This is a genomic window from Agromyces albus (genome assembly GCF_004134825.1).
GTDB lineage: Bacteria > Actinomycetota > Actinomycetes > Actinomycetales > Microbacteriaceae > Agromyces > Agromyces albus.
Window position 1 is genome coordinate 1 of the sequence record NZ_SDPN01000016.1, and the last position, 57,671, is coordinate 57,671.

General features: G+C 65.2%; 41 protein-coding genes and 2 pseudogenes (1 of these 43 running past the window's edge). 20 read left to right on the forward strand and 23 right to left on the reverse strand.

The annotated features are described in order from the left end of the window. The 6 genes from ESP51_RS10135 to ESP51_RS10160 form a co-directional block, all read left to right on the forward strand. Positions 1-1,002, forward strand: a 1,002-nt coding sequence (locus ESP51_RS10135) for a FecCD family ABC transporter permease (protein WP_338420343.1), incomplete at its 5' end; no start/stop codon positions are given. Further along, positions 1,002-2,063, forward strand: a complete 1,062-nt coding sequence (locus ESP51_RS10140; RefSeq protein ID WP_129520790.1) for a FecCD family ABC transporter permease — start codon at positions 1,002-1,004, stop codon at positions 2,061-2,063. The genes ESP51_RS10135 and ESP51_RS10140, both read left to right, overlap by 1 nt. Further along, entirely contained in the window at positions 2,060-2,863 is an 804-nt protein-coding gene (locus ESP51_RS10145) for an ABC transporter ATP-binding protein (protein WP_129520791.1), read from the forward strand. The genes ESP51_RS10140 and ESP51_RS10145 overlap by 4 nt, the downstream gene beginning before the upstream one ends. A gap of 155 nt (positions 2,864-3,018) precedes the next feature. After that, positions 3,019-3,591 (forward strand): YceI family protein, encoded by a 573-nt coding sequence (locus tag ESP51_RS10150; protein ID WP_129520792.1) that lies wholly within the window; start codon positions 3,019-3,021, stop codon positions 3,589-3,591. Between the two features lie 140 nt (positions 3,592-3,731). Continuing rightward, on the forward strand, positions 3,732-4,871 hold the full coding sequence (locus ESP51_RS10155; protein WP_129520851.1) for an ROK family transcriptional regulator: 1,140 nt from the start codon (positions 3,732-3,734) through the stop codon (positions 4,869-4,871). 205 nt (positions 4,872-5,076) lie between these two features. Further along, positions 5,077-8,193, forward strand: coding sequence for a glycoside hydrolase family 3 protein (locus ESP51_RS10160; protein WP_241843101.1), 3,117 nt, complete (start codon positions 5,077-5,079; stop codon positions 8,191-8,193). A 216-nt stretch (positions 8,194-8,409) separates the two neighbouring features. Here ESP51_RS10160 and ESP51_RS10165 read toward each other — a convergent pair whose 3' ends face one another. The 3 genes from ESP51_RS10165 to ESP51_RS10175 form a co-directional block, all read right to left on the reverse strand. Beyond that, the gene (locus ESP51_RS10165) at positions 8,410-9,945 is read right to left on the reverse strand and encodes a glycosyltransferase family 39 protein (RefSeq protein WP_129520793.1); all 1,536 of its coding nucleotides are present in this window, start codon (positions 9,943-9,945) and stop codon (positions 8,410-8,412) included. Between the two features lie 137 nt (positions 9,946-10,082). Beyond that, the gene (locus ESP51_RS10170; protein ID WP_129520794.1) at positions 10,083-10,694 is read right to left on the reverse strand and encodes a GNAT family N-acetyltransferase; all 612 of its coding nucleotides are present in this window, start codon (positions 10,692-10,694) and stop codon (positions 10,083-10,085) included. A 323-nt stretch (positions 10,695-11,017) separates the two neighbouring features. After that, positions 11,018-13,762 carry an alpha-L-rhamnosidase gene (locus ESP51_RS10175; RefSeq protein WP_164990478.1) on the reverse strand — a complete coding sequence of 915 codons (2,745 nt, stop codon included), beginning with the start codon at positions 13,760-13,762 and terminating at the stop codon, positions 11,018-11,020. Positions 13,763-14,250: 488 nt separating this feature from the next. Here ESP51_RS10175 and ESP51_RS10180 point away from each other — a divergent pair, with 488 nt between their 5' ends. Further along, positions 14,251-14,808 (forward strand): MarR family winged helix-turn-helix transcriptional regulator, encoded by a 558-nt coding sequence (locus tag ESP51_RS10180; protein ID WP_129520796.1) that lies wholly within the window; start codon positions 14,251-14,253, stop codon positions 14,806-14,808. Here the strand turns inward: ESP51_RS10180 and ESP51_RS21250 are convergent. From ESP51_RS21250 to ESP51_RS10195, 3 genes and pseudogenes are all read right to left on the reverse strand, one after another. Next, positions 14,752-15,060: pseudogene (locus ESP51_RS21250) on the reverse strand (DUF2188 domain-containing protein); the annotation flags it as partial. The gene ESP51_RS10180 and the pseudogene ESP51_RS21250 overlap by 57 nt on opposite strands. A 39-nt stretch (positions 15,061-15,099) precedes the next feature. Further along, positions 15,100-16,383 carry an MFS transporter gene (locus ESP51_RS10190; RefSeq protein WP_206737272.1) on the reverse strand — a complete coding sequence of 428 codons (1,284 nt, stop codon included), beginning with the start codon at positions 16,381-16,383 and terminating at the stop codon, positions 15,100-15,102. 208 nt (positions 16,384-16,591) lie between these two features. Then, complete coding sequence (locus ESP51_RS10195; RefSeq protein ID WP_129520797.1) at positions 16,592-17,158, reverse strand: TetR/AcrR family transcriptional regulator; 567 nt, start codon at positions 17,156-17,158, stop codon at positions 16,592-16,594. 122 nt (positions 17,159-17,280) lie between these two features. On the opposite strand from ESP51_RS10195, the gene ESP51_RS10200 reads away from it, so the two are divergent. The 3 genes from ESP51_RS10200 (at position 17,281) to ESP51_RS10210 (ending at position 20,119) form a co-directional block, all read left to right on the forward strand. Then, the gene (locus tag ESP51_RS10200; protein ID WP_129520798.1) at positions 17,281-18,216 is read left to right on the forward strand and encodes an alpha/beta hydrolase; all 936 of its coding nucleotides are present in this window, start codon (positions 17,281-17,283) and stop codon (positions 18,214-18,216) included. A 503-nt stretch (positions 18,217-18,719) separates the two neighbouring features. Next, complete coding sequence (locus ESP51_RS10205) at positions 18,720-19,535, forward strand: oxidoreductase (protein WP_129520799.1); 816 nt, start codon at positions 18,720-18,722, stop codon at positions 19,533-19,535. A 65-nt stretch (positions 19,536-19,600) separates the two neighbouring features. Beyond that, positions 19,601-20,119 (forward strand): nuclear transport factor 2 family protein, encoded by a 519-nt coding sequence (locus tag ESP51_RS10210; protein ID WP_129520800.1) that lies wholly within the window; start codon positions 19,601-19,603, stop codon positions 20,117-20,119. Positions 20,120-20,181: 62 nt separating this feature from the next. Here the strand turns inward: ESP51_RS10210 and ESP51_RS10215 are convergent, their stop codons facing one another. Next, positions 20,182-20,781, reverse strand: a complete 600-nt coding sequence (locus tag ESP51_RS10215; protein ID WP_206737273.1) for a TetR/AcrR family transcriptional regulator — start codon at positions 20,779-20,781, stop codon at positions 20,182-20,184. Positions 20,782-21,674: 893 nt separating this feature from the next. After that, positions 21,675-22,007 (reverse strand): annotated as a pseudogene (locus ESP51_RS21255) (alcohol dehydrogenase catalytic domain-containing protein); the annotation flags it as partial. A gap of 133 nt (positions 22,008-22,140) precedes the next feature. Between ESP51_RS21255 and ESP51_RS10225 the strand changes: the two are divergent. Then, entirely contained in the window at positions 22,141-22,548 is a 408-nt protein-coding gene (locus ESP51_RS10225) for a winged helix-turn-helix transcriptional regulator (RefSeq protein ID WP_129520803.1), read from the forward strand. A gap of 739 nt (positions 22,549-23,287) precedes the next feature. Here ESP51_RS10225 and ESP51_RS10235 read toward each other — a convergent pair. Next, a complete protein-coding gene (locus ESP51_RS10235; protein ID WP_129520805.1) occupies positions 23,288-28,531 on the reverse strand; it encodes a hypothetical protein in 5,244 nt (1,747 codons plus the stop codon). Between the two features lie 241 nt (positions 28,532-28,772). Between ESP51_RS10235 and ESP51_RS10240 the strand changes: the two genes are divergently transcribed. From ESP51_RS10240 to ESP51_RS10250, 3 genes are read left to right on the forward strand one after another with little or no spacing between them, the layout of a single operon-like run. Beyond that, positions 28,773-29,900 (forward strand): hypothetical protein, encoded by a 1,128-nt coding sequence (locus tag ESP51_RS10240; protein ID WP_129520806.1) that lies wholly within the window; start codon positions 28,773-28,775, stop codon positions 29,898-29,900. Positions 29,901-29,943: 43 nt separating this feature from the next. Further along, on the forward strand, positions 29,944-30,822 hold the full coding sequence (locus ESP51_RS10245) for a hypothetical protein (RefSeq protein WP_206737275.1): 879 nt from the start codon (positions 29,944-29,946) through the stop codon (positions 30,820-30,822). Between the two features lie 13 nt (positions 30,823-30,835). After that, positions 30,836-31,861 (forward strand): DUF4238 domain-containing protein, encoded by a 1,026-nt coding sequence (locus tag ESP51_RS10250; RefSeq protein WP_129520807.1) that lies wholly within the window; start codon positions 30,836-30,838, stop codon positions 31,859-31,861. A gap of 37 nt (positions 31,862-31,898) precedes the next feature. Here ESP51_RS10250 and ESP51_RS10255 read toward each other — a convergent pair whose 3' ends face one another. Beyond that, a complete protein-coding gene (locus ESP51_RS10255; RefSeq protein WP_129520808.1) occupies positions 31,899-32,591 on the reverse strand; it encodes a hypothetical protein in 693 nt (230 codons plus the stop codon). 121 nt (positions 32,592-32,712) lie between these two features. Further along, positions 32,713-33,219, reverse strand: a complete 507-nt coding sequence (locus ESP51_RS20595) for a hypothetical protein (protein ID WP_164990479.1) — start codon at positions 33,217-33,219, stop codon at positions 32,713-32,715. Here ESP51_RS20595 and ESP51_RS20600 point away from each other — a divergent pair. Next, positions 33,208-33,393 carry a BBE domain-containing protein gene (locus tag ESP51_RS20600; RefSeq protein ID WP_164990480.1) on the forward strand — a complete coding sequence of 62 codons (186 nt, stop codon included), beginning with the start codon at positions 33,208-33,210 and terminating at the stop codon, positions 33,391-33,393. The genes ESP51_RS20595 and ESP51_RS20600 overlap by 12 nt on opposite strands. A gap of 65 nt (positions 33,394-33,458) precedes the next feature. Here the strand turns inward: ESP51_RS20600 and ESP51_RS10265 are convergent, their stop codons facing one another. The 8 genes from ESP51_RS10265 to ESP51_RS10300 all read right to left on the reverse strand — a co-directional run bounded on the left by ESP51_RS10265 (position 33,459) and on the right by ESP51_RS10300 (position 44,755). Further along, the gene (locus tag ESP51_RS10265) at positions 33,459-35,348 is read right to left on the reverse strand and encodes an RICIN domain-containing protein (protein ID WP_129520810.1); all 1,890 of its coding nucleotides are present in this window, start codon (positions 35,346-35,348) and stop codon (positions 33,459-33,461) included. A gap of 267 nt (positions 35,349-35,615) precedes the next feature. Further along, positions 35,616-37,877, reverse strand: a complete 2,262-nt coding sequence (locus ESP51_RS10270) for a glycoside hydrolase family 127 protein (RefSeq protein WP_129520811.1) — start codon at positions 37,875-37,877, stop codon at positions 35,616-35,618. Further along, on the reverse strand, positions 37,874-39,415 hold the full coding sequence (locus tag ESP51_RS10275; RefSeq protein ID WP_129520812.1) for an alpha-N-arabinofuranosidase: 1,542 nt from the start codon (positions 39,413-39,415) through the stop codon (positions 37,874-37,876). Before ESP51_RS10275 ends, ESP51_RS10270 begins: the two co-directional genes overlap by 4 nt. Positions 39,416-39,563: 148 nt before the next feature. Beyond that, positions 39,564-40,346 (reverse strand): NAD-dependent epimerase/dehydratase family protein, encoded by a 783-nt coding sequence (locus ESP51_RS10280; RefSeq protein WP_164990481.1) that lies wholly within the window; start codon positions 40,344-40,346, stop codon positions 39,564-39,566. A gap of 4 nt (positions 40,347-40,350) precedes the next feature. Beyond that, complete coding sequence (locus ESP51_RS10285; RefSeq protein ID WP_129520814.1) at positions 40,351-41,538, reverse strand: mandelate racemase/muconate lactonizing enzyme family protein; 1,188 nt, start codon at positions 41,536-41,538, stop codon at positions 40,351-40,353. Beyond that, complete coding sequence (locus tag ESP51_RS10290; protein ID WP_206737276.1) at positions 41,535-42,452, reverse strand: carbohydrate ABC transporter permease; 918 nt, start codon at positions 42,450-42,452, stop codon at positions 41,535-41,537. Before ESP51_RS10290 ends, ESP51_RS10285 begins: the two co-directional genes overlap by 4 nt. Then, complete coding sequence (locus ESP51_RS10295; RefSeq protein ID WP_129520815.1) at positions 42,449-43,444, reverse strand: carbohydrate ABC transporter permease; 996 nt, start codon at positions 43,442-43,444, stop codon at positions 42,449-42,451. The genes ESP51_RS10290 and ESP51_RS10295 overlap by 4 nt, the downstream gene beginning before the upstream one ends. A gap of 9 nt (positions 43,445-43,453) precedes the next feature. Continuing rightward, a complete protein-coding gene (locus tag ESP51_RS10300; protein ID WP_164990482.1) occupies positions 43,454-44,755 on the reverse strand; it encodes an ABC transporter substrate-binding protein in 1,302 nt (433 codons plus the stop codon). Between the two features lie 214 nt (positions 44,756-44,969). Here ESP51_RS10300 and ESP51_RS10305 point away from each other — a divergent pair, with 214 nt between their 5' ends. The 4 genes from ESP51_RS10305 to ESP51_RS10320 all read left to right on the forward strand — a co-directional run bounded on the left by ESP51_RS10305 (position 44,970) and on the right by ESP51_RS10320 (position 49,218). Next, complete coding sequence (locus ESP51_RS10305; protein ID WP_164990483.1) at positions 44,970-46,217, forward strand: ROK family transcriptional regulator; 1,248 nt, start codon at positions 44,970-44,972, stop codon at positions 46,215-46,217. A gap of 84 nt (positions 46,218-46,301) precedes the next feature. Continuing rightward, positions 46,302-47,327, forward strand: coding sequence for a LacI family DNA-binding transcriptional regulator (locus ESP51_RS10310; RefSeq protein ID WP_129520817.1), 1,026 nt, complete (start codon positions 46,302-46,304; stop codon positions 47,325-47,327). Positions 47,328-47,391: 64 nt separating this feature from the next. Then, positions 47,392-48,936: a family 43 glycosylhydrolase gene (locus tag ESP51_RS10315; protein ID WP_129520818.1), complete on the forward strand. Its 1,545-nt coding sequence runs from the start codon at positions 47,392-47,394 to the stop codon at positions 48,934-48,936. 60 nt (positions 48,937-48,996) lie between these two features. Then, complete coding sequence (locus tag ESP51_RS10320) at positions 48,997-49,218, forward strand: hypothetical protein (RefSeq protein WP_206737277.1); 222 nt, start codon at positions 48,997-48,999, stop codon at positions 49,216-49,218. Between the two features lie 548 nt (positions 49,219-49,766). Here the strand turns inward: ESP51_RS10320 and ESP51_RS10325 are convergent. From ESP51_RS10325 to ESP51_RS10335, 3 genes are all read right to left on the reverse strand, one after another. Beyond that, on the reverse strand, positions 49,767-51,071 hold the full coding sequence (locus ESP51_RS10325; protein ID WP_129520819.1) for a hypothetical protein: 1,305 nt from the start codon (positions 51,069-51,071) through the stop codon (positions 49,767-49,769). A 5-nt stretch (positions 51,072-51,076) separates the two neighbouring features. Then, on the reverse strand, positions 51,077-51,343 hold the full coding sequence (locus ESP51_RS10330; protein ID WP_129520820.1) for a hypothetical protein: 267 nt from the start codon (positions 51,341-51,343) through the stop codon (positions 51,077-51,079). 105 nt (positions 51,344-51,448) lie between these two features. Beyond that, positions 51,449-51,859: a sulfate permease gene (locus ESP51_RS10335; protein WP_241843103.1), complete on the reverse strand. Its 411-nt coding sequence runs from the start codon at positions 51,857-51,859 to the stop codon at positions 51,449-51,451. A 217-nt stretch (positions 51,860-52,076) separates the two neighbouring features. On the opposite strand from ESP51_RS10335, the gene ESP51_RS10340 reads away from it, so the two are divergent. Further along, the gene (locus tag ESP51_RS10340; protein WP_129520821.1) at positions 52,077-54,122 is read left to right on the forward strand and encodes an ATP-binding protein; all 2,046 of its coding nucleotides are present in this window, start codon (positions 52,077-52,079) and stop codon (positions 54,120-54,122) included. A 119-nt stretch (positions 54,123-54,241) separates the two neighbouring features. On the opposite strand, the gene mobF is transcribed toward ESP51_RS10340, so the two are convergent. Continuing rightward, positions 54,242-57,671, reverse strand: partial view of a MobF family relaxase gene (gene mobF, locus ESP51_RS10345; protein ID WP_479683765.1) — the 3' portion only. The gene runs 38 nt beyond the window's last position; the window shows 3,430 of its 3,468 coding nt (coding positions 39-3,468); its start codon lies off the right edge, out of view — the gene reads right to left on this strand; its stop codon occupies positions 54,242-54,244.

The window sequence follows — 57,671 nt, forward strand, 5'->3', positions numbered from 1 at the left end:
GCGCGCCGCGCGGGGCTGGCCGGGGGCCGCGGCGCGGCCGTCGTCGCGCTCCTCGTGCTGTGCGCGGCGAGCATCGCGCTCGGCTCGCGTGCGATCTCGGTCGATTCCCTTCTCGGGCTGCTCGATGCGACTGCCCCCGTATCGACGGATGTCACCGTCATCCGGGACATGCGCGTCCCGCGTACGCTCCTCGGCCTCGCCGCAGGGGCCGCGCTCGGGCTCGGCGGCGTGCTGCTGCAGGGCGTCGCCCGCAATCCGCTCGCCGACCCTGGCATCATGGGCATCAACGCGGGTGCCGCTGCCGCCATCGTCATCGTCATCGTGGGGTTCGGCGCCCAGGCAGCCGAGGGCTACGTCTGGTTCGCGTTCCTCGGTGCGGGCATCGCCACCATGCTCGTCTACGCGATCGCCGCCGTCGGACGCGACGGCGCGACGCCCGTGAAACTGGCTCTCTCCGGCGCCGCCGCCACCGCCTGCTTCACCTCCATCACGTCGGCGCTCGTGCTCTCGAACGTCGACGCGCTGAACGAGCTCCGCGTCTGGCAGGTCGGCGCGCTGTCCGGGCGCTACTGGCCGGTCCTCGAGCAACTCGCGCCGTTCTTCGTCTTCGGCATCGTCGCCGCGCTCGCGACCGGCCGCCCCCTCAACACGCTCGCCATGGGCGACGAGCTCGCGCACTCGCTCGGAATGCGAGTGGCACGCACCCGCGTCATCGTCTTCCTCATCGTGACCGTGCTGTGCGGCGTCGCCACGGCCGCATGCGGGCCGATCGTCTTCCTCGGCCTCATGGTGCCGCATCTCGCCCGGCTCATCTGCGGACCCGACTACCGCTGGATCCTCGCCTACTCCCTGCTCCTTGGCCCGATCGTCCTGCTGGCCTGCGACCTCCTCGGTCGCCTCGTCGCCGCCCCCGGCGAGGTCCCGGTGGGCGTCGTGCTCGGCATCGTCGGCGCGCCGGTATTCATCGCCCTCGTCCGCTACCGACGTGCGGTGGAGCTGTGATGACCACGCTGACGCGCGTCGCCGCGCCGACGGATTCGGGCCGGGGTGCCTGGGCTGCCGGGCACCGCGCCGAGCGCGCGCGCGTGGTGCTCATCTGCAGCGTGCTCGCCGCCCTCGCACTCGCTCTGTTCATGGTGTCGATGATGCTCGGCAGCTACTTTCTCAACCTGTGGCAGGTCGTCACGGGCGCGCTGGGAGTCTCGACCGAGCCGTCCGCCGTCTTCGTGGTGCGCGAGCTGCGCCTGCCGCGAGCCCTCGCCGCGATCCTGGTCGGCTTCGCGCTGGGCGTCTCCGGCACGTTGTTCCAGCGCCTCCTGGGCAACCCCCTCGCCTCGCCCGACATCCTCGGCGTCTCCTCCGGCGCCGGGGCGGCGGCCGTCGCGGGCATCGTCTTCTTCGGCCTCGCCGGGCTCTCCCTCGCTGCGGTCGCCGTTGTCGGCGCCACTGCCACGGCTGCTGCGATGATGCTCATCGCCGCACGCGGCGGCCTCTCGGGCTACCGGTTCATCCTCGTCGGCATCGGGCTCGCGGCGATGCTGGGCTCGGCCGGCTCGTGGATCCTCTCGCGGGCCGAGGTCGCCGACGCCCGCGAGGCGACGACGTGGCTGATCGGCTCCGTCGGCATGGCAGAACCGGCCGAGCTCACGGTGCTCGCGATCGGCATCGCCGCGCTGCTGCCGTGCGTCTCGCTCCTCACTCGCCGGCTGCGGGCGCTCGAGCTCGGCGACGACTCGGCGCGATCGCTCGGGGCGTCGCCGATGCGCGACCGGATCATCGTGATGAGCGCGGCGAGCGTGCTGGTGGCGCTCGCCACTGCGGCATCCGGGCCGATCGCGTTCGTCGCACTCATGGCGGGCCCGATCGCGGCCGCCGCCATCGGACGCGGGCAGAGCGTCATCGCATCGGGGCTCGTGGGGGTCCTCATCGTGCAAGTCGCCGACATCGCGGCCCAGCATGCGCTGCCGGTGCCGCTCTCGACGGGCGTCGTGACCGGGTTCATCGGGGCGCCCTACATCGTCTGGCTGATCGTCGGCGGCAATCGGAAGGAGACCGCGGGATGACCCGGGACCACACCCTCGAGATCGATCACCTCTCGCTCGGCTACGGCGAGCGCACCGTGGTCGATGACGTCTCCACGATCATCCCGCCGGGCCGGATCACGGCCATCATCGGCGCCAACGCCTCAGGGAAGTCCACGCTGCTCCGTGGCGTCGCGCGACTGCTGCAGCCGCGCATGGGCGCGGTACTGCTCGACGGCTCCCCGATCACCGACCTCTCGCCGAACGCGGCGGCCCGGGTGATCGGCCTGCTCCCCCAGTCGCCGTCAGCTCCCGACGGCATCACGGTCGGCGACCTCGTCGGGAGGGGACGGTACCCGCACCAGGGCTGGTTCCGTCGTTGGAGCGCCGACGACGAGCGCGCGGTCGACCGTGCCCTCGCCGCGACCGGCACGAGCGACCTGGTAGGACGACGCCTCGCCGAACTCTCGGGCGGCCAGCGCCAACGTGCCTGGATCGCCATGGCCCTGGCGCAGGAGACCGACGTGCTGCTGCTCGACGAGCCGACCACGTTCCTCGACCTGAACCACCAGGTGGAGGTACTCGACCTGCTGGTCGACCTGAATCACGAACACGGCACGACGATCGTGATGGTGCTCCACGAGCTCAACCTGGCGTGCCGGTACGCCGATCACCTGATCGCCATGCAGCGCGGCCGAGTCGCAGTCGAAGGTCGACCTGCGGACGTGGTCGACGCGGCCATGATCGAGGAGGTCTTCGAACTGCCGTGCGAGGTCGTCGTCGATCCGCGCAGCGGCACACCCCTTGTCGTGCCCCTCGGGCGCCACCGCGTCTCGAGCTGACGCTGTGGCCTGGGCCTGGCCTCGACGAACGCGCACTGGGTTCGAGAGGTTCGGAGGAATGGCCGACCCCGATGACGGCCGCAGGCACCGTGGACATTCGATCAGCCCGCGGATGAGAGACTGCTGGGGTTCCTTCAACGACCCATTGGGAGATCATGACCGACAAACGACCAGACCTGAGCGGCGACTGGGATCTGGACCCCACCCACACTCGCATCGGCTTCTCGGCCAAACACGCCATGGTGGCGAATGTCCGCGGTGCCTTCAACGACGTGACCGGCAGCCTGCACGTAGATTTCGACGACACGACCAAGTCGACTGCCGAGATCGTGCTCAAGGTCGCCAGTGTCGACAGCCGCAACACGCAGCGTGACGACCACTTGCGCAGCGCCGACTTCTTCAACGCGGAGAAGTGGCCCGACATCGTCTTCAAGAGCACCAGGATCGAGGAGGTCGGCGACAACGCCCTCGTGATTTCGGGCGACCTCACGATTCGCGACATCACGAAACCGATCACCATCCCGATCGAGTTCACCGGCGTGGAGACCGACGCCTTCGGCGCACTGCGTGCCGGATTCGAGGGCACGCGGCGCATCGACCGCCGGGAATACGGACTGGAGTGGAACATGGCGCTCGACTCGGGCGGTTGGCTCGTCTCGGAGAAGATCACCCTCGAGTTCGAGATCTCGGCGATCAAGCGCGAGAGTGACGCACAACAGGCCGCTTGAGGCTGGGTCGCGCAGATCGCCGGCCCGGCAGCCGGTGAAATTCGTCAAAGCTGGCATCACCCCGAGCCGGAGTGCCCGCTCGCAGATGTCCTTCGTGCTCTCGGCGCGATCGGCGCCGAGACGTAGATCCGGAGATATTCATGGTCGATTCCCGCAGCGAGCCAGCATGGGCCTGGCCGGATCTGCACGACGCCCAGCGGGCTGTGCTCCTCGAGGTACTCATCAACGGTTCGGCATCGCGCGCTGAGCTTGCTCGCCGCACGGGCTTGTCGCGCACGAGTCTCACCCGCCTCGCTAGAGATCTCGTCGAGCTCGGATTTCTGGCGGAGGGCGAGACGAATGCTCCGAACGGGCGTGGTCGCCCGTCGGAGATCTTGAATCTCGAGCCGAGTGCGGCCCAGTTCGCTGGCGTGAAGCTCACCGGTGAAGCCTTGTACGCGGTGGTCACAGACCTGCAGGCCAACGTCATCGAGCTCGAGGAGCAGTCGCTTGTCTCTCGGTACGCTCCCGACGCGGTCTCCCAGATAGCGGAGATCGTCAGGGGCTTCAGCGCCTCCCACCCTCGATTGGCGTCCGTGGGGGTGTGTCTGGCTGGCGACGTTGAACAGGTGCGCGGGCGCTCGGTCATCGTGGGATCGCACTTCCTCGGGTGGGACAACGTGCCCCTCGAGTCTCTCGTCGAGGCGGAAACCGGCCTACCCATCGCGATGAGCAACGACGTGCAGGCACTCACGGCCGCCCATCATTGGTTCGGAGCGGGGGTTGGGCGCAGGTCCCTCGTGCTCTTCGGCCTGGGCGCAGGCATTGGAGCCGGCATCGTCGTGAATGACGAACTCGTACGCGGCTCGCACGGGCATCCCGGAAAAGTCGGTCATATCCCTGTGCGGCACATCGGTCCGACCTGCGATCGGGGCCACGTCGGGTGTGCTTCCGCCTACGTCACCATCCCTGCAATCCTTCACAACGCGGCCGACACCAGCTTTGAGCGTGTCCTCGAGCGTGCTGCCGCAGGCGACCGAGCAGCGCAGAGTGCGCTCGACGATGCCGGATACGCACTCGGTGTCGTCGTCGCTCAGCTGATGAACGTCATCGATCCTGAGAAGGTGATCGTGACGGGCGAAGGTCTTGCTGTAGCTCGTGCCGGCAAGGCGGCGATGGACATCGCACTTGCCGAACAGCTGGACCCGGCTTTCGAGCGCTCGGAGATCGACGTCCACGACTTCTCCTTCGCCGACTACGCCTGGGCAGCGGCCGTCAGCGCGATTCGCAGGGTCGTCTGACAGCTCGCGTTACGCAAGTTCCACCTTCGAGGAGGGAATTTGTTGCGCACCTTGACATATTGTTTCATGAGGGCACAAAATAAACGCACGCGCGAGAGCGCTTCGACGGACAGGGCAGTCCCTCCTTGGCCCCCGGTCGTTGAATCACCTCATTACCCGCAGCAAATCGGTCGTCACCGCCACTACGAGGAAGTAGGACGCACCCATGAAGCACACCTTCCGCGAAACGCTTCGACACGCTTTCGTAAAACCACACCTGGCCACCAGATCGGCGGCACTGGGAAAACCGTCAGCCACTCACCGAGAGGATGCCGGGCCGATGCGTGTTCCACTGCTCCCCAGTCGCCGTTCTTCAACCCGCCTGACGTCGGCCACGATTGTCGCCCTGCTGGCTGCACCACTGCTCGCGAGCGGATTGGCCGCTCCAACTGCCAGCGCGAACAACGACTATCCGTTCCGCGATCCAGACCTTGCGCTCGACGAGCGCATCGACGATCTCTTGGGTCGGCTGACTCTGGACGAAAAGCTCGGATTCCTGCATCAGTCGCAGATGCCGATTCCTCGGCTTGACGTCCCCTACTTCAAGGCGGGCACCGAGGCATTGCACGGCGTCGCGTGGTCCAACGACCTCGACAACAACTGGGGCCAGGTACTTGCGACGGACGCGACCGTCTTTCCGCAGGCGGTTGGCCTGGCCAGCACCTGGGACACCGACCTCATCAACGACGTGGGATCTGCCGTCGGCGATGAACTCCGCGCCTACAACTCGCTCGACCCGCAGCTCTGGGGTCTGCAGGCGTGGGCGCCCGTGGTCGACCCGCTGCGCGATCCGCGCTGGGGTCGCAATGAAGAGGGCTACTCCGAGGACCCGCTTCTCGCCGGCGAGATTGGCACCGCCTATGGGTCGGGCTTGTCGGGTGACGATCCGCTCTACCTCAAGGTGGCGCCGGTCATCAAGCACTACTTCGGCTACAACAAAGAGGCCGATCGCAGCGTGTCGTCGTCCAACCTGCCGCCACGCATCCGCAAGGAATACTCGCAGGCGCCGTTCCGCAGCGTGATTTCGGCGGATGCGGCGACCGGTGTGATGGCGTCGTACAACCTGGTGAACGGACGGCCGACCCACGTCGATCCGTCGATCGACGAAGACATCCGCTCGTGGACTGACAAAGACCTCTACAACGTCAGCGACGCATGGGGGCCGCACGCGGTGACGCAGGCTCAGTTCTACTTCGACGAAGAGGACGAGGCGTACGCCGCGGTCCTGAAGGCGGGTCTCGACGGGTTCACCGTCGATGAGAGCGACCCGTCGGCGATGAAGGCAACCCTGCACTCCGCGTTGGACAAGGGCTACATCACCGAGGACGACGTGGACACCGCGGTCAGACACGTGCTGTCCATTCGGTTCCGTCTTGGCCACTTCGACCCCGACGGCGGACCGTACGCCGACATCGGCCCCGAGGTCCTGAACAGCGCAGAGCACCAAGCCCTGAACCGCCGGACCGCCGCCGACGCCATGGTGCTGCTGGACAATGGCGCCGAGATCCTGCCGCTCGACCCGGATGAGACGCCGAGCGTCGCAGTCGTCGGGCCGCTGCACGACACGGTGTTCACCGACTTCTACGGCGGCAGCATGCCCTATGAGGTCACGCCCCTCGACGGCATCGCCGACCGGCTTGGCGCGCACGCGGACGTGACCGGAGTGGAAGGACTCGACCGAGTGACGCTCAAGGACTCCGCCACCGGGCGGTACCTCACCGCAACCGGTGCAGATCCCGAAGATCTCGTCGTCGCATCCGACGCCTCGCCATCTGCCGCGTCGCAGTGGGACGTCAACGACTGGATGGCTGACTACTCGACGCTGCGCAACGCCGAGAACGGCAAGTACCTCAGCGGCGCGTTCGGGCCATACACGACGTCGTCGGACGAGCCCTCGGGTTGGTACGTGCAGCAGCAGTTCCGGTTCGAGGAGCAACCGGACGGGACGGTTCTGATCCAATACGTCGGGTACGAAACGAACGAGAGCTGGTGGTGGATTCCCGAGCACTATGTGACCGTCGCGCCCGACGGGAGTGTGGGCACCGGTTCCAAAGCGGATGCGGCTCGCTTCGTGCCTGAGGTTGTGTCGGATGGCGTGGACGCCGCCGTCGACGCCGCGGGCCAAGCCGATGCCGCAGTCGTCGTGGTCGGCAGCCACCCGTTCGTCTACGGCAGGGAGAACCACGACCGCACCGATCTCGCCTTGGGTCGCAGCCAGCAAGAACTCGTCGACGCGGTAACAGCCGCGAATCCCAACACGGTTGTGGTGCTGGAAACCAGCTATCCAACGACGTTCGACAACCAGCCGGAAACGCTGTTGTGGACCACGCACGCCGGGTCCGAGACCGGCAACGCCGTGGCTGACGTGGTCTTCGGCGACGAGAACCCGGCCGGCCGACTGACGCAGACCTGGTATGCCGGCGTTGACGACCTGCCGAGCATCGACGACTTCGACATCGTCAAGAGCGGCTGGACGTACATGTATTACGACGGCGCTCCGCTCTACCCGTTCGGCCACGGGCTGTCGTACAGCACGTTCGACTACTCCAACCTGAAGACATCGGGCACGTCCGTGGGCGGCGACGGTGCGATTCGCGTCAGCGTGGATGTCACCAACACCGGCGACGCCGCAGGCGACGAGGTCGTCCAGCTCTACAGCCGGCAGTTGAGCTCACGCGATGCGACTGCCGATAAGCAGTTGCGGGCATTCGAGCGGATCTCGCTCGCGCCTGGCGAGACGAAGACGGTGCGCCTTGAGCTGGACGCGTCTGATCTTGCCCGCTGGGATGTCACGCGCGATCGCTGGGTGGTCGAATCGTCGGAGTACGAGCTGCTCGTCGGTTCGTCGTCCGCGGACATCCGGCAGCAGGCGACCGTGCGCGTGAAGGGCGAGACGATTCCGGCACGCAACCTGTCGAAGCCGACTCGTGCGGAGAATTTCGACGACTACGCCGGCGTCCTCCTGGTCGACGAGAGCAAGGAACGTGGCACCGCTGTCTCAGCCGAAGGTGATGGCTGGATCAAGTTCGGCGACACCAGGCTGGGCGCGAACGACTCGACGTTCACAGCGCGGGTTTCGAACGCGTCGGGCGAGAACGGTTCGATCCAGATTCGGCTCGGCTCGCCGACAGGAGAGCTGGTCGGTACGGCCGAGGTGACCAGCACGGGCGACGTCTACGAGTACGTGACAACGACCGCGTCGTTGTCGGCGTCTCGAGGCCTCCACGACGTCTATCTCGTGTTCAACGGCGACTTCCGCGTCGCGGACTTCACCATCGGCTGATCTCTGTTCATGAACGCGTATGCTGCGAGACCGTGCGTCATCGCGCACGGTCTCGCAGCACGTACGTTGTACAGCGCCTGGCACGCGTCGACAATCCGGCTGCGGATCCGGGACTTAATAGGTAAGGCGGACGGGTCTTGAACCCGTCATCGATGGACTCCCCCGGGACTACTCCTGGTCGCGCGGAGTCGTTCTGGCGCGCTTCTTGTCATCCGCCTATCGATCACATCTGGCTGGTGTGAGGCGTAGTCCCCCGAATCGGCGCGACTCACCGTCGTCAACCGCCTTGACGATGCCCAGCCGACGCAGGAGATGCACGTCATCGTCTCTGAGCTCACCCGCGGACACCACCCACGCCGAGCAATTGTTCGGTGCCCAAGCGCGCGCCGGGGTCTGAGTGGTCTGCAGTGGCGCTGTCGCCACGATTTGCCGCACTTCCGCCGACAATGCGGATGCCGCGGCCAGACGTTGCCGCACCTCGCTGCCGAATGCCTCGTCGCCCGCGTATCGGGCTACGCCGGCCGCCAGACCCGTCTCGTGTCGCCGTTGCACAACAGCGACCATGTCGCCTGGTTCGGCGTGGGCCAGCAGCTCGCTTGCAAGGCCGGGAAAGTCATCGTGCCGGAAGCCGGCGGATGCCGCCCGCACGTTCGCAGGAATCGTCGATGCCAGGATGCCTGCGAGGAGGACGGCACCGACGAACCGCGCGCCGATACGGTGTCGTACCCAAGCCGCTCCGTCGGGTGCCTCTACTCGCACAAGGCTCGCACCGATCAGCGCGACTCCGATGGTGGATGGTGCGAGGTAACCCGTGCGAAGCACTGGCGAGACGGCGGATACCGCGAGCAGGGTGAGCCACGGCAGAACCGCCACGCCGAATGCGAATGTGAGACGAACGATCGGGTCGATCTGCCTCGCGCGTGCCGCGATCACCAGGGCGGCGCCTGTGCCGAGTGCGATCGCAACGAGGCCGAGAGCGTCGAGGACGTCGAGTGCGAGACGGTCTGGCGACGTCACCAGGTTGCTCAGAATCGCGAGCGCGACCGGGGCTTCGACGGCGGGTATCCAAGAGACTTGACCGGTTTGTGAGCTCGCCCACCACGCGAACGGGCAGATCACGACGGCCGACGCGACCGCAGCAAGCAGACAACTCACTGCCGCCCGTCGGCCTCGCCGCAGAGCGAGCGCGATGACGGGTATCACGGCGAGGAGCGAGAACAGATGCATGACTCCCGCCCCTACCGTTGCCGCCACGAATCCGACCCATGGCACGACCGCGCTCTGTCCTCGCGCCGAGATCGCGATGTCCGCACAGAGAAGCGCAAGGGCGACGCACACAGTAGCGGTGGCCGCTGGACGCGCGGTCGCCGCCAACGCGACCATGAGCGGGTTCGCCGCGAGCAGCGCCGCTGCGGCGGCGCTTGAATGGACACCCCACCACCGCCCAGCGAGCACACCGACGGCCACAGCCGCCACGGCCGTCGCGACCAGCGACGGCAAGCGAATGCCGAGATCGCCGGGCAGCACAGAGGTCACGGCATGCACGAGAAGGTAGTAGGGGGTTGCAACCGCGTCCACCAACGTCACAGCGGTCGCCTGTTCGCCCGGCGACAACGACGCGAACGTCGCGGTGGCCAGTTCGTCCCGCGACAGCGGGAACCCGATCGCGCGAGGAAGGGCGAGCATGACCAAAAGCGCCGCCGGCAATCCAACGGCGAGAAGGCTGGAAATGAGGCGCCCATATCCGGGCATGACCCCACGCTCGGCGAGCCGGGTTTCGAGACACTGAACGACACGTGGAGCCGGCATGACCGTGCGACGAGGAACAGCGGACGCCACACCATGCGGACGTTTCCCCCGGGCCGCTCCGGTTCGGTCGCGTTCTACGCTTACCGAGCCGCCGAGCGGTGCATCCCGATGTAGGGATGAACGTCGGGCACGGTGACGATGGCCGGCTGAGTGACGGCGAAGCCGAACCGCTCGTAGTAGGCGACATTGGCCGGGTCCGAGGTCTGGAGGTAGCACGGCATCCGGTCCTCGTCGGCGCGTCGGAGGACCGGCTCGATGAGCTGCGTCCCGACGCCCCGCCGTTGGCTCCGCGGATGCACGCCCATCGCCTCGAGGTACCAGCAGGGCTCCGACGGGAATGCCCGCTCAAGCGAGGCTCCGACCCTGATGAATCGGCCGAACCATCGAGGGGCCGCCCATCCCACGCGCAGAAGGGCGGGGGTCATCCGAGCTTTCCGCGATGTCGTCAGGGGGAATTCCCCCGGTCCCATCCAAAGTGCGACACCGAGGACGCCGTCGTCGTCGACGGCCGCCAGTGGGTGACCATGGAGCGCCGCGTCGTGGGCCGTGGCGACCATGAACGGCCGAAGCGCTCGCGCCCGCGCTTCCGGGTCGGGAAACATGAAGGCGAAGCCGGGGTAGTTCGAGTGGCTCGCGGTGAACACCTGCCCCGCCGCTGCGGCCCGGGCGGGCTCCAGTCTCTCGATGCGCATGGCACACCACCTCCATCACATTGGATACTAGCACTATCCAATTTCGCGACATGCCGAGGGCGTCCAAGATCGAGCGCTCGCGCTCGGTGCTGCCCGTGGGAGCAGAGCAACAAGCCGGCCGCAGTGATGAAGCATGGCATCCTGCGCCATTACACGAAGGTGTTCACCACGATGCTCGGATCACGAGCAAGCGAGGTCTGGGTACACGCGTACGCCGGCCCTGGCGAGTACGCCAGCGATGCGATCGTAGGTCCCCTATCTGGAGAATGGAGGATCTGGTTCGCTCGAGGCTCGCCAATTTGGACTCGCGAGACTTTAGTCGGCTACTTCCGTACCCATCCGGCCGAAGCCGATGATGGGATCCTCTCGCGGAACTCGTGTTCACCCGAGAACACATCGAATCTCGCATCACCGATGTGGACTTCAGCCGACGAACCGGGCGGTACAAGGACCTTCAGGTGAAGGATGTTGTCGTCGTCGAGCGACCATGCTGAGGATGCGGGGCCGTAGGGCGTCTCTATCACCACCGAAGCGGACCTCAATCCCCCTCCGACTTGTGGGGCGATGCGTAGACGTCGATACCCAGGTTCCATCGGCGCGAGACCAGCGATTCGCTCCTGAAGGAACTGCACCACCGATCCAAGAGCGTAGTGATTGTGGGATTCGTGTGCCTCGCCCTTCTTGTTGTACCCCTCCCAGGTTTCCCAGATGGTGGTCGCGCCGCGTCGAATCTGGGCCAGCCACGACGGTGAGGTCTCTTGGAAGAGCAGCCGAAAGGCCACGTCAGGTCTACCTTCATCGACCAGCGTGGAGAGGAGCATCGGCGTGCTGAGGAACCCGGTGCCCAGGTGATCATCGGCTTTTTCGATCAGTGAGACGAGTCGGGCGAGCGCCCGCGCCCGCTGCTCAGGATTCTCCAACAGGTCGAACGCGAGCGCGCGAACGTAATCGTCCTGCTTGTCATCCGCAATCCTCGATCCTTCCTGGCGCACGAATGCAGCACGCCATGCGCGGCGAACGTTTGCTGAGAGCTCCCGGAACCGCGTTGCGTCTTGATCGTTGCCAAGTGTTTCTGCGATTTTGGAGAGGAGCCTCGTCGAGTTGGCGTAGTAGGCGGTAGCGATTGCCGACCGTGAGAGTACGAAGTTCCGGGCGATCTCAGGCAGCATCTCCGTGTCAGGTCGCAGCCACTCGCCCCAGTGGTAACCCGTATCGAGGATGTAGCGCTCGAGCTGCCCTACGCCGGAGCGCAGGCGCCTCGACCAGCGACGCTTCGTCTCGGCGCGTTTGCAGAGCTGTTCGACCCATGCTCGAGCGCTGGCGTATTGACTCCGGAGTACGGATTCATCGCCGGTATAGCGATAAATGTCCCAGGGCAGCATGACCGCCACATCACCCCATCCGACTGAGGTACTTGCGACGTCGCGAAAGAGGCGGTTGCGGCTATGACCGGGAGAGTCCTCAGCGGGGATGACCGCAGGCACGGTCCCGTCCGGGTTCTGCTCGGCGGCGAGGTTGCGAAGGTATCGCCGTAGGAACGGGCCGGAATCAGCCAGCTGAAGTGCGGTGGGACTGAAGACTTGGACATCCCCAGTCCATCCGCTCCGCTCTCGTGTGGGGCAATCGGTCGCGGTATCTGTGAAGTTCGATCGCATCGACCAGAATGCATTTCGCCACAGCTGCTCGAGTCGCTGATCAGAGGCGTGGAAGCTAGCGATCTGGTCCATCCGCGACGACAATACGATCCCCTCAACATCCGACGACGTCAGGTCGTAGTCGCTCCCGTAGACAGCGACATAGCGGAAACCGTGGATAGTGAACCATGGGGTGTAGTCGATCGGCCTTCCCGACATGATGGCCTCATCGCGCTGGAACCATTGGCCGCCGGGTTTGAGAGTGGCCAGGTAGTTGGTATCCACCTCACCCTCCGGTGTCAGTACTTCGCTGTAGTCCAGCCGGGCCATTCGACCTGCGGGTCCTGACAAACGCACACGGGCCACACCGGCGAAGTTCTGACCGAAATCTATGAGTTGCGCGCCGGACGGGGTGCGCGAAATCTCGCCTCGCAAGGTTTCAACGGACTCCACGCGGGCGGTGTCCTCGGCAATCAACTTGGGCGGCACATGCTCCAGGAGCTTAGGGGCCTTCTCGTTGAGGGCGTTCCCGCCCGGCTTGAGCCAGTCCGAGTCGCTGATGCGGAAATCTACCCGTTCTCCGTACTTTGGGTCGGAGCGCTGAATACGCCCCTCCCCCACGCGCCACGACTCATCGCTGGAGATGGTCACGTGTGAGCCGTCAGCCAACTCGAGCTCAAGTTGAGCCAGCACACCCAGATGGTCCCCATAGTTGGCGCGCCGGTTCCAGATTCCGAGCACGCCTCGGTATCGGCCATCCGCCACTGCGACACCGATCGTGTTGACGCCCTCCCGAAAGTGGTCTGTCACGTCGTAGACCTGATACTCGGCGAATTTATCGAACGGCGTCCACCGGGGCACCAAGGCATGGCCGGTGATGTCACGACCATTGAGGAAGAGCCGGTACCATCCGAGCGCGGACACGTAGGCGCGACCCCGAACCACAGCCGAAGAAAGTTCCGCCTCCCTGCGGAAATAGAGGGTTCGATCGTCTTTGGGCGAAGTGGAAGGAGAGCCGACCCAGTGCGCATTCCATGCTGAGTCGTCCATCCCGGTCTCGAACGTCGCTGGTACGCTCCAAGGCGACCGCTCGCCAGCCTGGTCCCAATATTGTGCTCGCCACCAATACTTCGTTCGTGACTGCAGTCCTTCTCCCGAGTACGGAAACTGAACGGTAGCTCCGGCCTCTTCCTGATCCGAGTCCCAGGCGAGGTCTAGCGCCTCGAAGGCGGGAGCTGTCGCGATCTGCACACGCTTTGCAGATTGCGTCGTATCGGCGCGCCAATTGAAGTGAAGGCTCGAGGCGTCGATGCCGAGGGGCGCTACCCGGCCGTTAGTTCGTAACGCGGTGGGCGCGCCAAGAACCGTCCGCCGGCCGCCGGCGTCGCTGCTCGCACCGTCGGATTGTGCGACGTTCGCTTCAGTCGTGTTCATTGCGCTCAGCTCACCGACGTGTTCGTGGGCGCGTAGGCCGCATCTGGATCGGGCTGACCCTCGATATCCAGGCCGACCCACCATACGTTGGGCTGTCGCTTCTGAGTGACTGTGCTCATCTCTCTTCTCCTTCGAAGATTGGGCTCTGGAACCTTCAGGGATATCGTTCCAGCGACGATTAATTCCCTAGCATACACACTGGTATCGTCGTAACAACGATTAAATTGGGAAGGAGAGGCGCTGGCGAGATGTTGGTGGCCTGCCCGCACGGGGTACTGAACGAACCCATGTCCGCCGCGGGATCGCAAGCGCTCGATCTCATCGAGAACCGTCGCAACAACCGCACGGGTTCGCGCGTCCAGTGGGGGATGAATGAGGCCGCACTTTCGAGTCAAGGTCAGTTCCCACACTCTCTCCGATGAACAGGACTACTACGCCGGAGGAGTGAAGTTGACGCCGGCGAACACGATGAAGAGGAAGGAGTCTTTGTGCCCCGGAACAAGCAGGTCGCGTTCGTCGCACCTTTCAACAAGGCAGCTACCGACCCATTAGTCGAACGTGCTGGTTTCGCAGCGAGCGTGGAGTCACTGGTCGTATGGGCCAATTCGATCCAGCTCCGTCATCGGCTCATGCAAGTCACCGACTTTCCCCTTCCAGATGATTTGCTTGCGTTCCTCGTTCTCAATCAACTCGTGTATCGAGGCGCCAGCAGACCAACCGACATGGCTGAAGCCGTACAGACATCCACGTCCAACATGACGAAGGTTGTGAAGCGACTCGAGGAAGCTGGTCTCGTGTCTCGAGGACCAGACCCCCGAGACGACCGAGCGATAATCATTGCGTTGAGCGACGCCGGCCGAATTGCAGGACACAAGATCGTTGGCGAGCTGGATGGCCTATTCCGATCAATCTTCGAGAGGTGGAGCACCGAGGACCGCATGGAATTTGAACGCCTCGCGATAAAATTCACCCACGACTTGGACTCGGTCTCAGAGCACCAGCTCTCGCAAATTTCGGGCGTGAATTGGGTCGAAGGATCGAGCTAGTCCAGCGACGACCTCAGACGTCTCGGTATAGACCCGCCATTCTCTCCACAGGCTTGAGTCGAAGTGAGGAAGGTAGCGGCGACTACTGCTGATCCTTCGCCTTGGACTCGTTCCGCGACCTAAGTCGCCATCACGGAAACGGCCATCCTCGCCCTGAATGCGGGATCTCGCCCGACCGCGAGCGCCGTTCTCGACAATCGCCGGGGCCCGGTCGATCGCCTCCTTCTGGGTCGAGAAGACATTGGGTGGGCGCTGGGAGTTCTCCTGGGACCTCCGTGTTGGCTCTCGGTCTCACACCCTCGCCGTCTCCTTCGGCGCGACATCGTCCGGCTGCATCTCCTCGAGGAAGGCGTTCGCGCGATCGCGAGTGCGGAACACGATCCACGCAACGCCGAGACCAATTGTCGACACGACCGCGAGGGAGATGAAGAGGTACTGGGCGCCGAGCGCGATGATGAACGGTGCCACGGCTGCTCCGCCCGCCGCAACGAATCGGGCGATCGAGATCACGAACCCCTGAGCGGTGGTGCGCAGCAGCGTCGGGAACTGCTCCTGGGTCCACACCTTCATGATGGACTCGCCCGCGAACGCCATACCAAGAGTCAAGAGTCCGACCGAGACGATGTAGGTGATCGTCGTGAAGCCGAAGATCGCCGGCACCAGCATCGCGGCCAACGTCAACACCGCGCCGATCCGGAAGTACACGAACCGGTAGCGCTTGTCGACGACGCGCATGAACCAGATCGCGCCGAGGAACCCGACCGGGATTACGACTAGTCCGAGGATGGATGCGGTCGAGACATCAGTGCCAGCGACGTTGACGAGCAGGTAGGTGCCGAACTGACCGTAAGTGTTGAAGCCGAGGTTGACGAGCGAGTAGAAGACTGCGAGGGCGAGCACCGGCACGAGGTAGGGGGACCGGAACAGATCGGCCACACGGGCACGATCGGCGCGGATCGTGTCGACCCCGGCCCGGCGCTCTGCGCGTGCGGCGAGCCAGATCGATGACTCCGGAATCGGCAGACGGGCGATGAGTACAACGAGGGCGACCACCGCGATATGTCCGAACAAGATCTGCGCCCCAGCCCTGCCGAGGTTACCGACCACGGCCGCCAGCAGGATGGTTACCACGATGCCGACCAGCCACAGGATGTTCGAGAACACCAAGATCTTGCCGCGATTCTGGTCGGTCGCGGCCTCGGACATCGTGGACAGCGACACCGGCAGGTCGGCGCCTGTGCCGAGCCCGACCAAGCACGCGCCGACGCAGATCAGCACGAAGGAGTCTCCGAATATGAGGATGAGCGCACCGGCGATGATGACGATCATGGTTACCGAGAACACCGGCCGGCGCCCGAAGCGGTCGCCGAGCCTGCCGCCGATGAGAGCCCCGACGGCGATGCCGAGGGTGAGCGTCGCCGAGGCGATCCCGACCTGGGCTGGCTCGAGCCCGAGCACGGCGCTGTAGATGGTGATGAGGATGCCGAAGCTGATGATCGCGGCTGAGTCGATGTACGACGCCATCCCGGTCACGACGCCGACGGCCCACGGACGGGATTGCTTGACTACGTTCATCGAAGACCTCTTCCTTGAAGTCGCGGGGGTCCCCCGCACGAGCCACCAGGATCGCGGCGGCATCAGCGCCACCATGCCTACCATCTGGTTGGTAGGAGCACTCTAAAACGATTCAACACTCGAGCGCAAGTTCGTAGTTCGTAGTTTGCAATTCGTAGTCCGCCGGAAGGCGATCACCTATGGCACGGCCCGCCCGCAGCTGGGCCGGTCAGCGCCGCGCAGGAAGTAGCAGGGCGCGGATAAACGCGACACCGGCATCCAGATCGACGCCGTCATCGAGCAGCCACTGTGTCTCGAGGCCTTCGAATGAGCCGAGCACTACGGCCGCAGCCACTTCCGGATCCCAGTCGCGATCGACTTCGCCTCGCTCCTGTGAGAGGCGAACGGCATCCGTGATCCTCGTGCGAAGTTCACGCTCGCGCTGGTGCACCCACTCGTATGCCGGGTGATCGGGCGAGGTCGCCTCGGCGGTGACGATGTGGCCGAGCTGGATGAGCATCCGGATGCTCTTGAGCTCCGCCATCCTGTTCTCGATGACGTCACAGAGATCCGCAAGCGACATTCCTGGAACGACCAGTTCCCATATGTGGAGCCGGACGTCGCGGCGCTCGAGGAGCGCGAGCAGCAACGCTTCCTTGTTGGGGAAGTAGTGCAGTAGGCCAGCCCGCGTGTAGCCGGCGGCAACGGCAACGTCGTTGAGCGCTCCGCCGAGGTAGCCCTTGCTTGAGAACACCGTCTCGGCTGCGTCGAGTATTCGATCCTCTGCTGCTGCCATGTGCCGATCCTACGCGCCTGGTCGCACTGCGAAGTGGATTGACCAACTGGTCGGTAGGTATAGTGTCGATCAACCCCGTTCAACGATGACCCGCCCCCGTCGGGGTGGTAAGAGGAGGAATTATGTCGGTCTTCCATCCCGATCTGCGCAGTGCCCGCTTCATCCCGCCCATCCCGGCGAAGATGTCCGTCGTCCGCCTCCTGCGCCGCACGCCGAAGCCGAAGCCGGCGCCCCACGACGTCCGGATCGAGGAACTCGACGTGCCCGGCGCCGAGGGCGCCCCGGCCGTTCGGCTCCGCATCTACCGGCCAACGGCGCTCGATGCCGCGGATGCGGCTCCCGCACCCGCGATGCTGTGGATCCACGGCGGCGGGTTCCTCGTCGGCAGCCCCGCCCAGGACGAGGCGTCGAGCATCGCGTTCGCCCGCGCGCTCGGCATGGTCGTGGTCGCCGTCCGGTACCGGCTCGCGCCGGAGCATCCGTCACCCGCCGCTGTGGAGGACGCGTACGCAGCACTCACATGGTTGTTCGAAAACGCCGCCCGGCTCGGCGTCGACGACGAGCGGATCGCGGTCGGCGGCGCCAGCGCCGGCGGCGGACTCGCAGCCTCCCTCGTGCTCTACGCACACGACCGCGGTGAGGTTCGACCCGCTTTCCAGCTGCTCGTCTACCCGATGCTCGACGACCGCACGGTCACCCGGCGCGACCACGACACCCGCAACGTGCGCTTCTGGTCGCCGGCGCAAAACCGCTTCGCCTGGACCTCCTACCTCGGCCGTGAGCCCGGGAGCCCGGATGTCTCGCCCTACGCCGCGGCCGCCCGCCGACAGGACCTCACCGGCCTGCCGGCGGCATGGATCGGCGTCGGCACGCTCGACCTCTTCCACGACGAGGATATCGAGTACACTAGGCGGTTGCGCGAGGCCGGCGTGCCGTGCGACTTCCACGTCGTCGACGGCGCGTTCCACGGCTTCGACGCGATTTACCAGGGCGCGCGAGTGTCACGCGAGTTCCACACCGAGCAGGTTCGGGCGCTTCGCGCGGCGCTCAGCCGCTGAGGCGCGCTCTCACTCGCTGAGGCTGCGGGGGCACGCGCCGAAGGGGCCGGCCCCACATGGCGCCCGCACCGGCTCGTCAAGCCGGACGCCCAGATGCGCAGCCGATTCGATGCAGTCGGGTCCGAGCGGCGGGCCACGAGATCAACTACGCGCCGTAAATACTCGTTGGATAAACGTTGGATAAACGTGAACGTCCCCAGAAAACGCGAATCGACCCCGAGAAACTCCTGCCGTGCTCCGGTCAAGGCTGTAGCCCGGGAAGAGTCGGAAGAGGTACGGCTGCGGGACACCGACACGCATGGGGATGACGCTCTCGCGTATGTCGTGCCTGGTCATCCGGCCCGTGCCGCCATGCCGGCGGGCGCCGGTCAACCCCACCTGAAGCCGACCGGCGGCGCGGCCTGGGATCAGTTCCGTGCTTGAGCTTGCGCAATGTAAACCGATCACTTTACAATGAGTCCTAGGGGGAAACCGGCCGGTTTCCCAGATGGCTTCGGGAGTGCATGGTGACGACAAATCGGCCGGTTGCCCTGGTGACGGGCGCATCCTCCGGCATCGGCAAGGAAACCGCGCTCGCGCTGGTCGCGGCGGGTTTCGAGGTCGCCGGCACGGGCCGCGACGCCTCACGCGTCGCCCCGCTGGGCGGTGTGACGTTCTTCGACCTCGACGTGGTCAGTGACAAATCGGTCACCGCCGCGGTCCAGCAGGTGATCGAGCGGTTCGGGCGGATCGACGTCCTGGTCAACAACGCCGGCATCGGCTCGATAGGTGCGGCCGAGGAAACCTCCGTCGCGCAGGCCCAGGGCGTCTTCGACATCAACGTCTTCGGGGTCATACGCATGGTGAAGGAGGTCCTGCCGCACATGCGCGCCCAGGGACGCGGGCGCATCATCAACCTCTCGTCAGTGCAGGGGTTCATCCCCGCTCCTTACATGGCCGTCTACGGCGCGTCCAAGCATGCGATCGAGGGCTACACCCAGTCCCTGGACCACGAGGTCCGGGAGCACGGCATCCGAGCGCTTATCGTCGAACCCGCCTACACCAGGACCGGATTCGAGGCCAACAGCGCGAAGCCCGATTCGCCTCTGCCGGTCTACGCGGATCAGCGGCACGTCTTCGACCGCCTGATGGCTGAGGCGATCATGGGCGGCGACGACCCCGCCGTGGTCGCCAAAGCGGTCGTCACGGCAGCGACCGACACGAAGCCGAAACTGCGCTACGCCGCCGGCCCCATGGCCGGACGCGCACGCCTACTCCGCTTCGTTCCCGCCTGGGTCCTGGACAAGCAGATCCGCAACATGAACAAGCTCGCCGGCTGACACCCGCCTCCCGCGCATCCCGCCACCCACAAACCCGTTCGCGCCGTTGATACAAGGAGAGACCCGTGTCCGAGACCCTGCACTCCGCTGCAACTACCGTCGCGCGCTGGCGCTCCGCCGAGGAACGCGGTGATGTCGAAGCCGCGGTCGCCTGCCTGAGCCCGGACGTCGTGCTCAGCTCGCCGCTCACCGACCAGTTCCCCTTCGAGGGATCTGACCAGCTGCGCGACTTCCTGACCGTGGCGTTCGCGGCGGTCAAGGACGTCCGTTTCCACACCCAGACCGGCGAGGGCGACACGTACGCCCTGGTCTACCGGGCGCGGGTGGGTTCCCAGTCGTTCGAGGAGGTGCAGATGCTGCGGCTCGACGACCAAGCACGCATTACGGAGATCACGCTCTTCGGGCGTCCGATGCCGGCCCTCACCGCCCTGATGCACCTCATGGGTCCGGCGCTCGCTCGCCAGCAGGGCCGCCGGGGCCTTGCGGCGCTCATGAGCGTCAGCACCGTACCCATTCACGCCATGGTCTCCTCGGGGGACCGCAGCATGGTCGCGAAGACCCGCCCGGCAGCCCGGCGGACCTGAGTGGACCAGGTCCACCGGGACCCGCCTCGCGTCGAAGATGCGGGGGTGATCTTCAGCTGGGGTCAGTTCGGGGCCGGCGGGATGGCCTGGTCGATCAGCATTTCCGCGACTTTGTGGGCGTCGCGGAAGGGCTGGGTGTCATTGAGTGAGGTGGACAGCGCACGGGCTCCGTCGAACAGCAGCGCCAGGCGGCGGGCGAGGGTTTCCGGGTCGGGGGCGCCTGCTTCGCCGGCAAGCCCAGCCAGGCGGTGGGTGAATGCTTGCTTGTGCTGTTGGACCAGTTCCGCCACCTCGGGCATGGTGCCTGCACCCTCGACGACGGCGTTGTGGAACACGCATCCGCGATATACCGCGTCCGGGCTGGTCGGGGGTTCGCGGAACAAGGCGAGCAGGCGTTGACGCGGATCGACGTCGTCGCGGGTCAGTTGCGCCACGGCAGGCACCGGCGGCTCGGCCCTGAAGCGTTCCAGATAGGCGGCGACGATGGCCTCCTTGCTGGGGAAGTGCTGGTATAGGGTGCGGCTGGACACGTGGGCCACCTCAGCGAGCCGGGCGACGCCGGTGGCGTGAATGCCGTCTCGTGAGAACAGTTCCGCCGCGGCGCGCAGGATGCGCTCCCGTGCGCCCCGCCCACCCCGGTGGATCGTCTCGGTGCTGGTCACCACTCAAGTATAGCGGCCGCTTTACTTCGGGTTGAGGGGCAGTCCGTTGCACTCGCCTCGAGAGATGCTGCGGATTATTCAGTGCAGCTTGTGCAGGGCGGGACGACATAGAGCCTCGCCGGGTGATGAAGCGCAGCTGCTCGGTTCGCTCTCAGCAGGCTGGCGGCTAAGGCCGCCGCGAAGCTTCGATCTGCGTCTGGCCGCCACGACCGCGACTCTCCCTCCGTGCTTCGATGTGGCGAGCGCCGGGTGGGCGACACCTAACGAAAGGCGAAGCCCAGTCGAACTCATCGAAGCCGGCTTCGCTACCATGTGGCTCCTGTTTACGGAACGATGACGATCTTTCCCCGGAGTCCTCTGGTGCCCAGTTCGTGGTGTGCACGGGAGGCTTCGGAGAGGGGAATGACACTGCGCACGCGCGCCTGGTACGTACCGTTGCTCGTCCCGGCCAGAAGCGCAGCGAGCAGCCCACTGTCGGCGCGAGCACCCACCGCGGAGGTGGAGATTGCTCGCTCGGGTTCAGGCACCGCAGATGGGGCCACGCCGACGTAAGCTCCTGCGTCTTCGATCGAATCGAGAACGGACTGCCCGATCATGGCAGGATCGACGACCGCGGCGTAGGTCGGCAGCCCGGGAAGTGAGGTGATCAAAGTCGCGCCCGTGGATTCCACGAAGGCACGATCCGTCTCCCGAGCCAGACCCGTCACCGCGAAACCGCGCTGAACGGCCAAAACCAGCGCGAATCCTCCGACAGCGCCGGCCGCTCCCGTAATCAGCAACGACCGACCATCCGCCGTGCCCGCGAGATCGAGCGCTTGACTCGCCGTCAAGGCACTCAACGGCACGGTCGCCGCGTCGATAGCGCTGAGCTCCTGGGGCCGTTCAGCCACCGCATCCTCCGGCAGCAGCACAGCGTCTGCGTAGGTTGCAAGATCCCGGTCCACCACGCCCGTCATCCCCGCGACCGGCATCCCCACGGACAACCGCGTCACTCCCAGGCCGATCGCTTCGATCACACCGGCCACATCCCAGCCGAGCCCGACAGGTGACTTCGTCGCCCACCCCAACCCGTGGTAGAAGCCCTCGCGAGTCTGCGCGTCGACCGGGTTTACACCCGCTGCTTCGACACGCACAAGGACCTCACCCGGACCCGGTGCGGGGGTAGCGACCTCGACGATCCTGATCGCATCCGGATCGCCCGGTACGGTGACAACAGCTGCACGCATGGTGATGAAGCCTTTCCTTCACTCGAGTATTTCGCCGGCCTGAACGCCGACGACTCCTCGAGTGTGCTTCCCGCGCTACCCTATGGGAAGTACGTACCTGAAAGTGCGTAGCTCTCCTGAAGGGACACCCACCGTGACGACTCGCACAGCGGCCGTTGAAAGACGTGCGGCCAAGGAGGCGTATGACGCGTTCCTGTCGAGCTGCCCCAGCAGGCAACTTTTCTCCGCACTGACGGACAAGTGGCTGCTTCTTGTTCTGAACGCTTTGGCAGATGGAGCGAAGCGATACTCCGAACTCAACAGACTGATAGCCGGAGTGAGCCCGAAGATGCTCACACAGACCCTCCGGAGCATGGAACGAAACGGCATCGTCACCCGCACTGTCGAGCCCACCGTCCCAGTAACGGTCACGTACCAGGCAACCGACCTCGGCCGTTCACTTTTCTCGGTGGCGGAACAATTCAAGACATGGGCGGAGACAAACTTCGACGCCGTGAGTGCAGCACGCGAACACTACGACTCAGCCAGGGTCAGCCGCTAAACGAACTCCGGCTCCATCGCCACCGCGGGCCTTGCCATCATCCAGATGTTCGCGATCTTCGCCCACCTCCGCCGCGGCGAAGCCAAGGTAATCGCCTTCACTGCAATCCTCTTCCTGGCCGCCGTGTTCATCGCCGTCTTCCGCTTCACGGGCCTCTGACATCTGTCAGTGCGCCGTACTACTCCGATCATCAGTCTGACGAAGCGGGCGCGTGCGGGTTTTCGTTGCTGCTCGACGGTGCCCGAGCGTCTCGCTGTCCGAGTCCGGCGATCTCTGCGAACGCCGGGCAATCGAGGTGACACCGCATAACACCACGCCCGTCGAGTCGAGACGCGATGAATCGAGTACGCTCGTGCATCCTTGTCACGCACCAGCGACATGGAAGTTTGCGGTCAAAACACCTGATCAAGTGCTAATTGTGGGGCGGACCAGACTTGAACTGGCGACCGATGGACTCTCCCGGGACCACTCCCCCGACGCGCGAGCCATGGTGACTGCTCGACTGATCTCGACATGACCGGGGATTTCTCGCCGATCCTGAATGTGCACGTTCCAGACTACTCGGGATGCCTCGGAGTGACTCGACCGGACTCGGATCGAATAAGCGTTGGATAAACGTGAACGCATCAAGTGCCAAGCGAGCAACTCGGGCGAGGACAGCTGGCCAAGCGTTCACGCGATCTGAATGCACACACTGATGAGCCCGAGGCCCTATTCTGACGAACTGGAGTGGTGCGGGCTATTCGTCCAGCTGCTGAAGCCGAACAGCGGCACGATCGCCGGCTGCCGCGAGACCGTCAACAATGCGGTGGTACTGAGTTCGGGCTGAACCGGTGAGTAGACCGCTCTGCCGTAGCTCGGTGAACCACTCCTCCAAGTACCAGAGGTGGTTCGCGATCTGGCCGAATCGGCCATCGATGAGCTGCTCGATCCAGGTCAGCGCGACACTCACCTGCCAGGCAGGTGGCGAGCTCTTCGCGAACTTGATGACCGCGTCGACGGCTTTCGGCTCACCGCGGGACAACGTGATCCACCGCTCTGCCAGCCCGTTGATAGCTTCCGGCTGGAGCCAGTTCTGCCGAGCCCGCAAGAAGACGCCGTCAATGTCGGACTCGCCAGACCGAGCGTTGGGCGCCGGGAGCAGCGCAGCGACCATGTAGTCGAACCAGAGATGCTCACGGCGGAGCTCGCGGGCGTCTCCCAGAGCATCAAGTGCTACACCAAGAGCCCACGGCCAGAACTCTGCGAGATTTGCCCTTAGCGCGTCGCTGTATGTGAAGACCGTCGCGAATCCGTCGAACAGCAGATGGAGAGCGTTTGCGTCCTGTGCAAAGGACTTGATGTATGCCGCGAGGATGTCTCTGTCTCCCTCAACCCATACCTGTACCATCCGCCCGGCAATCGGCTCGTGTGTGCGATGGGTGTGGTGGTCGTATCCCTTCGACCACCAGTGCAGGAGCCCACGTCGGTAGGTGTCCCACAACGGGGTCCACAGAACCTCGACCTGCTCGACCAGGCAGGGTACGCGGCGAGCATCGACCATCATCTGCAACGGCGTACGCAAGTAGTTCACGAGGATGTCATCGTCCGCAATCGTCGCAAGGGTCAGGTGAAATGGAGGCCTCAAGGGGTCAACTAGACGTCGCTGTTCCTCACTGCTCCAAGGCCCCAGCCGAGCAGCCGCCAGTCCCGTCATTCCTGCCGCCCACGCCGGCCAGTGTCGAGAGCACGCGCCGGTCGTGGCATCGATATCGCACACTGCGCCCCACAACGGTTCGCATCCCGTGACAAGAATCGACCGAACCTCGTCGATGCGACTCGTACCCAAGGCTTGGAGGGACTCGTGCACCGAATCGCGTTCCACCAGCCCATCAAAGGTTTCCAGGAGTAGCAGCGGAACAGACGAGGCAGCGGCCCGGTCCGCGCCCATCACGAACATCGATCCGCTGTAGTCCCCAAGTGCATCCGTCGCTGGGTTGGTCGCGGCCCACATGATCGCCTGGACCGCCCAGCCCATATCGCCCGGATCGAAGCTCGATGCTTCCAAGGCCTTTGCACGCACAGCGGCCGCAGCGACGGCGACCAGTGGGTTCTCAGGTTCATAAAAGCCGGCCGGGATCGCGTCATCGGCATCCAACTGCCGCGCAACCGAGAGATCCTCGGGGAGACTCTCAGTCGGCCAGTCCTGCGGGGTGTCATTGTGTATCGCATACTGGTTCTGGAGGCGGTACATCGCCTCGATCGACTGAAGTTCGCGGTTCCCAGGTGCTAGGACCTTCTCGATCTCGGCTGGGCGTTCAAACTGGATGATGACGCCGTCGTCGGTCGCAGTTGCACTGTAGTTGTCAAAGCGGAACAGCGCAGCCCAGCCCTCTACGACCGCAAACGATTCGGCGGTGCCGCCCGCATTTGGGGTCTCTGCACGCCTTTTCTCGAGGAGGGCAGCACCGACGGCGGCCAGCTTCGAGAGCCGTCTATCGTCGTTGCGCAAGCGGGCTTCGATCACCATCGCCGCTACCGTCTGATGAGGCGTGTAGGAGCGTCGTTCCTTCCCCGTGAGTCGATCAGCGTCCGGATCACGCACGGAGAAGTGTTCTGAAACGACCCGGCCGGTCTCCAACCGCCACACCTCTGGATACTCGAGGAAGGAGTCGAGGAGGTCTCCGGCTTCCTCAGGGTGTCGGGTGAGGAACCCGCACACAAGCCCCGGGGTGGCGAGGTTGTGTGCTGTGCGTAGCAGTGCTTCTGCGATTCCCCTAGCAGGAAGGCCCACCTGCTCGAGAAGGTGATCGCTGAAGCGCTCCATCGCGAGGAGGGCGCTCATACAGGCGTAGGGCCCCACTGTTGACCCGCGATACCAGGACCAGACGTGACCGTCTCCGACGTAGTGTCGAGCACCCAACCCGAGCAGGTCTAGTTCGACGCCCTCGGGCTCGTCCACATGTGCCGAATCATCTCCGTAACCGTGGAGCTTCTTCACACGGAAGTTCGCAGCGTGATCAAGCATGCGGTTAATGAAAGCGATGGCGTCCGCCGGGACGGTGTTCAGCAGTCGGAAGAAGGGCCCGTAGTACCAGGCAGCACCTGGCGCACCGATGCCCAGCCCGTGCTGGAAGTCGCGGATCCCGTCGTCAGCCACGCCGTAACCACGCCATTCGTCCTCAGGGTCCGGAAGCTCGATGTAGTATGCCTCGGCGAGTTCGAGGAGCAGCTTCGGATTGGCCAGCGACAAGCTCAGTGCGACGGGCGCTGACTCGACTGCTCGATTGAGATTCGATGGTCGCTGCGTGGCAACTTGGCGGAGCCAAGACGCGGCTCGATTGTCGAGATCCGGACCGAGGGACGCCAGAGCCTCGACGGCAAACTCGTCATACAACTCGGGTTCACCTGCGAGGATGGTGTCCCTGACAGCCTGACGAAGGGGATTCGGTTGCAGCATTTGGATGGCCGCGCCCCGAAGCCACGCCAGCACGAGCTCGCGAACGACCTCGCCGCCCAGGCGATGCCCACGCCTCAGGCCACTTGGGATCGCTCGACCCTCACAAAACACGACTTGGACGATTGGAGCCAGCGCGAAAGGGTCTCCGATAGTTCCCTTGACATACCGCGTATCGGCCAGGCCGATGAGTCTCGTGAGCGCCTTGCCGTCGTCAGATGAGAGTTGCCCCCAGAGCTCCCGAATCGCGGACTCCGCGTCACCCAGCGTCAGCAACGCTTCGAGTGGAATCTCTTGCCACCGCTCGCCAAACGTCTCTGCGAGCCCGTCAAACTCCTGCGTGAGGCGCCGCCACGCTTCCAGTCGGTCAGTGCCCCCCAATAGAGCAACCTGCGCGGCCAAACGGGCGGATCGAATAGTCCAACGGGGGGCGCCAACCTCCGAGAGGGGCTCCCACCCGGCGACCGTGAAAAGTCGGCACAAGGCAAAGTCGCGGAACAGGTCGGATGCGAACTGGTCGCCGCTTGATATTGCTAGGCTCCGCGGTGCGACGAGAAGCCCGTCCGAGCGCAGTTCCCCTAGAGATGTTCCGCTTGCTTGATTTACCTGAAGACCGAGCGCTCGCCGCGCAACTTGCAGACCTGCCCGCTCTCGATCATCGGGGGATGCTGCGCCGCCGGGCTGACTCTCGTTCCGGCGCACGAGGCTGTTCCATACGGCTTCGTAAACATCGGCCTCACACAGCAACTCGCCGGGTGCAAAATCCCGTCCGGTGCGCAGGATGGCATCCACCAGTCCGAGTCGTCCAAGAAGCCACCGCGATTTCGTATCGCCGTTCAAGCGAACAAGCGCCGAGAAGCGTACCGGAAGCGTGGCAATCTCGTCCTCGGAGAGGGCTGCGACCACATGCTCGATCGGCGACGCCGTGATCCCCGCTAACTCGGAGGCCCGTGCAAGCTCTTCGCGCACCTGCTTCGCGCCGTCCGATCGGGTTACTGCGATCACTGCGATGCCAGCCTTCAACGCAGCGGCGCCAATCGACCGAAAGAGCTGCGCCCTGTTCTCAAGCACGGCCTCAGCCCCGTCAATCAACATGAGACGAACGGGGCGAACGGCGCTGGCCGCGAGGACATCGTCCACACTGTGACCGCCGAGCTCGGACTCGAAGTCCGCAATCCGTTGAGGAAGGTCTCGCAGGCTCAGACGGGTGATTGAGGCTCCTTCAGCGGCGAGGAGCTCTCCAACCCGGAGCGCGAGTGCGGACTTTCCCAGGTCGGGGTCGCCGGTCACGACGACAATGCCTGCGGACGAGCCTGCCAATCGCACGACGTCCGTCAGACGCTCCCGCTCGGTGATTCTTTCCAGCTCCAGCGTTGTAGTGCCGGCGCGGAGCTCTGGACGCACTGACTCACGCAGCCGGGCCCCGAGCCGGTCGAGGACTAGCCATCCGGTAACGAACCGAGCAGAACGGGTCAGGCCCACGTCACCGAGACGGCGTCGGACGACTGCTTGAGTCAATATGGCTCCTTGCGATGCCCATTCGCCGACAAGCTCTTCGAGTCGCGAGAACAACGCATCTGCTGCCACCGGCGTGCCATCTATCAGCAAGCGCTGCAAGGTCGTCACCGCCTGCGTCCGGTCGGCGCGGTCGGTGCGCTCGAGGCGCAGTCTCCGAACACTGAGACTCGACAAGAGTCGCCACGTCAACTCGACGCCATCGATGCCATCTGCTGACGCCAGAGTGGCCGATGCCTGCTCGACCAGGTTCTTTAGATGATCGTATCGATCGCGAACAGGCCGGCTCGTGCGTCCGGCCTGGGACAGACGCTCCTGGAATTCGACTCCGTTCGGCATAGACGCCGCGATAGTGCATAACTCTTCAAGTTGCGTGATCGCATTGGCATTGCTCGACACAGCAAGCGTGAGCCGCCAGTTGCCCAGCGAGGATTCAGACCAGTGGTTGGTCACTACCGAGAGAAAGTCGCGAATCAATGGGACTGACGGGGTGTCGCTTGCTGTCAGCGTCGGCGCCCTGCGTACCGCTATCGAGGCGCGATGGGCGACTCCGCTTGCGTCGGTGCCCTCCAGAACGATGTCATCTACGGGGCTGGTGTCACTGGACTGGAGCCGGATGGTGTCGGCAACCAGGCTGTCACCGAGCTCGCCGATGGCATCACCCGCGAGGAAGGCCGCTACGAGCGTGGCTACATAGGCGTGCTCGAGGCGTACACCACCGCCACCTGTCGAATAGGGGCTCGAGCCATGGTTCTCGGTGGTCGATGCCGACGCCGTTTCTCCGAGCCAGGCGCTAATCGTCGGGTTCTCGTGCGTGAGGCTCCAGAGAGTCGCCCGGCCAGCCTTACCTGACGTTGCATAGCCGGCGCTGAGAAGGGTTGCGAGGGCATCATTCGCTGTCGTCGGGGAAACGCGCAAAACCGCCGCGACCTTTCGCCCGGACAACGGCTCGGTGCTCCGTGCCAAGATATCGAGCGCACCAAACTCGTTCTCGCTCAATGTGGCTCGTAGTGTCTCCTCGGCAGTGGCCATAACGGTATGGTAGCACCTATGTCCAGATGTTCTGGACATAGGGCTGGCTTTGGTTCAGGAGACGCTGCAGCCGAAGCGCGAAGAGACACCACGGCTCGGAACGGTATTCGCGAGGGAGTGCGCAAAGTTGAACTGGACTTGAATTCGGTGTTCCCAGGCTGGGACCTCAAGAGCATCCCCGACTCCAGACCTGGCCGGTTGGGAACTTCACGGTGAGAAGCATGTTGGCCTCAGCGCGGGCGTGATTCTCTTCGCGGATCTGTCGTTCGGAAGAGCCCCCGGTCTGTACGACGCGTTCTCGATTCTGGCGCACCCATCTTGGATCTCGCTCGATGTGATGCTCACCACCAATCACGACATCGCGGGCGTCACGCACAGCTTCTACGTCCTCAAGATTGAGGATCTCAGTAGCCTCGTGAGGCTGGCTTGCCTGAGCTTCTGTAGGGCGGCCCATCTCGCTGCGGACTACATTCACATAGACAAGTCACCGTTGGAGGCACGGGCGGACGGTCCGCTCCCTCGTGGTTCTCGGAGGCCAACTAACGCTATCGAACGCAAGGTCTTCAACGAACGAAGCACGCTCGCGAATAGGCTCAGCTCCATGCGAGCGGAATCAAGGTTCACTAGTCAGCAGTGGTTCAGCGGGTTGCTGCCCGAAGTGACGTCAGCACGAAGTGTTCTCGCGTCCGCTGATCGGTTGCTCCGCCAGGAAGGTCCACTTGAACGAGACCTGGACGCGGTGCTGGCCACGTACTCGATCGGGGTCGAGCGATTCATGAAGCTCGCTTTAGGGACCGCTGCGGTTTCCGCTGGCGAGGGGTGGCCTGAGCGTATGGGTTCGACTCGTTTCGGCTGGGGACATGCGCTAGATGAAATGGATGAGCGCTTGCGTACGACTTTTCGTGAGGCGATCGCTGCCGGCGACTGGGAGCACAAACGACTTCTCCAGACCTGGATCTGCACGATCGACAACGATCCGGTCTGGGCGGCGACAATACGTGCCCTCCGGAACTACGCGGATGCGGGCCGTTACCACCACCTTGATCAGCTCACCAGCCGCGAGGTGAACTCCCGCTCTTCGCGGGCGATGTGGGAGGAGGCCGAACGCGCCGCGATCGACAACGACGATTATTTGCGCGCTCAGGAGGCCCGTGTCCAGGCCGCCGAACCCTTCGACCCCTTCGAGCGAAGGCTACGCTCAGCCATCGCAGACTCCGTCAAGCGATGGGTGAGCATCGTCTGTCTCTTCGGGTTCCATGGAGTTCTTGGAGAGGACTGGCGACGAATAGGCGCAGATGCACTGCCCGACGATGCACTGCCCGTACGTGCGCTCCCCCGATGCGAGCGCGCAGACAGCGTATTCAGCTGACGACGCTCGTACCTCGATCACGGCGGGCAGCTGGGGTGACAGCATGCGAAACCCGCCGGAGGTCATAGAGTCGGAACGCTTCATTGAGCGTCGACGTCGCTGCTACCAACGCCGGTCCGACGTCATGCTCCAGATCTCCGCGGAGCCGCATGATCGAACCGTTCGGCACATCCCGCACGATCTCGTTTCGCCTCATTCGAAGGATCCGTCGCGGTCGGATCGCTTGTCGGTGCCTCGTGGCAGGATCAACCCAAGCATCACTTTCTTCGAGTTGGAGGCGTTCGTGCCTGAGCTTCATCCGACGACCTTCTTGCAGGCCGCGGCATGGGTGCCCGACGATGACCCCGAGCGCCCCTGGGAGGAAGCAGCCGATCTGGCCGCCGAGTGGATCTGGGCCCGAAGTGAAATCGAGGGTGTGCTGCCGCTCCTCGTAACGAACACGTTCCAGAATGTGATTGGCATACGATGCCTCGGCGACATCGCTCGACGAGGCGGTCAAGCCACTCCCCGAGGAAAGCAACGGTTTGATCCGGGGCCCGTCCTCGTCTACGTGCCCGATGCGAGATCGCTTCGGTTCGCGCTCGACTTGGCGCATGGCTACTCGCTCGCAGTCGTCGAGAGCGTCAGTTTCCCGCTCACCGAATGGGCAGCGGGCGCCGGCGCGATCAACCTGCTCGACGGCTCCATCAGCGCCATCAGTCTCCCCGCCGACGTCGTCGCTGATCTCGACCGCGCGATCTTCTTCGCCGGCAACAACGGCTGGACCGGCCAACACGAGAAGACGCACGCACGAAGCCGCCTCGCCTCACACGTCGAGTCCGGTCGGCTCGCCGCTGACGAAGCAGCCGCGTACGTCCTGTCGCAAGGAGTTTCTGACAAGGGCGCCATCCGGTTGCGTACCCTCCTCGAAAAAATCTCATGACCATCGGTAACGGATGACACGGCAGACCTCGAACCCCGGCCGAAAGCCCTCGACCAGACACCATGTGGTTCCGCGGTTCTATCTGGATGGTTTCTCTCGCCGGGGGCAGATCGGAGTTGTGCAACTCCCCGGCGACCCTCGGTTTCTGCAGAGCGTGTCGGACGCGACCGTGCAGAACAACTTCTACACGGTTGCGGGTCATCCGGACGGACCGGATGTGTTCGAACGTGCGATGGGGCGCGTAGAAGCGGAAGCTGCAACTGTGCTCCGCGAGGTGGTCGACGAGGACGTCTGGCCGTTGTCCGGCGACGACCGGGAGACGCTCGCCACCCTCATCACCCTGCAGGTGCTACGCGGGCCGACGCAACGCCAGCAGATGCGGCACACAGCCTTGGCAGCTGCGCGCCTCCTCGTTGACACGACCACTCCACAAGGGCTCCAGAAACTGGCGGCGGAGAATGGCGAACAGCTCAGCGCTGACGACGCCGCACGCCAGCTCGAGGAGCTCCGCGCACCAGGCGCGATCGATGTGACAGTGTCCGGTGCCAGCCACGTCGGCCAGATCGGATATCTGCTTCCCCGCCTTATCCGCTACATCACGGGGCGGCCCTGGATGCTCATTCGATTCACACGCCGTGGGCTCATCACATCGGACTCCCCCGTCTCGCTCGTCCCCGACCCATCCATGCCGGCCCACATGCGCATGGGGCTCATGACCGCGCGCGGCTTCACGTTCCCGCTCGACCGGCATACCGCCCTCATGATGTCGTCTCCCGAACCGTTGATCAGCGCCGGCCGCCACGTCGACGAAGTGGCTGCCGGCGCGTTTGACCTCGCTCGTTCTGGGTCGACCCGCGACGAGCGCGCGATCAATCTCTCGACCGCACTCGGCGCGCGAGAACGGATCTATCACCACCCCGACGACGACGCCTTCATCCCCAAGGTCCTCCCCGACCCGGTCGACGAAACCCTGTCCGCAGACGACATCTACAACGACTTCGACGAAGCATGGCTGGCTGACGACTCGTTCAATGAGTAGTGTCGCGACGGGCGACGGTGGTGGTCGTCCGCTCGATTCAGTTGAAGTGGAACGTGCGATAGGACGACTGCACGTTGAACCGTCGGCCTTCCTTCCGGCGCTGCAGGAAGCCTGCGATGGTGTCGACATCGTCTCCGCGCATTCCGAGCGCCCGGCACTTCGCTCGTACCTCGTCGACGGTAATCGAGGCCCAGCGCTCGGGACGGTTCATCATGTCGGCCTTGAGCTTGTCCTCCTCGTTCCACTTCAGGCCCGACGAGTATCCGGCGGCCATTCTGGCGACGTACTCGAGGATGCGATCGACGCCATTCGGTAACGGCTCGAGCACGATCTCCGCGCGCGGCGACGGGTCGATCATCTCGCCCGGGAACAGCTGGATCGGATTCACATCCTCGATCCACTCGGCCGTCTCCTCGACGCCCCATTCGATGACGACGATCGCGTCGGCAGCAGCGTTCCACAGGTCGTTCAGGTGCTGGCGATCGGGCCAGGCGCAGAGCACTCGCTGCCCGTCGAAGTGCCCTCCGTGAAATCCGCGCCAAGCATGGTGATGCACGTTCGGTTGCGCGATCAGTCGCTTGAGGCTCGCGCTTTCCACGGTACGCCGCGGCGTCACAATCACCACTGATCCGCCTGGCTGCGCCAGAAGCCACTTCACCGCACGCGTGTTCTGCGCTTCGCGCGAATCGTGCTCGCCGAGCCGCGAGACTGCAACCGGAATCTGACCCATGCCAACTCCCCCTTCTAAGCGCCGCGCTTGACGTTAGCCGGGGGCTCGGACATTGAGCTCGGCTGGCCGGTACCTTCCCGAGACGGCAGCCGACATTGACTCGTCTGCCAAGCCCTCCGACTCACTCGGCCAAGAAACCGTCGGCCTGGAGGAAGTCGTTGAACGCGCCCTGTGCATCAGGATGCGGGGACGTCGTGACGCTCGTGGCTCCCGGCAGCTGTGCATCCCGAAACGCGACCCATCCGTCCGGTGTCACGACGATCTGACCGATCTCCACCGAGTTCGCACCGCGGACGACATAATGCCCGTGGGACCCAGGCTCCGCCCGATAGCCGGCGTTCGTGAGCGATGTCTCGAAGCGGTTCCGTAACTCGAATCGGTCAGGCCACTCATTGATGGCGTAGATCCTCTTCCCGACGTCACGCATGTCCTGCATCCAGGATTCCAGAGCGCGCATCGCCGTGTCGAACTCGTCCGAGCCTCCCCGCCGAAGTTGGATGCGATCGTTCGCGCGGTCGATGGAGAATCCTCCGCCGTCGCTCGCCCATTCCCGAGCCGCCGGGAGGACGTCATCGTGGTGATCGGCGGCGATCTGTTGCGTTCGCGTCGGATACAAGTGCAGGTCCATGGCCCCACAGTAGAACGAGCAGCCACCCTCGAAAAGCTGCCTCGTCGGCTGCTCATCGGTGTGCGTGAAACCGTGAAGCTCAGCATCCGGATACCGCGGCTGCGGCGCGTGAAGGCGCAGCTCGATCCGGGAAACGTCTTCCGCCAGAACCACCACATCACGCCGGCCGGTTGAGTGATCGACACATCCACGACCATGAGGAGGCGGTCGGCGACCGCCCCCTCATGTCCGTGACAGCTCTACCTCACGAACACCAGGTTCCAATTGTGATCGGCCGTGCCGGTGTCGTTCCATTGCAGGGCGTCGGCGCCGTCGGCCTTCGACATCCCCGAGATCCCGAGAACCTTGGAGGTGTAGACGTTAACGAACTTGTAACTGCCATTCGCTGAGGTCACCAGCTGCCATTCGTGATCGAGCGTGCCGTTGTCGCTGTACTGAACGGCCTTGGCGCCGTCGAGCGTCGACATCGCCGATACTCCGAGCACCTTCCCCGAGTGGATGTTGGTGAGCTTGTAGTGCCCGTTCGCCAGTCGGGTCAGCATCCATTCGTGGTCGGCAGTGCCGGTGTCCGCCCACTGCACCGCCTGAGCGTTGTTCGCCGTCGACATGCCCGAGATGCCGAGCACCTTATTGCTGTGCGCGTTGACGAGCTTGTAGATGCTCCCGCTCTGGATGGCGGGGGCGCTCCCCGCCGCGAACGTGATGTTGCTCGTATAGTTCCCGATGGCCACGTTCGCCGCGCCGGCAGTCGTGGCGACCTGCCCATTGATGGTGAGGTTCTCGAACGCGATGTTCTTCGTCATTTGCGTCGCGCTGTTGCCGTAGATGTCGTTGGTGTAGTTGTTCGGCCCGGTGTACGAGAAGTTCTTCACCGTCACGCCATCGATGCCGCGGCCGACGGAGAGTCCGTATCCCGGGTTCTTGTAGGTAATGATGTCGAGGAACTTTCCCACGAGAACGTCCTCCCACCGGATGTCCGTGAACAAGACGTTCGTGACCAGATTGGAGTCGCTCGCCGTCAAGGAGATGGAGCGCACCTGGCTGAGCGGGTTGTGGGTCAGGATGTCGACATTCGAGACGGTGATGGCATTGATCGTGTCGGGAACGTCGGGATTTCCATGGGTTCCCACGTTGATCGGATGGGCGTTGCCCGGCATGAGCACCGAGTTGGTGACGTTGAAGTTGTTGCTGCTCCCGACGTGATCCCAGCGAGTGCCGTAGATGGCGATGCTGTCGTCACCGGTGCGAATGAACGAATCGTTGACGGTCACATTCGTGGATGCCATGGAATCGACGCCGTCCGTCCATTTCCGGTAGGCGAAGAGCACGACGTTGTTCACTGTGATGTTGTTGGACGCGCCGATGTCGACGCCGTACCCGCCGTTGTTCGCATTGCCGTAGCCGTTGACGATGATGCCGTCGATGGTCACCCCGTTCGAACGATGCGTCTGGAAACCGATGCCCGCGGGCCGGTAGAGGATCCCGCGGCCTCGGATCGTGACGTTGCTGACGTCGTTCGCGATGATCCCACCTCGAATTACCGCGCCGCCGGCGATGTACAGCGTCTTGCCGCTCGGAACGGTGATGTCCCCCGTGTCGTGGAACCCCGGCCCGTAATAGATGACGTTCGGGTCCGAAGCGCTCGGAACGTTCGTCTCGAGCGGGTTGGCGAAGATCATCAGGTCCTGGTCGACGTTGTCGTTCACGTCGACCACGACCTTCGTCGGGCCCGCGATGGTGAAGGTCCCGGTGGTTCCGGAGACGGCAGCGGTGATGCCCTCGGCCGAGGGCCTCACCTTCATCGTGGATACGGTTCCGAGGTTGTGGCTGACCGAGAGCTCCACCGGACCATCAGTATCGAAGCTCACGAAGGTGGCCCACGATGCGCGGGACGGCCCGCCGATTCGCGTGCGGTATTCGTCGAGATCGACCCAGCTGCCCCCGAGTATGCGCACCCTGACCGTGTAGTCGGTGCTCATCTCGGGTCCGGCGGGGGCGGAATAGGTCTTCAGCGTCGTTGCGGCGGCGGCGGGAGACGTCGGGAAGACGATCGCCCATCCGAGTGCGACCACCACTGCCGCGAGCAGCGCGATCGCCCTGCCTCTTCTGGTCAGTCTGTACGTGTGCATGAGTGCGAGTCCCTTCCCAACGATGCTTGTGTGAGAAACCGTCGTGGACACGGCAACAAGAGCCTGGGACTGCTCTCTACACTGCCCAAGGCGCCAGCGGCGGCGCCTTGTTCAGGATGAGACGTCCTTGTCCAACATGTAACGGAAAGCGAACACAGTCTGCCCTGTTCAACCTAGTCGTGTCCAGAGTTCGTCAGAAATAAGTCGTATATTCGCCTAGAGGGACCGGTTCCTGCATCACCCGCGTGCCGAGTTCTGCGCCGTCGGCTACCGGAGGAGGCGGATCGAGGTGACCCGCCCCGACCACGACCCGGGCGCAGCCCCGATCCGGACGCGACGATGCAGCGCGTCGTCGGTGAGGGGCGGGAGCTCGATCTCGATCTCGATCGGGGTATCGATCTCGGTCGTGACTTCGCCGATCCGCTCGTGAGCGAGGACCTCGCCGTTCACCTCGATCTCGAACTCCGCGCTCCGCGGGGACCGCAGCATCGAGATGCGCAGAGTCGACCCGAGCTGGTGGAAGTCGTTCAACACGACCTCGAGGGACTCCCTGGTCGACCGCCAGCGCAGATCTCCGACCGCACCGGTCTCCAACCCGGTGCCGGCGAAGCCGTGGTCGGATTCAGGCTGCTGCTCACCGAGTGCGACCGCATCCAGCGTCTGCGCATCGAGGGTCAGTGCATGTCGGTCCTGAGCCTCGAGCGCCTCCCGGCGGCGGGCGACCGCACCATCCTCGGCCCACGGAAAGTAGACCACGTAGCGTGCGTCGTGCAATCCGCCGAACGGCTCGAGCAGCACCGTTCCGCGCGATGAAGGAATGCGAAAGGCCAGGGACCCCGATTCGTCGCGCTGCATGACGGCGACATCGGCGGGAGTGAGGATCGGCGCGTCGGCGAGAGGCGAGAACCTTCCTGTTGCGATGTGACCCATGCGAGCGTCGTTCCCCAGCAGTGTCGCCGGGTCGAGATCCTCGGTGCGAGCCGCCAGGACGATGGGGCCGTAGCGGAGCGTGGCCCAGTCCGAGCCGTCGGGCAGTCGCTCGACCGTGATCGTCATCGGGAGTTCCACATCGACGACGTCGCCGTCCTCCCAGGCGCGACGCAGGACGAGGAAGTTCCGTTCCACGACGAGGGCTTCGACCGTGCTTCCGTTCACTCGCACGGTCGGGTCGCCCGCCAGCCAGCTCGGCCGGCGGATTCGAAGCGAGAACTCCCGGGGCGTGTCAAGTGCCAGGGTCAACCGCACGCTCTGCTCGTTCGGGAACCTCGTGTCCTGCATGAGGAGCAGCCCGAGCGTCGGGAGCTCGAGAGTCGACGGGGCGAACTGCAGCACGGACACCGTGTCGGAATCGCTCGCATAGAACGTCGCACCGTGCCGGGCGTGTGTTTCGATCCCGGTGCCGACACAGCACCAGTGGCAGTCATCGACGGTCGAATAATTCCGGTAGTGGCCCGGGCGCATCGACGTGAAGTAGACCAGCCCACCGTGGTCGGGGTGCTGAGACGACAACAGGTGGTTGTACAGCGCGCGCTCGACGTAGTCGAGGTCTGCGGCGTCGTCGCTCGCCGTGAACAGTTCGGCAGACAGCTTCACCATGTTGTAGGTGTTGCAGGTCTCGGGGCCTTCTCGGTCTTCGATCATCGGGGTGAAGTCGGATGCCGCGTGGAAATGCTCGCGCACGCTGTTGCCCCCGATGCTGACGCTGCGGTGATGGACGACCGTCTCCCAGAAGAAGGCCGCCGCCGCCGCAAGGTCGGCGTCGTCGGTCAGTCGAGCCAGACGCGCGAAGCCGACGACCTGCGGGATCTGCGTGTTCGCATGCAACCCGGTGAGCTCGTCGACACCGATGGCCAGCGGGTCGAGCAGGGCGCGGCGGGTGAAGCGCCGCGCCATCCTCGCATGGCGCTCATCCCCGGTCGCCTCATAGAGATCGGAGTAGACGTCGTTCATCCCCCCGAACTCGGTGGCGAGCATGAGCTGGAATCGATCTTCATCGATGCCGGCGGCGAGCTCTTCCCACCAATCCGCGAGTCGGAGCAGCACGTCGAGTGCGCCGTCGACGGCTGCGAAACGGTGGGCATCGAGCAGGCCTGCGTAGGTCTTGTGGAGGTTGTACCACGGGACCCATCGTCCGTCGCGCGAAAAGGTGTCGGCCGTGATCCCGGACCTCACCTCATCCCAGAGCTGACGACTGTTCGGCACGCCTCCGATGTATCCGGTGCCGAGGTGGGCCTGAGCACGGGCGAGCTCATCGATCATGTAGCGGAGGCGGTCGCGGGCGTCGATGTCTCCCGTCGACGCGACGAGCAGCGCGAGCGCCGACAGGTAGTGACCGCCGATGTGCCCGTCGAGGCCGGACGACTCCCAGTTGCCGTAGCTCGGCTTTCGTGGCGACAGGCCTGCCTCTCTGAGGAATGGGGCGAGCAGTCGGTCGGGGTCGAGCGCGAACACGTACCGTCGGCCGGCCTCCTGTGAGTCGAGGAGTGGTCCGCCGGTCAGCCGCACGGAGGAGAGCGGGGCGAAGGTCATCGAACGCCGGCTCCCAGTGCGAGCGAGACGGTCGTGTACGAAGCGGGCGGCAGAGTGATCTCGAGCACGCCGTCGACGATGCGCACCTTGTCGAGTGCACGGGGCGCGACGGCCGCCGGGTTCGTGGGCGTATTGTGCGCGCCGAGCGTCGGTGCGGTGAGCACGCGACCGGTCGCGCCGGTGACGACGGCACCTCGCAGGTCGATGCTGAGTGCGAGCTCCTCGGTCGCGTGTCCGTTGGTGAGGGAGATCAGGGCGGACCCGTCCTTCGTGGATGCAGATGTTGACAGCACATCGACCGGGCCGCGTGCAGTCTGCTCGCGTGGCGTCTCGTCGAGCACATGTACGGAGAGCGTCCGCGCGTCGTGGTGCCCGGTGTTCATCTCGAACACGTGGTACGTCGGCGTGAGCACGAGCGAGCCCGTCTCGGCATCCGCGAACAGCATGGCCTGGAGGACGTTCACGGTCTGAGCGATGTTCGCCATCACGAGCCGGCCGGCGTGCCGATGGAACGCGTCGAAGTGATAGCTCGCCACGAGCGCATCCCGCAGCGCGTTCTGCTGCTCGAGGAAGCCGGGATTCGTTCCGGGCGTGGGGTTCCACCACGTGCCCCACTCGTCGAGCACCAGCCCGACCTTCTTCCCGGGGTCGTACACGTCCATCATGGCGCTATGCCCCTCGAGGAACGACTCGATGCGACGCACGATCGCCAGCGAGAGGTAGTGCTCATCGGTCGTGAACTCGAGCGCGTCACCCTTGTCCTCCCAAGGGCCCGTCAGGGTGTAAGCGTGGAACGAGACGGCCTGGAACAAGTCGCGCGGCACCTGCTCGTTGCCGATGTGACTCAGCGCCTCCATGAGGGTCTTGGTCCACACGAAGTCCCCGTCCGAAGCACCCGCGGCGATGCGATACAGCTGGTTGCCGCCGTGGTTGCGCGTGTAGGTCGAGTACTGGCGGGCGAGTTCGGTGAAGGAGTGCGCGGTCATCGTGCCGCCGCACCCCCACGGCTCGTTGCCGATGCCCCAGAACGGCACTTTCCAGGCCGCGTCTCGCCCGTTCTGCCGACGGAGGGTCGCCATCGGCGAGTCGTCGTCGCGCGTGACGTACTCGACCCAGTCGCTCATCTCCTGCACGGTGCCGGAGCCGACGTTTCCGCTGATGTACGGGTCAGCGCCGAGCAGTTCGCACAACTCCATGAACTCGTGGGTGCCGAAGGAGTTGTCTTCGACGACGTCACCCCAGTGACTGTTGATCATGCGAGGGCGTTGTTCGCGCGGGCCGATACCGTCACGCCAGTGGTATTCGTCGGCGAAGCAACCGCCCGGCCACCGCAGGTTGGGGATCTTCAGCTTCCGCAGCGCATTGACGACATCGAGGCGGATGCCGTTGTGGTTCGGGAGGTTCGAGTCCGGTCCGACCCAGAAGCCACCGTAGATGCACCGCCCGAGGTGCTCGGCGAAGTGTCCGTAGAGATGGCGGCTGATGGTCGCACCGGGAAGATCGAGGTTGATGATGGCGCGCAGGGCGGGAGATGACACGTTGGTCCTTTCACTTGTATCGATACATGTTCCAATTGCGGGGGCGTCGTTGTCAACTGAGCCCTGATGGATGACTGCAACCTACGGGGACTTCGGCCCTCAGTGTGTTCGAACTCCGACACATATCGCGCCGGTTCTGAGGCGAGTGTCACGGACGTCCCGACCCGCCTGCCATCAGCATGAGGCACCTGATCTCCTCGTCCGGCCGACTGACCGGGTGCGACGCCGGAGGGTCATCGATGAACTCGATCCCGAGTCGTTCCTCGGTCTCCTCGATGTCCCAGCGACCGCGAGCGCCGTTGGATGCGATGAGAAACGGGCCGGCCGGTCGTTGCAGGATGACAGCGCGCACGGCGGTGGCGAAGTCACGGTCGCTCGTCCAGTTCGACCGGTACAGCGCGTCCACCGGCTTCCACCCGACGAGCCCGAGCCGCAGCGCGGTGAACACCGCATCACGCTGCATGCACGCGAGGCCGAGCACATCCTCAGCGAACACCTTCCCGGCGCCATAGTCGCAACATGGCCAAACCGGATCGGAGGCCCGTACCGGGCGGTGACCGGCGACATCGTGCCGGCCGAGCGTATGGATGGAGCTCGCCATCACCAGGTGCCGTACGTTCGACCGCTCGACGGCGTCGGCCAGGCCGGCCGCGAGCTCTGCGACCTCGTGGATCACCGTTCGGGCGTCTTGGAAGGGCGACGCGTTTCCCGCGAGATGCACGACGACGTCGGCATCGCGAATGACGGTGTCCCACCCCTCATGCTCCCGCAGATCGACCACGACCCGTTCGGCGGTCGGCGGCGCATCGGTTGGCGCCCGACGGTCCACGAGACGCATCCGAGCAACCCCATCGAGCGCGGCCACCACGCGACGCCCGACGACGCCACTCGCTCCCGTCACGACGACGAGCGGGACCCTGTCGCTCGTCATCGCATCACCAGTTCGCGACGGATCCGTCCGGTCGACGCAACTCCGGCATCGGAACGATCTCCGCGCGATGAGCGCGGGCTGCGTCGAGGTCCACCTCGAGCCCGAGCCCGGGTGCCGATGTCGGGAGCATCCATTCGCCATCCATGTGCATCTGTACTGGGAACACGTCGTTCACGCGGGTTCCCGGTATCTGATACTGCTCCTGGATACCGAAGGCTGGCAAGGTCAGGTTGAGCTGGAATGAAGCGGCGGTCGCGATCGGTCCGAGGGGGTTGTGCGTCGCCGTGCGAATGTGATGGGTCTCGCACCAGCCGGCGATCTTCTTCGCCTCGGTGAGCCCGCCGACGATGCACAGGTCGAAGCGGGCGAAGTCGACCGCGTCGTTCTCGATCAGGTGGCGGATGTCCCATTTCGACGCTGCGTGCTCCCCCGCGGCGAGCGGCACGGTCGTCCGCTGACGCAAGGTGTCGTAGATCGTCGTGTTCTCCCAGCGCAGTGGATCCTCGACGAAGTACATGTCGACGGGCTCGAGTTCGCGGCACAGGTTGGTGGCATCGCCGAGATCGAGTCGCGTGTGCACGTCGAGAATCATGTCGATCCGATCGCCGAACTCGGAACGCAGCGCTTCGCAGCTCTGGATCGACGACCGCGTCGCGCGACGCGAGTCGATGATGTTGCCCTCGGATGGCACGCCGAATCGCACGACGGTCCATCCCTCCTCGAGCGCCGCGTGAGCGGACTCGATGAGTTGGGCGTCGTTGTTCCCCACGATGTGCCGGTAGCACTGCACGCGGTCGCGGGCAGCCCCTCCGAGCAACTCGTAGATCGGGAGCCCCAGTGCCTTGCCCTTGATGTCCCACAACGCGATATCGATCGCCGAGATGGCCGACATGAGTGCCCGGTCCGCGGGGTAGAAGCCGGACCGTGCCATGACCTGCCAGAGATGCTCGGTTCGGAACGGGTCCTGGCCGAGCAGCAGCGGCTTGAAGTGTTCGATGGCGCCGCGCGAGGCGAGTTGGCGCGAGCGCAGACCCACCTCGCCCACTCCGAATACGCCGCCGTCGGTGTGCACGACGACCATCATCATGACGCCGCCGTCATCGATCTGCAGCACCTCGATGTCGCTGATGCGCAGCTCGGGCCGCGAGCTCGGTGCCACGTCACCGCGAATCGCGGGGGCCACGGTGCTCATCCCTTCAGCCCCGAACCGGCGAAGCCGCTCACGTACGCCCGCTGCGCGACGAAGAAGAGCACGACGACGGGAATCACGTAGAGAATTGCCGCAGCCGCGATCAGGTTGTTGATCGGGAACCCGGCCGCGTTCACGAACTGCGTGGCCACCGCCTGGGCGAGCGTCATCCGGTCGCTGTCGAGTAGAAGCGTCGGGGCGACGAAGTCGCCCCAGACGCCATTGAACGACAGCACGAACGCGGTCACGAGGATCGGCTTCGACAACGGCAGGAAGATCTGCCACCAGATGCGGAAGTGGCTGCACCCATCGAGCCGGGCCGCTTCCTCGAGTTCGCGAGGAAGCGACGCGAAGAACTGCCGGAACAGGAAGATGAGGTAGGGAGCGCCGGAGAGCCCCCACAGCACCCACGGCCAGTACGTGCCGACGAGACCGACTCTCGCGAACAGCAGGTAGGTCGGAATGAGGGTGATGATCGGAGGCATCATCATCAGGGCGATGAGGACGGCGAACAGCGGTCGCTTGCCGCGCCCGGGCAGGCGCGCGAACCCGTACCCGACGAGGGCCGACGTCAGCGTCGTCAGCGCTCCGCTCACCGTCGCAAGGAACAGCGAGTTGCCGGCGTACAGCCAGAACGGGCGTATGGATGTCGCATCCGCATAGTTCTCGGGATGCGGCGGGATCGGGAACCAGACGCTCGAGTCGCCGAGCTGGTCGAGTGACTTGAGCGAGGTCACGAGCAACCACACGACCGGCACGAACAGGAAGATCGAGAAGAGCATCAGGCCCCAGAAGACGAACGGATGCTTCTCCCGGGCGTCCTTCATTCGGCGGCCCTGCGATCGCTTCAACGGCCGGCGCGGTTCGAGGGGAGCGACGGCGGCCTCCACGGCGGGTGGATCGAGCGTGGTGGTCATCGGCGACCTTCCTGAGCGGAGGGATCGACCGCGTAGAACACGACGCGGCCGCTGAACTTGAAGAAGACGAACGTCAGCAACAGGATGAGGGCGAAGAAGATCCACAGCATGGCGGACGCGTAGCCGTATCGCTGGTAGGCGAAGTACTGGGCGTAGACGCTGATCATGAACACCTGGTTCTCCTCCGGCACGGCGGTGACCGATGACGCGGCTGTGGCCGGCGAGAGCAGCAGCACAGGGATGAACGTCTGCAGCACCGCGATCGTCGTCGTGATCACCTGGAAGAGCAGCACGGGCGAGATCGCCGGCAGCGTCACATGCCAGAACACGCCGAACGAGTTCGCGCCGTCGAGCCGTGCGGCCTCTCGCAGTTCGATGGGGACGTCCTGCAGGGCGGCGAGGTTGATGAGCACGCCCGCGCCGATGCCCCACAACAGGAGGGCGACGAGCACCCAGAAGACGATGCCCTGCGAGAGCCAGTCGACGGCAGGTATGCCGAAGAGGCGCAGGAACGCGTTGAAGCCGCCGTTGTCGCGGTCGAAGAGGATTTTCCACGCCAGCGTCGCGGCGACCGGCGGAATGATGGCGGGCAGATACACCAGCAGACGGAACCCCGTGCGGAACCGCACCTTCTGGTTGAGAGCGATGGCCAGCAGCAGACCGCCGACGATCGTCACCGGGACGACGATTCCCGCGAGCAGGAAGGTCCGGCCGAGGCTGGACCACGTCTCGGGCGACGAGAAGACGGCCGTGTAGTTCTCGAGCCCGAGGAACCGGAACCGGGGCGAGATGCCGTCCCAGTTGGTGAGGCTCACGCCGAAGGCGTAGATCAGCGGAAACGCGGTGAGGAGGATCGTGCCGATCAGCCAGGGAGAGATGAACGCGTAGAACGGGAGCGACTTCCAGCGGCGACCCCGGACGGAGCGCCGCGGCGTGGCCCGCGACGCTCCGTCCGTGCTGGTCAGCCCACTCGTCGCGGGAGACAATGCCATGGGACTCGCTCAGCCTTCCGTGAGCTCGATGCCCTGGTCGATGAGCTCGTTGGTCCGTTCGGTGATCTCCTCAGCGGCCTCACGCACCGTGATGTCGCCATTGATCGCCTTCGGCACAATCTCCTGGATGACGGCGTTCGCAGCCGACGTCTGCACGAACGGGGAGAACTGAAGCACTCCCGCGTACGCCTCTTCCTTCTCCTGGGTGGCAAGGGCGAGCTTCTGGTACTCGAGCTCCTGCGGCAGGTACTCCCGCAGCGAGTTGAGCGCGGGAAGTCCCCATCCGGCCTTGGCACGATCGATGCCAGGCTGTCCCGCCGTGTAATACTCCAGGAAGGCCCACGCCGCGTCGGGATTCTTCGAGAACGCCGAGATGTAGTGACCGGTGGCCCCTGTCGTCGGGCTGAAGCGCGTCGAGCCGAGCACCGGCGCAGGTGCCAGCCGCCCCCACTCGGGCGCGGTCTCGGAGCCGCCGACGATTCCCGAGAACCAGTAGCCGTTCTGCGTCATGGCGATCTTCTCGGAAGCGAAAGGGGGGCCGTCCCAGCCGTCGGGGTTCACGTCCACGAGGGAGTAGCCGATCCGTGCCTGACCGGCATCGACATACCACTGCAGAGCCTTGAGGGCCTCGGGCGACGTGAAGTCGACCGAACGCAGATCGTCGGCGAAGATCTGCCCATCGGCCGTCGCCACCATGCTCGAGAGGATCTCGATGCCGGGGAGCTGCGTCCACGTGCCGTACTGCGTGACGGTGCCGTCACCGCCCGGGATGGTGAGCTTCCTGCCCAGCTCGAGGATCTCGTCGTAGGTGAGTGGGGTGTCGTCGGAGGGCACCTCGAGTCCGGCGGCCTCGAAGGCCTTCTTGTTGTACCAGATGGTGGTGTCCTGCGAGTAGTCCTTCATCAGGCCGTACCGCGGACCCTCGCCCTGAGTCGCTCCGTCCCACTTCCAGACGTCGCCCAGCACATTGAGGTCGTCTTCATCGATGACATCGCTGTCGGCGATGTAGTCATCGAGCGGCAGAGCGAGGCCGCGAGTGCCGAGGTACGGTGTCTCAGCGGCACCGCTTCCCCGGATGATGTCAGGCGCCTTGCCGGCCGCGATCATCGCGTTGAGCTTGGTCTGGTCGAACTCCGAGAAGGTGACCTCGATGCCGGTCTCCTTGGTGAACGCCTCGATCTGCTCCGGCAGGATCTCGCCGCTGTTGGCCATGATGCTGATCTTGCCGCCGGGCCCTCCACCAGTGGAGTCCGCGGCCGCTGCACAGGCCGACAGCACGAGCGCGCCGACCACCACCGCGGCACCCGCCATGAAACGCCGACGAGTTGCTGTGCTGTGCAAGGGAATGGGATGGGACATTGACGTACCTCCGTCGCTACGTATCCGACGCGAACACTGTGTTCGCGAAAAGTCGGTAAGTGTTCGCCCATTGAAAGTCATTGCGGAAAGTTTGTCAACTCTCGCAACACAGATGGAAATGTGGCGTTTGCGACATACCACGTGCGGACGCGAGATACTAGCGGACATGACTGTACATCGATCGGGCGGTTCACTCCGGTCTCTTCGCCTCTCAAACGCGGCTGCGGTACTCGGCGTCGTGGCGGAGGACGGGCCCATCCACCGCGCGGAGATCGCGCGACGTGTCGACCTCTCCCGTACCACCGTGACGACCATCACGCGGGAACTTCTCGAGCGCGGCGTGCTCGTCGAATCCCTCGAGGCGGGTCGCTCGCCGGACGTCGACGGACGCGCCGGCGGCCATCTGGCGCTCAGCTCGACGGCGGCGTGGGCGGGAGGCGTGAGCATGACCCTCGACGGCGTCGCAGCCCGCGTCCATGACCTGGCCGGCGCGGAGCTCTCGACGGCGCAGAGGCTGCTCGCACCGGGTGACGACTGGAGGCGCAGGGCCGAGCTCGCCGCCAGCGCTCTCGACGAGGCGCTCACGACGGCGGGCGGCGACCGGGGTCGACTCCTCGCGGTCGGCTTCGGGCTTCCGGGGCAGATCGATCCGAGCGACGGAGTGGTGTTCGGCGCACTCGCCGATCAACCTTGGCACGGCGTCAACGCGCTCGAGGAGATGTCGGCGCGTCTGGGCGTGCCGGTGCTCCTGGAGAACAACGTGAGACTCGAGACGCTGGCCGAGCGTCGATGGGGCGCCGCCCGGGATGCGGCGAACGTGCTCTACGTGAACATCTCCAGCGGCCTCGCCGTGGGAATCGTCGTCGAGGGCATGCTCTATCGCGGAGCGGTCGGGGGCGCCGGTGAGTTCGGGCACGTGTCGATCGACATCAACGGCCCCGCATGTCGCTGCGGCAACAGGGGCTGTCTCGTGCTGTACGCCGGCGGACCTGCGCTGCGGCATCGGCTGCGCGATGTCATCGGAGAGGGCGGCCGCCTCGCCGACATCGTGTCCGCCGCGCGCAGCGGCAACCGGGCGGTCGGCAACGTGCTCGCCGACGTCGGCGTTGTCGTCGGACGCGAGCTCGCGAGCGTCTGCAACCTGCTGAACCCCGAACTCGTCGTCGTCGGGGGCGAGACCGCGTCCTCGGGGAACGTGCTGCTCGAACCGTTGCGAGAGAGCCTCGTGCGTCACACGCTCGCACCCAGAGGCGCGCCGCAGGTGGTGGCGTCGCAGCTTCCGGACGGCGCCAACGCGGGCGCGCTGGGCGGGATCGCCCTGGTGCTGGAAGGTGTCTCCTCGTCACCGGCGGCGCTCGAGCGCCTGCTCGACCTCGGGGCGGAGTCGATGGCCAGGGACACAGCGGGCGCATGAAGCCCGGTGAACGAGAGTTGCGTCGACGACCAGGACATGTAACGATACATTTCGCACCCGGCCAGCGAAGAGAGCAGGCAGCCAGTGGTCACCATCCGCGACATCGCCAAGGCGGCGGGGGTCTCACCGATGACCGTGTCGAACGTGCTCAACAGCCACCCGCAGGTTCGAGCCACGACTCGCGCACGCGTGCTGCAGACGATCGACGAACTCGGCTACCGCGTCAACGTCGCCGCGCGCAACCTGCGGCGAGGACGGACCCACACCATCGGCTTCGCCGTCCCCGAGCTCGATCGGCCCTACTTCGGAGATCTCGCGACACGCGTCGTCGCGGAGGCGGAGCGGCATGGCCTCCAGGTCGTCATCGAGGAGACGTCAGCGTCACGCGACAACGAGTTGGGTGCGCTGTCGCACTCGCGCGTCCGGATGTACGACGGGCTGATCTTGAGCGCCGTGGGACTCGGCTCCCGTGACGCCGACCTGCTCTCGGTGGATTTCCCGATGGTCATCCTCGGCGAGAGGATCTTCGACGGCCCCGTCGACCACGTGGCGATGCCGAACATCGAAGGAGCCGCGGCGGCTGTGCGCCATCTCCACGAGCAGGGATGCCGCAGAGTGGCGGGCGTGTTCGCCGGTGCAGTTGCCGACGCCGACGCCGACGTGAGCATGTCCTCGCTGCGACACGAGGGGTACCGTCGGGCACTCGCGGAGCTGAGCCTGCCGCTGGACGCATCCCTGTCGATCTCCATCCCGAAGCTCGACCTCGCCGTCGCGCTCGAGGCTGTCGGGAACTCGCTCGCCTCGGGTCTTCGTTTCGACGGCATCTTCTGTTCGACCGACTACGTCGCGATCGCCGTGATCCGAGCACTCTCCGACGCGGGGCTCCGAGTGCCCGACGACGTCAAGGTGATCGGCTTCGACAACTCGATGCTCTCGCGTTACCTGATCCCGAGCCTGTCCACCGTCGACACCGACACCGCGCTCGTTGCGCGCACCGCGGTCGAGCTCCTCGTCGCGAGGATCGACGGTGATGCGGCCGAGCCGGTTCAGTTCGTTCCCCCGTTCCGCATCGTCGCCCGGGAGTCGACGCGATCCGCCGCCCTCGGCTGATCGACCCCGCGCCTCGCCACCGGCTGCACCGACCCACGAAAGGCCCGCAGTGCCCGTCATCCACTTGACCGCCCCAGAGAATACGTGGCCGCCGCGCCCGTCGGGCCTCCATCTCGCCGTCGGCCTCTCATTGACGACCGGCGATGGGCAGACCGTGGCACTCCGCCACGGCCGAGGAATCCTGTTCGCTCGCGGACCGCGGGCCGGCGCTCACGGGCTACGCGAGCCACGGGGGCTGAGCGGGGCCTCGGCCTGCCCGACGCCCGATGGAAGTTTCGCGGTCGGGGCGCTGCGAGTCGACCCGGCGAGCTCCCGGGTCGACGCCCTCGTGCTCACGCGATACCGCCCGGGGATCGGATTCGATTCGTGCGAGCTGGACGGAGTCCAGTACGGGATCTCACCGCACGCCCGCAACCCCGCGGTGGAGGCGGCCCTCTCGGGATTCCGCATCAGGTGGACGGAGCACGGCCGCCGCCGGCAGCTCTTCGTCGACTCCGGTCTGCGCCCCGGCTTCCCGCAGGACCTCTCCCTCGCCATCGACGCCGAAAACCCTGTGCGCTCGGTCGAGATCTCGGACCCGGTGGCCCGCGATCTGCTCGATCGGCTGGGCGAAGTCCACATGGCTCCTGATATGGAACGCGCCCGGCGCTTCCCATTCATCGAGGGAAGAGCGGATCCCACGATCACCCGATGGGGCGATCGGTGGCTGTTCATCGCCACCGACGAGCACTTCGCCGAGCGGCGCGAGTCGTCAGGGCTCCTCCTGCGCGTCGCCGACACGATCGACGAACTGGCTCACGCCGACGACCACCGCATCCTGAGTCTCGACGTCACACTGCAAGGCTGCTTCTGGGCTCCGGAGCTCCACGTCATCGGCGATCGGCTCTGGTGCTTGTTCGCGCCGAGTGTGGGCAGCACGGAGTGGGACGCCGTGCAGGCCTGGGCCATGTCGCTCCCGGCCGGAGCCGACCCGGCGGATCCGGCCTCGTGGAGCGATGCGGCGCCGGTGCTCGCTGCTTCGGGTGGCCCGCTGCAACTGGACGACGGCCACCCGGGCATCAGTCTGGATATGACGTACTTCGAAGTTCGGGGTCGCAGCTACCTCGCGTGGTCGCAGAGGTTCACCAGCCCGGTGATCGGCGACGCCGAGATCTGGATCGCCGAGACGACGAAAGAGGACCCGACCAGGCTCATCAGCGAGGCCGTCCGGATCGTGGTGCCCGAGTACAGCTGGGAGGTCGACGAGACCAACGTGGTGGAGGGCCCGTTCGCCCTCGTTCGCGAAGGCACCGTCTTCCTCACCTACTCGGCGGCGGCGGTAGGACCGAGCTACGCCGTGGGCCTCGTCACCGCAGCGGAGGATGCAGAGCTGCTCGACCCGGCCTCATGGACCAAGCTCCCCTACCCGGTGCTCGATGCGGACCCGGAACTCGGCGAATGGGGACCCGGCCACAGCATGTTCGTCCGTGACGAAACGGGCGCCGACCTGCTCATCTACCACGCCCTGCCCTCCCACGATGGCCGCGTCCGCCACACGGGACTGCGCCCCGTCGTCTTCGGCGCCGGCGGCCGGCTCGTCCTCGATGCCGGCACACCGTCGCTGAGCTAAATGAAGAGGGAAGTGTGAGAAGGAGTTTCCTCGTCGCCTTCCACTCGCAAGACCGGGTACATGCTCGTGGACACCCGCTACTGCCCGATCATCCCAAAGGGTGTCGAGGTGACGGCGGTCGGGCCCATCGTGGCCGCCGGCGTGACCGTGTGCAAGGCGCTCAAAGTCACCGACACGAAGCCGGGCGATTCGATGCTCATCTCGGGAATTGGGGGGTCTCGGCCACTGGAGCGTACGGCCTCGGTTTCGACGCAGCGCAAGCACGGTGAGCTGCAAACGTGACGCCAACCCCTGCAGGTAGAGCGCTGGCGTTGCGATCGGCTTCGGCTCCTCGGGCTGGATGTAGTGCTTCTTGGCGGCCTGGGGGCTCTCATCGAGAACGTCTGCGGCGCCGGTGCGGTCGGCCTCGTGGAAGGAGTGGGTCATCGTGACGCTGACTGTCGCGCGGTGGCGGATGCCGTCGAGTCGCTCCAGTAGCGGCCCACTGCTCGTTGCTTGAATGCTCTCAATCAACACCTCAAGGGGCGAGACCTCGGAAAGCGACGCCTTCTATGCGGCTTCGTCAAGGATGACGGACCCGAGCGCCGGGTGACGTCCCGCCGAGGGACTAGTTGTCGCAGACTCTGTGAGAACCGGAATCGACGGGTGACGGAAACGCAGATCATTCGACCGCGCATTGACCACAACGACTTCGGGCTTCACGTCAACGCTCCGAACTTCATGGTGAAGCGTAGAGGTGGCAGATGCTGCCTCATGCGAAGACGCGCGACACGCGGCATCTCAAGTATCTGGACGACTCCGCGTGAACGGATCACCCCATTGAGGGGTTCCTACGTCAGCGGCCGGTGGTAGGCAGAATCGCTCGACGAGAACGTGGACGGTTCGTGTGCAATCAGAATCCGAAGCTTGGCCTCACGCGCTGCCCTCTGAGCATCCTGGACACTGAGGTGACTTGTGGGCACCTCTTGAACCACCTCGTTCGTCGCAAGCAGCAGAACGAGCGACTCGAGCGACCCGACCGGCCTGCCACGAATGTGCCGTACCCGATTCTCGAGAGCCGCTTCCTCGCTGAGCCGCTCGGCATGGCTTTCAACTAGTGCGACGAGAGCCTTCACCAGTTGCTCGTACTGATGCGACCGCTCCTCCTGGCGCACAACCGCATCGGTGCTTCGCACAGCCGCTGCGACATCCCGGCTCGTCAGCAGATCGATGCGCCGCACGCGGTCAGTGACGATCTCAACTGCGCGGGCGTACATGATCTGCTCGACATTCACCGCCGGCAGTCCCATCCGCTCCCGCATGGCCACGTAGGCCTCCGCGAACTCTCGCATCCGTTCGCCGCGCTCCAGCATCTGCTCCGTGAGAGTCGCTGCAAAGACACTGAACTGCCGCACATGCTCCGAGAGGTCCGGTTCCCCAAAGTAAGCCGCCGCCTCGCGCTCATGCGCCCGACGTTCGGCAGCAGTGATCGGATGCAGCCGCTTCGGCGGCAGTCCGGCATGCTCGAGGCGACGCTTTAGCCTCCGTGCCGCGGCGTTCGCGTCGAGCTCGGCCCGGTAGACCTCTGGATCGCTCCGACGCTCGCGCTGAAGCTCCGCCCGCCGATCCTTGTTCCGCTGCGCCCACTCCTTGTGCGCCTGCTTGGTCCGTTCTGGATCGGCATCCCGCCGCGCTGCGGCCCGCGCATTCACCTCGTCACGGTGCGTCGCGTAGTAGCGGTTGTAGTACTCCCGAACCTTCTCGCGGTTCTCCTGCACCCAGCCCTTTTGGTATTCGCGCACTCGCTCGGGATGCGCCTCACGCCAGCGCTTCGCACGTTCGCGCCCGCGGGCGCGCAGCTCCGCGTCTCGTCGCTTGCGCGCGGTGGAACGCCGCATCGAGTCGCGGTTGAGTTCGAGTGCTCGATCGAGGTGCTCTGCCCGCCAGCGCCGATTCGTCTCGCGCACTCGGTCGCGGTTGGCCTCGATCCATTGACGGCGTCCCGCCGCGTGCTCTTCAGGGTGACGCGCGCGGTAGCGGCGATTCTGCTCGCGCTTCTGCTCGCGCTTCCTCACGCGAGCCTCGTCGTCCAAGTCAGCCGCTCGATCGGCCGAGCCGTTCCCTGGCGCAGCATCCTCGTCGATCGGGCCGTTCATGATCGCTACTCGGTCGGTGGCGGCGCCAGTTCGATCACCAGGGCAAGCAGTTCAGACCGATGAGTCGTCGGGTTCGTGATCACACGCCCGACCGCGACGCGCAACCGCGCGGCATCCTCTTCCGCCAACGCGAAAACAGGCTCCATGCAGTAGGCGATGTCCCTCTCGAGGTTGTACTCGGCATCGTCGACGGCGATCTCCGGGTAATAGAACAGCGCCGCCAGCGCGGTGCGGCTGAGGAGATCGTCGAACTGCTCCTGCGGGATCGTCATGCCAAGCCTCCTGCTCGCGAAATCTCGTGCGAGACAAGACTTACGCGAACAGGAGGTGCACCGGATGCGCCTTGCCGAACGATCCCGTCTGAAGGGCTGCAGCAATTACCGGCTCAGCTGACCCGCGTCGCCTGCCGAGGCGAACTCCAACTCGTCGGAGCGCTCGGCCGGGACATCCATTTCGAGCATGCCGGCCACCGGAAGGCGTCGCGCACGAGCCTCACGGGCTCGCACGTGGAGCAGCTGGATGACCGTCACCGGGCCCGCGACGAGGAACTTCAGTCCATTCCATACGAACAGCACGACGACTAGGTTCAGCCATCCCGCCGCGCCGCGTTCGATCAGCCCCACGCAGTACACCGCCGCCAGACCATACGGCACTGCGATCAGCATCGCCGGCACACCCCACTTAAGCCCGCGGCGCGTGTGGATCGCGTCGAGCACGAGGTTCGTCGGCATCAGCCGACGCAGGATGACCCGGGCGCGGACGACGATCGCGAAGATGAATCCGAACATGCTGCAGTCCTCCAAGAGTTCGGCAACAAGAACCTTGAAGGCCGCCCTTTGATCGGGAGGCATCCCATCGCGACGAGCGACGGGGCGAAATAGAGATTGCCTTAGGAGAAGGCTAGAACTCACGATCGACAGACGGAACCCCCGCCGTGACATTTGGCCGAGGGACTCGCACTGCCTGAAGCCTCAATGGGTCTGCGGTTCCTGCCATGCTGAGCATATGGAGAATCTCGACGTCGTCGTCGAACACGCGCACCTCGTCACACTCGCCAAGACACCCAAGGTGGCACTGGCCGAGCTTGTCTGGAACGCAATCGACGCGGACGCAACGAACATCGCGCTTGACGTCGAGTTCGGTGCTCTCGGAGGCCCGGAGAAGATCACGGTCGTGGACGACGGCGTCGGCATCGCGCCAGACGACCGTAAGCAGACGTTTGGCGCGCTCGGGCACTCGTGGAAGCGCCTGACGCAGCAGAGCCTTGGCGGTCGCGCGCTGCACGGCGAGCGCGGCGAAGGACGGTGGGCTGCACTGGGTATCGGTGACTCCGTCCGCTGGACAAGCGTCTCTGACAGCACGGCAGACGGGCGAGTGCGGTTCTCGATCTCGGCGAACAAGGCGGAGCTCAAGCGGTTCACCGTCTCAGACCTCTCCTCCGCACCGGACACACCAACCGGCGTCACCGTGGAGGTCGCGGCACTCTCGCAGCGTGGCGCCTCCTACGTGGAGTCTGACCTGGTCGCCGAAGATCTCCTCACGACGTTCGCACTCCAGATCGAGCAGTACGGTCTGAACCTGTCTTGGCGCAGTCAGCACCTCAACGTCGAGGCGCTCAAGAAGGACCAGGTCGACATCCCGGTGCTCGTCGACGGCATCGACGACGAGATCGTCCTCACCGTGATCGAGTGGAAGTCGGCGGTGCAGCGTCACCTCTATCTCTGCGACACTGCAGGTAACTCGCTGTACGACATGAAGCCCGGCATCCAGGCGCCGGGCTATCACTTCACCGGATACGTGAAGTGGGCCGGCTTCGTGACAGACGTCAGCCTGCTGACGCTCGAAGACAGCGCGCCCGAGCCGATCAAGTCGGTTCTCGACGCTACTCGCGACGCGCTCAGAAGGCACTTTGCCGCAAAGGAAGACGAGCGCTCCGCCAAGCTCATCAAGCAGTGGCGGGACGAGGACTCGTATCCGTTCCGAGAGCCACCGAGGAACAAGGTGGAGGAAGCCGCACGTGGCATCTTCGACATCGTCGCCGTGGCGGCGGCGCCGATCGTCGAGAAGACGGACTTTTCATCGCGCAAACTCTCCCTGGAGTTGCTGAAGAACGCGGTCGAGACCAGCCCATCCAATGTGCGGCACATCCTGGAGGAAGTGCTCAACCTCACTCCGGAACAGGCCGAGGAACTGAGCGACCTCATCAAGAAGACCTCGCTCGGGGCCCTGCTGCGCGTGGGCAACCAGGTCGTTGGTCGACTCGAGTTTCTCAGCGGTCTCGAAGAGATCATCAATGACCGGGAACTGAAGAGGCTGGTCACCGAACGCCGTCAGCTGCACCGCATCCTGGCTGAGGAGACCTGGGTGTTCCGTGAGGAGTACGCCCTCACGGCCGACGACAACACCCTTCGAACGGCCCTTAAGGCACACACGGCACTGCTCGGACGCGATACTTTGGCGCCAAGCGATTTGGACGCTCCGGTTACCGATGCAGACGGACGCATCGTAATAGTCGACATGATGCTGAGCCGTGTCATCGAGCAGTCTCGCAACCACCGCGAACACATCGTCATCGAACTCAAGCGCCCGTCCATATCGATCGGTAAGGAGCAGCTCGACCAAATCGAGAACTACGCCCAGACCGTGGCCGCCGACACGCGGTTCGCCGCTGTCGATACGACCTGGGAATTCTGGATCGTCGGCGATGAGATCGACCCCCGTATCAAGCACAAGTTCGGACAAGGCAACCTCCCGGACGACGTCTACCAGGACTACGCCGAAAAAGGGCATCACGTCATCATCCGCGCGGTCACGTGGGCGCAGATCATCCAGGATGCGCGCCACCGTATGAAGTTTGTGAAGGACGCGCTCGGCTACGACCCCACCTCCGTAGCCAGCATCGACTACCTGCGCGAGCGCCACGGGAAGGTGCTTCCGACAGTTCTGATGCCCGCCGCCGACCCGATCGCGAATGGCGACGACCCGACTCGATCAGGGGCGGCAGAAGATGCCGGGGTGTACTCGAACGAGGTCAGCGCCCCTATAGCTTGATGCCGTCATCTTCACTAGCTCGCTCGCCTCGCTCGGTCCTCATGAAGGTCGTCCGCTGATCGAGAGGCATCGCATCGAAACGAGCGGCGGGGCAAGATCGAGATTGCCTTGGCTGCAAGCTAGAACCGACGACCGACAGACGGAACCCGCGCGGTGACAATTGATCGTGGCTCGGCAGGTGCGGCGTGCTGGTCTGACAGCTGTCGACTGGCCACGAGCGCGGCGTGGGCTCGCGCGGCGTCCAGCTTCTGCGCGGTCGTCTCGGGTGCGGGTCCGAGCGCGCTCGCGCCGACGATGCCGTACCGGTCGCGGTACGCCGCGACCGTGCACGCTTGACGACGCCACTCAGCTGCGGCAGGAGCGTCTGCGCGCGGGGGCTGCCCGAGAGCCCGAGTCCACGCCTCCCCCGCGACCAACGACCGGTCAAGCATGGCTCGGGCCCGTGACTCGATCAGATCGGCGCGTTCATGCAGGGCTCGCCGCATGTCGGCATCCATCGGGCCGACTGCCTGTGGGATGAGACCGGCGATCAGGCGTGGCCTCCGTCGCGCCCGACCGGCAGCGGATTGCGCGCCGGCACCCTGCGCGAAGGCTGCTGCCAGCCTGGCGCGGAGTACGGCAGCGACATCCGCCGCGTCCTCGAACCCACGCAAGCGAACCACGTTCGCAAGCAGTCGCTCGACCTCGAAATGATGCGACTCGGCCCGCCGCAATTCCGCCGCCAACGGCCCGAAGGCATCCGACTCGATAGCAGCATCCGCCTGCTCCGGCGTGAGCCCAGAAGCGCGCACGACTGCGACCCATCGGTCGTGCTGCGCGGCGGCCGCGATGATCTCGTATTCGGCCGCGAGTTGCGCGATCGAGCCCCACGTGTCCTGTTCCGCCGTGAGCGTCTCGTGCGCGGACTGCTCGGCGCCGACATGCTGCAGGACACCGAACAGGATGCTCCGCGCGGTCGGTTCCCCGTCGTCGCCGGGTCGCGGGCCGACGTGCGCGACGTCTGGGCGGTCGATGGCGACGTAGGCGGTGTTCGATTCTCGGCCACGGGTCATCGCGACGTAGAAGTTCTCCCTGGTCATGCCGGGGGCAGCGACGACGTGCGCAGTGTCGGTCGTGATGCCCTGGGCGCGGTAGGAGGTGACGGCGTATCCGAGCTCGACGTGCTGCCGGACGTATGCGGCGGGAATGACCACCGCGCTCCCCCATCGGTGCTCGGGCCGCCGTACTTCGAGCGAGCCGTTGCGATGCACTGCGCAGACCGTCCACCGGTCGCCGTTGCGCACCCACCGTCGCCCCGCGCGCAGCCGGCGGTCGTTGCGCCTGGTGATGATCGTGTCGCCGACTGCGGCGCGGGTGCCGTCGTGCAGGTCGATCTCGCGGAGCGCGTCGATGCGGCCGTCGAGGATGAGTTCGGTGCGAGCACGCTGGTTCAGCGTGGCGACCGCGTCGTTCGAGTCGCTGATCAGCACGGTCGCCCGGCCGGCGCGGGCATCTGCCCGCCAGGCAAGGTACGCGGCATCCGCCATCGCCTCGGTCTCGCCCTGTCGGACCCGTCCGTGAGCGAGGTACCGGTCGACCGATTCAGGATCGCCACGACGCAGGCCGAGTGATGCGGCCTTCTCCCACTCGTTCACGAAGCGGTGCACTCCGACGAGCTCAGGAGCATCCTGCCGGTCGTGGAAGAGCAGGGCGAACGCACCGCCCGCGTCAACCGACTGCAGCTGGGCCGGGTCACCGACGAGCAGCACCTTCGCCCCTGCCGCTGCGGCGAGCGTGGCGATGCGGTCGAGCGGAAGGGTGCCGGCAAGGGATGCTTCGTCGACGATCACGAGCTGTCCGGGCCGGAACGTCGCGCCGTGTGCCTGGTGGTCATGCCACCATTTCGCCAGGTTCTCGGTAGCGATGCCGAGATCCTCGGCGAGCACGTGTGCGGCGGCGGCAGATGGCGCGAGACCGATGACGGATGCTCCGCCATGAACCTTTTCCCAGGTGTGGCGGAGGGCGTTCATCGCGGAGGTCTTACCCGCGCCAGCCGGGCCGACGAGGACATCGACGACGCGGCCCGAGCCAGCGATCCTCTCGAGTGCCACCAATTGGTCATCGGCAAGCACTCCCCCGCCGGGTAGTCGCCTGCGTGCGACCTCCCGCAACACCGTCGACGTTAGGCGTGGGCCAGTCTTCTCGGCGGCGCGTTCGAGCAGCCGAGACTCGGCGTCGAGCAGCTCCGTCGACGTGAACACGGTCGAGTGCTTCGGGCGGAACACGGATGTCCCGTCCTCCCGGCGGAAGGCTGCCGGGCTCGAAACGAGCTCAGGCGGGCTGAGTCGCACCGACGCGCGCTCAGCGGCATCGACCACGAGTCCTACGACGGCATCGCGATCGGATGCCGACGCAAACCGGTAGCGCATCGTCTGTCGGGCGGCCTCAGCGGCGAGGTTCCAGTGCCGCCATGTCGCGCGCTTCTTGCTCACCGCCGCGAGGACGTTTGCGCCGAGAGCGGCGATCTCGACGAGGGGCACGTCCTCTGCGCGAAGCGCTTGCTGTGCAGGGTTCGCAGTTGCGGTGTACGCCCAGTTCGAGGCATCCGTGCCGAGCACTTTCGCCGCGCGATTGCGCCATTCCGCCGTGAGGTCCGCAAGCGAGCGCACCTCTTTCGCCGGCCGCGTTGCAAGCGTCGCCTGCGCACGTAGCTTCATGATCGTCGTCGGACTCGGTCGGCGACCGCGCGTCTGCACGAATGCGTCGATCAGGCGATCAGTCTCGGCGTCGATATGGCGCGACCGTGTCGAGAACTCCCGGACCAGCGACTCCGGCACCGACGCGATCGCCCACGCCGGATGCCGATTATGACCGCGCTCCCGCTGCTCCCACTGCACGCCGAGCTCGCGGGTCAGCGCGTCGGCGAATAGCGCCTCGTGCAACTCGGAGAGCGCGACGACCGCGGCGTGCATCGGACGGCCGTCGAGCGAGCGCCACCGGCCGTCGAGCACGGTCTGCACCTTGTTGCTGATCACGACGTGCGTGTGCAGGTGCGGATCGCCCGCCCGACTGTCGAAGTGATCGAACGCCGTTGCAATCACGCCGGTGACATCGACCTGCGCAACCGCACCGTCGCGGGATGTTGCACCAGTGCGTGTGGCCGCAACCTCCCGCTCGAGGAACGTGACCGCCTCCGCAACGGCAGCGTGGTGCGCGCGCACAATGCGCTCTTGCGTCGCTGCATCCGCAATGCCCCAGAGCACGCTCGCCGACTTGGGAATCGAGAACGTGAAGTCGTAGCCAGCCACCGCACGACGCCGACGGGATCGGGGCTCGTATGTCGGGTACGCGCGTCCGAGCGGCTCACCGATGACCGGATCCCTGCCCATCCCGATCAGCAACTGCAGCTGCGATTCTGTGACCTCAGCGCCCTCGGCGATGGAGCCCGCGCCGATGCCGGAAAGCCCGCTGCCCACCCAACGCCCCGGCGGCGTGCCCTTCGCACTGTAATAGCGCGTCAGCGGCGTCGACAGCGACCGCTCCCCATCGTTGGCTGCGACGGTGCGCAGC

Coding starts and splice junctions, on each gene's coding strand:
- ESP51_RS10170 (WP_129520794.1), bottom strand. CDS start 10,694: ATGCGCATCGAGAGACTGGAGCCCGCCCGGGCCGCAGCGGCGGGGCAG.
- ESP51_RS10190 (WP_206737272.1), bottom strand. CDS start 16,383: ATGAACGTAGTCAAGCAATCCCGTCCGTGGGCCGTCGGCGTCGTGACC.
- ESP51_RS20595 (WP_164990479.1), bottom strand. CDS start 33,219: ATGGACCTGCACTTGTATCCGACGCGAACGCAACAGATCGCCGCCGAT.
- ESP51_RS10155 (WP_129520851.1), top strand. CDS start 3,732: ATGGTCGATTCCCGCAGCGAGCCAGCATGGGCCTGGCCGGATCTGCAC.
- ESP51_RS10205 (WP_129520799.1), top strand. CDS start 18,720: ATGGTGACGACAAATCGGCCGGTTGCCCTGGTGACGGGCGCATCCTCC.
- ESP51_RS10140 (WP_129520790.1), top strand. CDS start 1,002: ATGACCACGCTGACGCGCGTCGCCGCGCCGACGGATTCGGGCCGGGGT.
- ESP51_RS10300 (WP_164990482.1), bottom strand. CDS start 44,755: ATGGCGGGTGCCGCGGTGGTGGTCGGCGCGCTCGTGCTGTCGGCCTGT.
- ESP51_RS10335 (WP_241843103.1), bottom strand. CDS start 51,859: ATGTTCGGATTCATCTTCGCGATCGTCGTCCGCGCCCGGGTCATCCTG.
- ESP51_RS10150 (WP_129520792.1), top strand. CDS start 3,019: ATGACCGACAAACGACCAGACCTGAGCGGCGACTGGGATCTGGACCCC.
- ESP51_RS10175 (WP_164990478.1), bottom strand. CDS start 13,762: ATGAACACGACTGAAGCGAACGTCGCACAATCCGACGGTGCGAGCAGC.
- ESP51_RS10320 (WP_206737277.1), top strand. CDS start 48,997: ATGCTCGTGGACACCCGCTACTGCCCGATCATCCCAAAGGGTGTCGAG.
- ESP51_RS10330 (WP_129520820.1), bottom strand. CDS start 51,343: ATGACGATCCCGCAGGAGCAGTTCGACGATCTCCTCAGCCGCACCGCG.
- ESP51_RS10295 (WP_129520815.1), bottom strand. CDS start 43,444: ATGGCATTGTCTCCCGCGACGAGTGGGCTGACCAGCACGGACGGAGCG.
- ESP51_RS10235 (WP_129520805.1), bottom strand. CDS start 28,531: ATGGCCACTGCCGAGGAGACACTACGAGCCACATTGAGCGAGAACGAG.
- ESP51_RS10245 (WP_206737275.1), top strand. CDS start 29,944: ATGCGAAACCCGCCGGAGGTCATAGAGTCGGAACGCTTCATTGAGCGT.
- ESP51_RS10250 (WP_129520807.1), top strand. CDS start 30,836: ATGACACGGCAGACCTCGAACCCCGGCCGAAAGCCCTCGACCAGACAC.
- ESP51_RS10145 (WP_129520791.1), top strand. CDS start 2,060: ATGACCCGGGACCACACCCTCGAGATCGATCACCTCTCGCTCGGCTAC.
- ESP51_RS10255 (WP_129520808.1), bottom strand. CDS start 32,591: ATGGGTCAGATTCCGGTTGCAGTCTCGCGGCTCGGCGAGCACGATTCG.
- ESP51_RS10285 (WP_129520814.1), bottom strand. CDS start 41,538: ATGAGCACCGTGGCCCCCGCGATTCGCGGTGACGTGGCACCGAGCTCG.
- ESP51_RS10305 (WP_164990483.1), top strand. CDS start 44,970: ATGACTGTACATCGATCGGGCGGTTCACTCCGGTCTCTTCGCCTCTCA.
- ESP51_RS10265 (WP_129520810.1), bottom strand. CDS start 35,348: ATGCACACGTACAGACTGACCAGAAGAGGCAGGGCGATCGCGCTGCTC.
- ESP51_RS10340 (WP_129520821.1), top strand. CDS start 52,077: ATGGAGAATCTCGACGTCGTCGTCGAACACGCGCACCTCGTCACACTC.
- ESP51_RS10160 (WP_241843101.1), top strand. CDS start 5,077: ATGAAGCACACCTTCCGCGAAACGCTTCGACACGCTTTCGTAAAACCA.
- ESP51_RS10270 (WP_129520811.1), bottom strand. CDS start 37,877: ATGACCTTCGCCCCGCTCTCCTCCGTGCGGCTGACCGGCGGACCACTC.
- ESP51_RS10165 (WP_129520793.1), bottom strand. CDS start 9,945: ATGCCCGGATATGGGCGCCTCATTTCCAGCCTTCTCGCCGTTGGATTG.
- ESP51_RS10195 (WP_129520797.1), bottom strand. CDS start 17,158: ATGGCAGCAGCAGAGGATCGAATACTCGACGCAGCCGAGACGGTGTTC.
- ESP51_RS10325 (WP_129520819.1), bottom strand. CDS start 51,071: ATGAACGGCCCGATCGACGAGGATGCTGCGCCAGGGAACGGCTCGGCC.
- ESP51_RS10200 (WP_129520798.1), top strand. CDS start 17,281: ATGTCGGTCTTCCATCCCGATCTGCGCAGTGCCCGCTTCATCCCGCCC.
- ESP51_RS10280 (WP_164990481.1), bottom strand. CDS start 40,346: ATGACGAGCGACAGGGTCCCGCTCGTCGTCGTGACGGGAGCGAGTGGC.
- ESP51_RS10290 (WP_206737276.1), bottom strand. CDS start 42,452: ATGACCACCACGCTCGATCCACCCGCCGTGGAGGCCGCCGTCGCTCCC.